Below are 57671 nucleotides of genomic sequence, written 5' to 3'. Positions count from 1 at the left end.
TCGATCATCGATTTCTCGGAACTGGGTGATTTTATAGATCTTCCCGTTCGCACATATTCGACAGGTATGCAGACACGGCTGTCATTTTCGGTTGTGACCGCTTACCCCACCGATATTGTGCTTCTGGATGAAGGGTTGGGCACCGGCGACGAATCCTTCCAAAAAAAGGCTCGTGACCGCATGGAGCACTGGCTGAACAATGCCGCGATTATTGTTCTGGCATCCCATTCCGACGCATTGATTCGATCAATGTGCCATTCGGCTGTGCATCTTGAAAAAGGGCGTATCGTGAGAGAAGAGGTTTTCAGCTAATGCGTCGTCGGTTTACAGCAACGCTGGCGGGCGCAGGGGCGCGGTTTTTCGGGCATCAGGAGTTAAAGCAGTCGTATCACAAGGTCTTTGACCCGAACGTTAAGTTGCAGAGTTATAAGAGCCGGTTTGCCTATGTGTGCATGTCCATGGCCCATCGTCTTGGCTTGCTTGCTGACCTACAGTCGTCTTACCTGTCGCAACTGCCACTCGTCCCGGCGGTGGCCCCGCCGAACCATGTTTACGACCGCGATTTCCTCAATCTGCGATTAAATCGCGTCTATGACTTGCCCGAAGTCGAGATTGACGGGCGTCGACCGCAGACGATTAATGTTCTCGTTCCGGCTTTTGACTTTAAATCGATTTCGGCGGGTTTTTTTGGTGTTTTCCAGGTGGCGCTCTTCCTGCGAAAGACCGGTATCAATGTTCGTCTGGTTATGTTCGACAATTTTTATTTCAATCTATCCGAGTTTAGAGAGAAGGTTCTAAAATATCCCGGGATGGAACGGATCTTTGACGAACTCGAAGTAGAGTATATCGGGGAGAGACGTGCACCTCTTCGCGTTTCAAAGTATGATTATGCGGTCGCCACCGTCTGGTATTCGGCTTATCTTGCCGAAAAAATATGCTCGGCGACCGATAATAAGAGTTTCATATATCTTATACAGGACTATGAGGCATTATTCTATCAGGCAAATAGCTTGCACGCAATTGCCGATCGCACGTATTCAATGAACTATAGTGCGATTTTCTCCAGCGAGAGCTTGATGAATTTCTTTGTTTCAAACGATGTTGGAGGGATAAAATCTCGCGGATTGTCCTATACATTCTTCAATAACGCGTGCTCCTCGAATTTGCTGCCAAAGAATGCCTTCATCGAGCGCAACCGCGCGAAAAACAAGAAAAAGATCGTCTTCTATTCTCGTCCTGTCGTGGATCGTAACATGTTCGAACTCACGGCACTGGCTCTTGCTACTGCATTCAAGCGGGGAATATTCGATCCCGCTGAATGGGAATGCGTCGGGATGGGGCTTGGTGAAGGAGTTGTCGAACTGCTCCCGGGGGCTCGATCGGTTTCGCTGCCAAGGATGGACCTCAGCACGTATATCGAAGAGGTTTCCAGCTTCGACATCTGTCTGACGTTGATGGCCTCTCCACACCCAAGCATGATTCCAATGGATTTGGCCGGGTCCGGCTGCGTGGTTGTTACAAACACGTTCAAAACAAAAACCGATGAATATTTGAAGGGGCTTAGCGAAAACATTATACCAGCTCAACCGGGGTTGAATGAGCTCGTTGCAGCGCTGGAACTAGCGAGGGCGAAGAGTATGAATTTGGAGGACCGATACAAGTTTGCGAAGGCCATGAAGTATCCGCGTGATTGGGATCATTCGCTCACTTCAAAGCATCTGAATTTCTTTAAGCGGCGTTTGCGCGCTAAATCAACTGCGGGATCAAGTAGTAATCGGAAAACGCCGTAAGCTCTTGGATGCCACTGGCTCTGTGCTCCAGCCAACAATCGAGTGCCGCAACCGAGATACCGCCGAGCAAGTATCGAGACGATGGCAGCAACACATACAGCGATCAAATTTGCCTCACCAGGAGGTCAGCGTACTCTGATAGTGGTGGGATGTGGCCGGGGCGGAACAAGCCTCGTTGCGGGCGCCGCCACAATTCTTGGTGTGCCGATGGGAGCACCACATGGTTCCACTAACCATGAGGATGTGGAACTTGTTAACTTGGCTCAAGGTCGGGATCTTGACGGCAATCCGATGGGGTTGTCCGCAGGAAGCCATTTGGAAAAGCTGAGGAGCTTAATTCAAGCCCGAAACCGGGCCAATGATCTCTGGGGCTGGAAAGATCCCTCCGCTGACATGTATCTGGATGCTATATCCGACGTTTTAAGAGACCCCTTGGTGCTATTTGTTAATCGCGATATGGCCGCAATCGCGCAGTCCGAAGTCAATCAGATGCAGGGTTCGATTGAGCAGGCCTATGACATGGCGCTTCAGCGGTTCGGTAGGTATTGGGGATTGCTGCAGCGCCTGCAGTGGCCCACCCTCCTGGTGAGCTATGAGCGGGCCGTCTTGGACCCTGAGGCTTTGCTTTGCGAGGTTGCCGATTTCGTGAGACTTACTCCGCCGACGGAAAAGCAGAGGGAGGCGGTCAGGAGATTCGCCGAAGGCCGAAGGTACCGAACGCTGTAGCATTTGATACATCTAATTGCATTTTTCGCTCGATTCTACTGAGATGCCAATCAACTGCTGGCTAGCCTATAAACAACTATACGCCAAGCCTCGCTATGCCCTTGGGGGATCGCAAGGTTAACTGGCGGAGTAATTGGGCAAGAATTACTTGTAAGGCTGCATGGGCGCATCAACCTTTGTTTGGCTTATATGCCAGCTCGATTTTGTCCGCAGGTTTGCCTCGGGGCGCGCCTATAGGGCGCTCGGCTGAGCGACGCTGGAGCCTTGGCCATCATCTTTTCATATTACCTCTGTAGGCCCCTTTGCCTTGCAATGTTGATTGCCGGCTCAAACTATGATGCGTAAGCTGGCGCACCGGCAAAATAAGATCGGAATAATATAACGGGATCAGTTTCGACAGGAAGCGACCACGTAACGTGAAGGGCTCACTTCCGGGTTCCATTCGGCTTTCCGATTGCTGTGTGGGGCGGTTATGCACCCTCAAAGTTGCCTCGTGCTGCTCGGAACTGCCCGCATACGACGGGAGTTTTTGGTGAATCGCCTGGACCAGCTTAGAAGGAACCTGGACAAAGACACTATGGTCGGCGTCGAAATCGGCCCATTCTTCAACCCGGTTGCCCCAAAGGCGGATGGCTGGAACACGACTGTTATTGACTACCAAGACGGTGAGGGGCTTCGCAAGATTGCACGAAACCACTCGGACGGCGGTATTCGCAGCAAGGTCAACGTAATCGAGGATGTCGATATCGTATGGCATGGCCAGCCACTCGACAAAGTGACGCTGAAACGGAATCCCGAAGGCTACGACTTCGTAATCGCCAGCCACGTAATCGAGCATACTCCCGACATTCTTGGCTTCCTGCAGCAGTGTTCGCGCCTTCTAAAGCCGGACGGGATCGTGGCCCTTGCTGTTCCTGATATGCGAAAGTGCTTTGACTTGTTGAAGTCGCCGACTAGCGTCCGGGAGATCCTTACCGCCTATAGAGAGCGCCGTGTCAGGCACACCCCTGAGGCGCTGTTCGAAGCCCGTGCCTGGGCGACGACTCGAGACGGAAAAACAGCATGGGTTGGTGGTAACCATTTACCCATTGGTTTTGCCCACTCCTTCGGCAGCGCGCTAAAACGCTACAAGAGCGATGTCAGGCGGGCAGGGAAAGCTCACCCCTATGTTGACGCACATACTTGGTTTTTTACGCCGGCATCGTTCGAGCTTGCGATTTTGCAACTGAACCAGATGGGCTTTCTTAGTCTCGATATCGCATGGTTAGAGGAGAATCATGGCTCTGAATTCATAGTCCAGATGAGGCGCGCTGAGGAAACAGGAACAATCCCACGCGAGAAGTTCGACGCAGAAAGGATAAGGCTGGCACTCAAGCACCACACCGAGTTCGACAGTGAGGTGGGGCCGAGTTACCGCGAGATAGCCCCCGCACCAGAGCCGGAGCGAATAATTGTCGAAGTCCCAGTGGACGTGCGAGTTGAAGTTCCAGTCGAGGTATTTGTGCCCGTTGAGCCTCCGATAGAATCGACCGTTGATCTGGCTTGGCGGTTAGCCTTCCGAATTCGTCGAAAGATATTGTCCATAGTCGGATTCGGGTAGCGGCAGGATCGCCCCGGTGAGGCAGGTCGACAGGCTCCGCCATCCGCGACGAAACATTCTGTGAGGCCACTGGTGCTGGAGAGCCGAGAAAAGCCGCAATAATGACGCGGATATTTGATCGGGATCGGCGGTGCTTTGACAGGAAATCTAACTTGCCGGTATTTTGATTGGAGCAAGCCTTGGACGCCCGAATGAGAGGCCATCTGCAGACAAAGAGTTGCGGCTGGTATTTACGGCAATTGCATCACGTACCGCGACAACGTTCGGCCAATCGCACGCCAACTGGAATTTGAAGGCGCTCGGATCTAGCACTCCAGTGCAAGTCAAGGACGCGATACCTTATCCTCCCCCCAAAAAAACATCTGGCTATGCCCCGCAGCCCGCAGTATGCGATATAACACGGCGGGGGCCGGAATAGCATTATCAGGCGCGACCGGCCACGAGTGATCTTCGTGTCCGCGCTTCCTGGTGCAATCTCCGAGAGCCTGGAGTCTAGCGCCGTCCCATGAATTCCTACCTGGAAGCTGTCTTCGGACTCAGGCCGGAAGTGCGGCGTGTCTTCATCATGATCCAGGACGTGGTCATGGTGCTGGTCGCCGTGGCGCTCGCCCTTGCGCTTTCCAGGTCGAACCTTTCGTTCGAGGCGCTGTCCGAGGAAGGGCTGCTGACCTGGACGAGCATCGTTGTCATCAGCCATCTGCTGTTTCGCTATGGCGGCCTTTACAACACGGTCTGGCGCTTCGCCTCCACGCCTGATTTCTTCAACATCCTGAAGAGCTGCGCGATCCTGACGCTGGTGCTTTACCTGGTTTCGCTGGGCGTGCGTCACTTCCAGCCGGTCGCCGGCCTCAACGAGCGCCAGTTCATCGTCTTTCTCCTGGTCTCCTTCACCATCATCTCGGCGCCCCGCCTGTTCTACCGCTTCCTGCGCGATGGTGCGAGCTGGGGCATTCTGAGCCGCAGGGTCGACAAGGAACGGGCCAGGCAGGCGCTGTTCGTCGGGCGGCTTGGTGAAGCCGATCTGATCACCCGCTTCACGCGCACCGCGCAACCCGCGGACTATTCCATCGCTGGCATCATGGCGACCGAACACGGGGTGCCCCCCGGCACGCGCATCCAGGGCGTTCCCGTCGTGGCAATCCGCCCGCGTCTCATCGATGTGCTGGAAGAGTACGCCACCGGCACCAAGAGCCTCGATCTGCTGATCTTCGGCAGCGGCGCCGAGCATGAGATCGAGGAATATTCGGAACTGGTCCGCGTCGCCCGGCATGGCGGCATAGCGGTCGTGCAATTCTCCGGGCTTTCGCAACTGGGGCAGGAGGGGAAGCTCGTTCTCGACGAGGTCGAGATGGAAACGATCCTGCGCCGCCCGACAGTGCCGTCCGACATCGAGCGCATCGGCGCTTTCGTCGGCGGCAGGCGCGTGCTGGTCACCGGCGGCGCCGGCTCCATCGGCCGCACGCTGGTCAAGCGCTCGCTGGAACTGGGCGCCGAGGCGGTGCTGGTCGCCGACAATTCCGAATTCGGCATTTTCCAGTTGAGCCAGTATGTCGAGCAGAAGGACCATGAACGCCTCAAGGTCCGCATCGTCGATGTCGCGGACCGGCGCCAGATGACGCGCGTCGTTACCGAGTTCAAACCCGACATCGTCTTCCACGCGGCGGCTCTCAAGCATGTTCCGCTGCTGGAGGAGAACTGGGAATCGGCCATCCAGACCAATGTTTTCGGCACACTCGTCTGCGCCGAGGTCGCCGCCAAATGCGGGGTGGCGCAATTTGTCATGGTCTCCAGCGACAAGGCCGTGGATCCGTCATCCGTGCTCGGCATGACCAAACGAGCCGCCGAACAGATCGTCAGCGCCTTGCATGGAACCCCATCCGGCGAGCCCGCCGCCCGGCGCGCCGCAACCAGGTTCATCGCCGTCCGGTTCGGCAACGTCTTCGGCAGCAACGGCTCTGTCGCCACCATATTCCAGGCCCAGATCGAGGCCGGCGGGCCGGTAACCATCACGGACAGGCGCATGACGCGCTATTTCATGACGGTGGCTGAAGCCGTCGACCTCGTCATCATGTCGGCCGCCGACGCCGCCTCGCGTCCGGTCGGCCAGGATTACGCCGTCTACATGCTGGATATGGGCAAGCCGGTGCCGATCCTTGAAGTGGCCGAGACGATGATCCGCATGTCGGGAAAAAGCCCTTATACGGAGATTCCGATCCGCTTCACCGGCATCAGGCCTGGTGAAAAACTCCACGAGACCCTTCATGGCGAAGACGAAGAGTTGGTCGAACTCGGCGTCTCGAAGGTTTTTGGCCTGAGCACCGATGTCGCGCAATGGACGGATGTCCAGGCGGCCCTTGCCGCGTTGCAGCAATCGATCAAGGACCAGGACAAGGCAGCCTCGCTTGCCATCCTGGCCGATCTCGACCGCGCCACCAAAGCCCGGGCGAACGCGCGCCAGGAGGAAATCCAGAAGACCGTCGGGCAGGCGGGGTAGGGCCATTCAGCGTTTCAGGGAATCGCCGAGCGGCTTTAACTCTTTGTTTTTACGCAATTCCGGACGGAAAACCGCTTCACACTTTTCCTGGAATTGCTCTAAAGCAATCGCAGAAATGGCGTCTGCGATTTCGGCGCGCAATCGCTCAAAATGAAAAGAGAATTCTGCATCCGCAGGGATCTTGGCTCCAGGAATTTCAAGCGGATGCAAGGTGTTTGACAACAGTGGGTAAGACAGATCTGCGCATCGCTGTCCTGATGGGCACCAAGAACGGTGGCGCCTTCATCGACGAGCAATTGCAGTCCCTGGCCGCACAGTCGCAACCCTTCATCGATCTCTGGATATCGGATGATGGGTCCGACGACGGCACGCTTCCCATTATCGAGGCCTGGAAGCCCCGCTGGTCAAAAGGGCGCATGACCTTGGCCGAGGGGCCGAGGCAAGGCTTTGCCGCCAATTTCCGCTCGATGATCCTGGACCTTCGCATCGACGCCGATTGCTACGCCTTTTGCGATCAGGACGACGTCTGGGAACCGGACAGGCTGGAGAGCGCCGTCCGTTGGATGCAGGCATTTGACGCGGGAACCCCGCTGATGTTCTGCTCGCGGACCGCGACCATGACCGAAACGGGGAGCCTTGTCGGCCATTCGCCGTTGTTCGGGCGGCCGCCATCCTTCCGCAATGCGCTGGTGCAGAGCATTGCCGGCGGCAACACCATCCTTCTCAACCGCGCCGCGCGCGATCTGCTCGCCAAGGCTTGCGCCCGCACAAGCTTCGTCAGTCACGATTGGTGGGCCTATCTGGTTGTCTCGGGCGCCGGCGGCGTCGTGCGCTATGACCCGCGGCCGCTGGTGCGCTACCGGCAGCATGCGGCCAACCTCGTCGGCGCCAATGTGTCATGGCGGGCGCGTATCTCGCGCCTTGGCCGCCTGATCAAGGGCCAGTTCGCCGGCTGGACCGACCTCAATCTTGCCGGCCTTGCCGTCAATCGTGACCTCCTGACCCAGGATGCGATCGCCAGCCTCGACCTCTTTGCCAGGGGGCGGCAGGGCAACCTGTTTCAGCGCCTGGCGGCCTTGCGCCAAAGTGGTGTCTATCGGCAGACTTTTGCCGGAACCCTGGGGCTCTATCTTGCTTTCGTTCTGGGCCGCATCTGAATGTCGGACAGCGGCACGGTGCGCCTGCAGCGTAAAAGCGCTCCGCGTTCTTGCTAGTTTTCCAAGGGCGCGCTACCGGCCATCCATGAAGACAGCCAAGAAGATTTTCGATCTGGCCGGGGCCGCGGTGCTCCTCGTGGTCACGTCTCCGGTGCTTCTGCTCGCCGTCATTGCCGTCCGGGCATCGTCTCCCGGCCCGGCATTTTTTACCCAGACGCGGGTTGGTCGCCATGGCGCGCTCTTTCGTTGCCACAAGTTGAGGACCATGCACCAGGGGACGCCGTCCTTGCCCACTCACGAGGCGCCCGCGAACGCCGTCACATCGGCCGGAAAGGTCTTGCGGAAATTCAAGCTCGATGAGTTGCCGCAGTTCTGGAACGTTCTGCGCGGCGAGATGAGCCTTGTCGGGCCGCGCCCCTGCCTGCCGACCCAGACCGAATTGATCGAGTGCCGCAGGCGGTTGGGTGTTCTGGAGGCGCTTCCCGGCATCACCGGCCTGGCCCAGATCAGGGGCATCGACATGTCGAACCCGCGACTTCTGGCCGAAACCGATGCCACCTATCTCAGCACCGCCTCGCTCTGGCTCGACCTGCGAATCCTGTTCGGCACGCTCTATCGCCGTTGAGCGGTTGCCAGGCGCGCCATCTCGGCCAACTGTCCCGGAGTGTCGGTTTCCGGCCGCCATCCCTCGGAGACGAGCAGGGATGGGTCACAGATCTGCGACGCCGTCAGACTGTCCCAGAATGCCTGCTTGCCCAGCACAGTGGCGGCAATCCGCATCGGTCCGCCCGACACCCGCATCAGTCGCGCAGGCCGTCCGAATCCCTGGCGAAACGCACCGATGATGGCCGCTACCGAAACCGGCGGTGCATCGCTGGCCAGATAGATCGGGCGCGTTGCTCCAGGATGCACGAGCAGATGCCACACCGCTTGAGCCGCCGATTGCGACGCCAGCAGCGAGCGCGTTCCCGTCAATGCGCCGGCCGGCAGGGGCAGGGCCGTATCGGCGATCCGCATCAGCGTCGCCAGGTTTCCCCTCATGCCGGCTCCGTAGACGGGAGGCAGCCGCAACACGACGGCATCCGCACGGCCGCTGGATGCATAGGCGTCGAGCACCTTGATCTCTGCTTCACGCTTCGAACGCCCGTAGGCGCATTGCGGATCGGCAATCGTGTCTTCATCGATCGCCGCGCTGACGCGCGCGCCGATCACGGCGCGGATAGACGAGAGCTGGATGAAGCGCCCGCTTGCCTGCGCCGCGGCGGCCTGCGCCAGTTGTAGGCTCAGTTGCACATTGGCGGCCTGGAAATTGGCCTCGGTGGCATTGCCCTGATCATTGTTCAGGCCAGCGCAATGGACGACATCGGAAACACCTCTGGTAAGCGCCAGGAAGGCCGCGGCTGGCGCGTCGAATGCAGGCATCGGTACGGCGTCGGACCCCGGATCGAGCCTGTCAGGATCGCGGGAGGCGAGACGAAACGCTACGCCGGCCTGGCGAAGCCGGCGGACCACCTGGCGGCCAATGAAGCCCGTCGCACCGGTAACCAGGACTTTCATCGCGACCCCATTGCCGAAGGCTCTAGCCGCTGAGCGGCGGAAGTGCCTGGTCTTCCGCCAATGGAGCCTGACGCCCCGAGGCCAGATAGGTTCCCGACACCAGGAAGATCATCAGCACCGAGTCCAGAATGTCATGGCCGATCAGGATGCCCGCCATTCCGGCCGTCAGATAGGTGATCAGAGCAATGACGATCATGGTGGTGCCGAACCGCTCGACCGGATCGGTGCTGTTGCGCAGGGCGAGGGCAGCATTCCTGGCGGCAACCACAAAGATCGCCGCGAGCGTCGCAGCGCCGAGGATTCCTGCCTGCACCAGCGCCGTCAGGAAGCCGTTGTGGAAATGATTGAAGCCCACATCCATGCCGAACTGATCGTGAAAACCCTGCCTTATCAGGAACTGCGTGGCATCAGCCCCATGTCCAAATAATGGCATCTCCCGAAACGCCTTGAGGCCTATGTCCCAGAGGGCGATACGCATTCCGAGCGAGGTGTCGTAGTCGCCCTGCGCCCCAAGCGCTATCCAGTCCATGCGCAGGGAGCCGAGACGCCCGGATATTATCTGGAAACCGAATGCGGCAATTACGACCGCGATCGCTGCCACCAAAAGAACCATGCGAAGGAGGCTGCCTCCTCTCAGCCTCTGTTGGTTGATCAGCAGGACAGCGATGACCGCAATCGGCAATGCGAGCCAGATGATGCGCGTGCCGGAATAGATGATGGCGACTGTCCCGCAAAGCGCGGCACAGATGAAAGCGGTCCGGTACCCGTCCTCGATGCCCGACACCGCGGCCGTCACACAGACCATCACGGCGAGGCAAAGCACCTGGGCAAACACGATTGCGTTGCCTGCTCCGCCTTCCGCGCGGATACCAAGCCAGTAGTGCTGGACGATTGCCAAAAGCAGCGCGCCGAAACAGGCCGCCATGCTGCTTATGACGACGATGCGCATGAGGGGCGTTTTCCGCGTGATGCTCCAGGTGGAATAGGAAACCGGAAAAAGCAGGAAGGGGACGAGCGGTATGAAGTGCCGTGCATCCCTGGCGATTGCGTCGTTTGCGACGGAGGCCGTGATGTTGGCCAGGCAGTAGGCATAGATCGCGACCGTGAGCGCCATCATTGACGGGTCGGCGTTGAAACGTCTTTTTCCGGAGGCAATCAGCAGGACGGATGCCAGGCCCCCGCCATTGAACACAAAGCTGACCAGCGATCCCAGGACCGGAGGCGAAAAGAAACACAGAATGGAGAAGTAGACATTGATCCGCGACGGCGTGAGAGGCAGCCCTATGGATGAAAGCCGGCTCAAAATTTCAGGCTCGCTGTTCCCAGGCTTCACTGGCACGTCTTCTCGAACGAGATCGAACCCCGCCTTGAAATAGCCCTAGCCAAATGATGCGCCTTGCCCACCTGGGGGCTGGTATAGCCGCTGATTTTTTCATTCGATAGTATGCCAAGGCCGATTGTGGACGAAAAACGGCCACCTGCTACCGGTTGCCATGGGCGGTTTGGTCGCCGCGCACCACTTCCAAGGCAATTTTTTCCCTGTATTTCTTCGGCTCGATAGCTCTCGGGCAGAAATTTCCGGGTTCGCATGAAAGTGTGGAAAATTCATTCCCCAGCGAACGAATGCCGGGCTCGTCTTGCATTGTTTTCAGGCGCTTCGATCTGCTAGAACGCCCGCACGAACCACTTTGTCCAGAAACGAAGCTCGAACCGGGCGCCAAAAGCTCGATGATTTGACGCAAGGTCTCTGTCGCAAGGCACGAAAGAACGCTCACAGTCCATGATATCAGCGCTTACGCATCTGCAGCGGCTCGAAGCCGAGTCGATCCACATATTCCGAGAGGTCGCCGCGGCCTTCACAAAGCCTGTCATGCTCTATTCGGTGGGCAAGGATTCATCCGTTCTGATGCATCTGGCAATGAAGGCGTTCTACCCGGCCAAGCCGCCATTTCCCTTTCTTCATGTCGATACCACGTGGAAATTCCGTGAGATGATCGCCTTTCGCGATCAGATGGCACAGAAACTCGGCTTCGACCTGCTGGTCCATGTCAACGAAGACGGTGTGCGCGACAACATCAATCCGTTCGACCATGGTTCGAACACTCACACCCATGTGATGAAGACGGTGGCGCTGCGGCAGGCGCTCGATAAATACGGCTTCGATGCCGCTTTCGGTGGAGCCCGCCGCGACGAGGAAAAGTCGCGCGCCAAGGAACGCATCTTCTCGTTCCGCAATGCGCAACATGTCTGGGACCCGAAGAACCAGCGGCCCGAAATGTGGAGGATTTTCAACACCCGCATCGCGCAAGGGGAATCGATCCGCGTCTTCCCGTTGTCGAACTGGACCGAGCTCGACATCTGGCAGTACATTCTGCAGGAGAACATCCCGATCGTGCCGCTCTACTTCGCCAAGAAGCGGCCGGTTGTCGAGCGCGATGGCATGCTGATCCTCAAGGACGATGACCGCATGAAGCTGCGCCCGGGCGAGGTCGTCGAGGACCGGCTGGTGCGCTTCCGCACGCTTGGCTGTTACCCGCTGACCGGCGCTATCGAATCGGATGCCGACACGCTCGAAGCCATTGTCGGCGAGATGCTGACCGCGCGCACGTCCGAGCGCCAGGGACGCCTGATCGACCGCGATGAAGCCGGCTCGATGGAAAAGAAGAAGCGCGAGGGGTATTTCTGACCATGCGCCACATCATGGCAAAGAGCCTCGCTCCCACCGACGGTGTCCGCGACTATCTGGCCGCCCAGGAAAAGAAATCGCTGCTGCGGTTCCTGACCTGCGGTTCGGTCGATGACGGCAAGTCGACACTGATCGGACGTCTGCTTTCCGATACCAAGCAGATTTTCGAGGACCAGCTCGCCGCGCTCGAACGCGATTCCCGCAAGCACGGCACGACCGGCGACGACATCGATTTCGCCCTGCTGGTCGACGGGCTGGAGGCCGAGCGCGAACAGGGCATCACCATCGACGTCGCCTATCGCTTCTTCGCCACGCCGAAGCGCAAATTCATCGTCGCCGACACGCCCGGCCACGAACAATATACCCGCAACATGGCGACCGGCGCCTCGACCGCCGATCTGGCGATCGTGCTCGTCGACGCCCGGCAAGGCGTGCTGCGACAGACCAGGCGCCATTCGATCATCGCCTCGCTGCTCGGCATCCGTCACATCGTGCTCGCGGTCAACAAGATCGATCTGGTCGATTTCGATCCGGCGGTCTTCGAGCGGATTGTCGAGGACTACCGCCAGTTCTCGCGCGATCTCGGCTTCCACACCGTCGCGCCCATCCCGATGTCGGCCCGTTACGGCGACAACGTCAGCAGCCGCTCGCAAAACACCGATTGGTATTCCGGACCGACCCTTATCGAGCATCTCGAAACGGTTTCGGTCGATGAAACAGCCGTCGAGCTGCCGTTCCGTTTTCCGGTGCAGTACGTCAATCGTCCCAATCTCGACTTTCGCGGCTTCGCCGGCACGATCGCATCCGGCTCGGTCTCGGCTGGAGACGAGGTTGTCGTCGCCAAGTCCGGCAAATCCTCGCATGTCAAACGCATCGTTGCCCATGGCGGCGATCTCAAACAGGCGGTGGCCGGCCAAGCGATCACGCTGGTTCTGGACGACGAGGTCGAGGTTTCCAGGGGCAACATGCTGGTCTCGCCGGCCGCCCGGCCGCAGGTTGCCGACCAGTTCGCTGCCAACATCGTCTGGTTCGACGAGCATGCCCTGCTACCGGGCCGCTCCTATATCCTGCGCACCGAGACCGACCAGACCAGCGCCACCGTTACCGACCTGAAATACCGCATCAACGTCAACGATTTCGCGCACGAGGCGGCCAAGTCGCTGGAAATGAACGAAGTCGGCATCTGCAACATCTCGACGCGGGCACCGATCGCTTTCGATCCCTTCGCCGAAAACCGCGCCACCGGCGCCTTCATCCTTATCGACCGCATCAGCAACGCCACGGTCGGCGCCGGCATGATCGTGCACTCGCTGCGGCGCGCCGAAAACATCCATTGGCAATCGCTTGATGTCGGCAAGCGCGTGCGCGCCGATATGAAGAACCAGCGCCCCGCCGTGTTCTGGTTCACCGGGCTCTCGGGGTCCGGCAAGTCGACGATCGCCAACCTGTTCGAGAAGAAGCTGTTCGCCACCGGCCGCCATACCTATATCCTGGACGGCGACAATGTCCGTCACGGCCTCAACCGCGATCTCGGGTTCACGGATGCCGATCGCGTCGAGAACATCCGCCGCGTTGCGGAAGTGGCCAAGCTGATGGCTGATGCCGGGCTGATCGTCATTGTGTCCTTCATTTCGCCGTTCAGTGCCGAGCGGCGCATGGCCAGGGAATTGATGGCCGATGGCGAGTTCATCGAGGTGTTCGTCGATACACCCTTCGAGGAATGCGCCAGGCGCGACCCCAAGGGCCTCTATGCCCGTGCGCTGAATGGCGAGATCAAGAACTTCACTGGCGTGGATTCCCCTTACGAAGCGCCGGAAAAACCCGAGATCCATCTGAAGACCCTCGGCAGATCGGCCGAAGAGATGGTAGACGCCCTGGAACACTGGCTGAACGAGCGTGACATTGCCGAAGACCAATATGACAATGGCGGCGGTATCTGACGACAGGTCCATGCTTGAAATCTTCGAGCGGCTGGCCTTGGCGGCGGGGCGCGAGGTCATGCGTGTATTCCACGCCGGCTGCGCGGTTGACCGCAAATCGGACGCCTCGCCGGTGACCGAGGCGGATCGCGAGAGCGAGAAGATCATTCTGGCCGGCCTGCGCGCCGCATTTCCCGACATTCCATGCGTTGCGGAAGAAGAAGCGGCGGCCGGTATCATGCCGGGAGATCTTGGCGAAGCCTTCTTCCTCATCGATCCGCTCGACGGGACCAAGGAATTCGTCAACCGCCGCACCGATTTCACCGTCAACATCGCGCTTGTCCGCCATGGAGTGCCGGAAGTCGGCGTCGTTTTCGCGCCCTGCAGCGGCCGGTTCTTTTCCGGCCGGCCGGGCAGGGCGGAATCCCTCGAAATCGATGGCGACTACACCATCGTCGATCGCCAGCCTATTTCGGTACGAACGGCGGCAGTACCGCTGGCCGTGGTCGCCAGCCGATCCCACAACACGCCGGAGACCGAGGCCTATATTCGCGACCTCGGGGAGGCCGAGATCGTCTCGGTAGGATCGTCGCTGAAGTTCTGTCTTCTGGCCAGCGCCGAGGCGGATGTCTATCCGCGCTTCGGCCGTACCATGGAATGGGACACGGCGGCGGGCGACGCCGTGCTGCGCGCGGCCGGCGGCACGACGCGCACGCTGGACGGCAGGCCCCTGGTCTACGGCAAGCGCAACCAGGCCGATGACGAGGATTTCGCCAATCCGCATTTTATCGCTGAGGGCAAGGGCCTTGCGGGGGAGGCGGCTCGCCGTTGAGGTGAAAAGCCCCAGCCAATGGACTATGCTGTGGCGGGGCCCCCTTGAGTCGCGAGTTCAATGTTTCAGAAATGTCATTCCGTCATTTTCGGCGGCTTCCCGCTATGGACCAGCAGTCGCGATGAAATAGTCTTCAGGATGTTGATGGGCCTCTACGCCGTCGCTCCTGCGCTTTTTGCCTTTGTCGAAATGTCGCCGACGGTTCTGGCGCTCATTGCCGGCCTCATCGGCGCCCTTAGCCTTTTGACCAAGGGTGTCCATCTTTCCAGGGCCACGATAAGCCTCGCCGTGACGCTTGCGCTTCTGTCGGGCTTTGTCCTGTCGAGCACCCTGTGGTCGGTCGATGCGAGCCGCTCCCTGGGGGCGGCGAAGGATGTGTTTGGCTATTCGTTCGCCGCCATCCTGTTGTTTCAGGGCATCCTCGCGCTTTCCTGCGCTCAACGCGATCGGCTCGCGCGCGTTTCATTGTTTGGCGTGGTGATTGGCCTGGTGTCGGTGATGGGTTGGGAATTGTATTTTGCGTTCTTCACGGAAGACCCACGATTTGTGGGAAATGTCTTCACCCTTCACAAGATCACCGTCTACGGGGCGTTTTTTGCCGTCATACTTCTTGCCCAGCCGCAACTGGCCTGGAAGGGGCTTGCGGCTCTCTTTGCCGTACTGACGTTGGTCTACGGCCAATCGACCGGTGTCGTTCTGGCGATCGTTGTCGTGGCCGTCATGTTCGTCATTCCCACGAAACATCGCCACCGCGCCTTGGTAGGGTTCTTCGCCATCTATTTGTGCCTCGCCCTGATTGCCCCCTTCATCGCCGCGCCGGCGTTCGCTTTCCTCAAGACGACGGGATGGCTGGCCTTCTATCCGGGAACCTTCGCGGCTAGGCTCGATCTTTGGCAGATGATCGCCCCCCACATCGCGGACAAGCCGATACTTGGCCATGGCGCCGATACGATGAGGGACGCGGCCGGCGTTGTGGTCAATCCTACATATTATGTGCAGGGCGACCTGCCGAGCGCACACAATATCGTATTCGATTTATGGTACGAGCTGGGAGCCTTGGGCATCATCGTCTATGGAGCGTTGCTGGCGGCGACCATCAGAATGATTCGCGGCTTGAGCGGCGCCAGCCATTTCATCGCCAGCAACTGCCTGATCATCGCTGTCGTCGAACTTTCAGTCGACCATCGCATCTGGCTGTCATGGGTCCTGGGGGCGCTGGTCTTCACGGCGGGCATCTGCTTGGTGCATTGCCGTGCCGTTATCGGGCCGGCAATGCAGGGCGTGACCGCGGGTCGAACAGCGGCAATCCCGAGTTGACGGCCCGCACAATCGCTCCGAGCCGTCGAGCAATTCCGAACGGAGAAACTCTCAGACGAACTGATCGGGCGCGCCTATTCGGCCGCTGCCTGGGCCGAGTTCGAGCCGATATAGTTGCGGATCGTCTCGATGATCCGGTCCTGATCGGCTTCGCTGAGATAGGGGTGCATCGGCAGGCACAGGATCCGCTTCGGCAGATCTTCCGACACAGCCAGGCCAGTCGGTGTGCGTGGGTAATCGCGGTAGGCGACCTGTTCGTGCAGCGGCTTCACGTAATAGATGACCGAAGGAATGCCCTTTTCGCTCAGATGCGCCCTCAAACCGTCGCGCTTGGGCGTTTCGATCGCGTACTGGGCCCATGCCGAACGGCTGCCGTCGAGATTGCGGGCGGCCGTGACGATGTCGCCAAGGCCTTCTGAATAACGGTTTGCCACCACCTGGCGCGCCACCATCTCGTCCTCGAGAATGGCGAGCTTTTCGATCAGGATCGCCGCCTGCAGCGTGTCTAGTCGCGAGTTGATGCCGACGCGGATGTTGTCGTACTGCGTCTCGCCCTTGCCATGAAAGGCGAAGGACCGCAGCTTGTCGGCCATCTCGTCATCATTGGTGAACATCGCGCCGCCATCGCCATAGCAGCCGAGCGGCTTGGCGGGGTAGAAGCTGGTCGAGCCGACATGGCCGAAGGCGCCGCACATCTTGCCGTCGAGCGAGCCGCCCATCGACTGGGCGGCGTCTTCGATCACCAGCAATCCTTCGCGCTTGGCGATGGCCATGATCGCATCATAGTCGGCGGCAAGGCCGAACAGGTCGACCGGGATGATCGCCTTGGGCTTCAGCCGGCCCTCCTTCTTGATCATCGCAATCGCCGCCTCGAGGCTGGCGATGTCGATGTTGTAGGTCTTGGCGTCGACATCGACGAAGACCGGCTCGGCCTTGGCCAGCGCCACGACCTCGGCCGTGGCCGCGAAAGTGAAGCTCGGCACGAAGACCGCGTCGCCCGGGCCGATGCCGGAGGCAAACAGCGGCAGCAGCAGCGCGTCGGTGCCGTTTGCGCAAGCCACGACATGCTTGGTGCCGATATAGGCGGCGAGCCTCTTCTCGAATTCGGCCACCTGCGGGCCGAGGATGTAACGGCCGTCCTCGACGACATGATCGATCGCGGCCTTCAACCGGTCGCGGATTCGTTCGCGTTGCGCGCCAAGATCTATGAACTGCATGTCGGCCTCAAACGGGTTTAACCAGGCGGTTTAGCCAGATAAGCGCCCGCTGGTATCAGAGTTGCGCCTGCCGAGAAAGCCGGGCGGCTGAAGCCGCTACTCGCGAAAGGGGCGCCGTCTGTTACCGGTTTTCCTCTGAAAAGACCGTCCAGATGCCTGAAATCCGGCCTTCGGCATGCGCTTTCAGGCCTTTATAACCCCTACCGTCGGTGCCGCGAAACATAAAGTGATCGGCTGGCTCAACTTATGTTGAGCGTTGATCAGGCAATCTCGTGGCGCCAGGGCGGATTAGCGCCTGCGCGCGATACCGTAACTGCCGCCGCCTTGGCTCCGAGCGTCAGGGCCTTGCGGATGGCATCCTCCGATAGCGTGGCGATCGCCGCCTTCGACAGCAGCCCTTGCTCATGCAGGGAGGCCAGGATGCCGGCGTTGAACGTGTCGCCGGCGCCGACCGTATCGACCACTTCGACTTTTTGCGGCATCACGGTGACCGTCTGATCCCTGGTGTAGCCAACCGCGCCCTCGCTGCCATGGGTGACCACGATCAGCCTGGGGCCGCGTTCGAGCCAGTTGCGCACGACATCCTCATGCGAACCGGCTTCGCCGAACCAGTGGAGATCCTCGTCGGACAGTTTCACGATGTCGGCCATCGCCATCATGGCGCGAATGCGCCTGAGGTGCTTTGCCTTGTCCGGAATGAAGTTCGGCCGGATGTTGGGGTCCAGCATCATGACGCGGCCTGCGTGTTCGCGCCTCATGAACTCTTCATACGCACTGCCGGCGGGCTCCGAAATCAGGCTGATGGCGCCAAACAGCATCGCCCCGATTTCGTTGCCGAGTTGCGGCAGGTCCTCGATGGTGAGCATGCGGCCCGCGGTGTTCTCGTCGTAGAATGTGTAGGTCGCCTGGCCGTTGGTGAGCTTCACGAAGGCCAGCGTCGTCGGCCGCGGCGAGGTGTGGGCGTAGGTGGAACTGACCTTGCTTGCTCCCAACGCGTCCCGGAACTGGCCGCCGAACAGGTCCGACGACAGGCCTGAAAAGAAACCCGCCGGCGCGCCCAGCCGGCCGAGCGCTATCGCGCTGTTGAAGACGGCCCCGCCGACATAGGGCGCGAAGGCCGGCTCACCTTCGCTGGTGGTGCGCGGCAGCATGTCGATAAGGGCTTCGCCGCAGCAGAGGATCATGGCTTCCTGGTCTCCGGCGGATGAATCACGCCCTTGCGGATGATGATGTTGGCGTAAAGCCTGGGCTCGCTCGTCGCGACGATGGCATGCGCCGATTTGACCCGTGCATAGAAGTCGGCGCCGGCCAGCGCAACCACCTTGCGACCCGGCGCGCGTTTGGCGCAGATCGCCTCGATCTCATGATGGACCGGGTCGGCGAGCGACGGATCTCCCTTCACCGAGGCGCGAAACAGTGCCTCCGGCACGACGTCATCGACAGGCAGGACGCTCAGTATGGCGTCGAGCACCGGAATGAGAGCATGGCCGTCAGCCCTGACCAGGCGCCTTGCCTGCTCCTGCGCGGGATAGTTTCCATCGACCAGGGCGATCTCGTCGCCATGGCCCATGGCGCGCAAGGTCGCCAGAAGCTCAGGACCGAGCAGCGCCGGGATACCGATCAGCATTCAGGCACTCCTGGAAATGGTCGTCGAGCCGATCAGGAAGCGTTCGGAAAGCGGCAGGCTGGCGCCGCCGAGCGCCCGCGCGTGGATGCCGACGCTTCCCTCGCGGACGGCCGGAAGTCTCAGGCCCTCGCCGTCGATCGCCGCCATCGCCGCAATGACCGCATCGACCAGCCGGCGTCGCACGGCAAGCGGCATCCAGCCGTCGATCACGGCGGCCTCGAAATCGATGACCGAGGACGCGGCGACGATGGCATAGGCAAGTGCGCGCGAGGCGCTGGCGATCCAGTCGTCCAGCTCGGCGCCGATCTCGCCCCACTCCTGCGGCGAGGTCCAGAGATAGGATCCGTCGACGCCCTTGGCGCTGAGTGCCTTCTCCAGCATGGCGATCGAAGCCACGTCGATCAATTGCGCCGGCTTTCCGTCCGGCCCCGGCACGGGCATAGAACCGAGTGCGCCCGCGTTGCCGGTCGGGCCGCCGAAGAGCCGGCCGTTGAGCACGATGCCGCCACCGGCGAAAGCGCCGATGTAGAAATAGACGAAATCACGCGCCGCGCTCGCCTGGCCGAAAACCAGCTCGGCACCGCAGGCCGAGGTGGCATCGTTCTGCAGATAGACCGGAAAATCACACTGCGCCTGGATGTCGGCGCGGATGTCGCGATGGCGCCATTCATCCATGACTTCGCGCGGCGCGCCCGCCGTGTCGGCCCAGTTCCAGAGTTCGAAGGGCATGGCGATGCCGAGGCCCGCGATGCGCTTGTCCTGCGCCGGCGTCAGTTCGCCACGCATCTTTTTCATGCCGGATGTGACGAATTCCACGGTCTCGCGCGGCGCGGGATAGCGATAGGAATGCTGCAGCATCGAGCGCACGTTTCCCAGAAAATCGATCAGCACCAGTTCGGCGCTGCGGCGGCCGATTTTGAGGCCGATGAAGAAGGCGCCTTCCGGATTGAGCGCCATCGGGATGGAGGGTTGGCCGATCTTGCCGCGCAAAGGCGCCTGACGCAGCAGCAGGCCTTCCTCCTCGAGTTCGCGCATGATGACCGAAACCGTCTGCGCCGAAAGTCCGGTCATGCGGGCGATGTCGGACTTCGCCAGGCTGGCATGCTGGCGCACCAGCGACAGAACAAGCCGCTCGTTGTGGTCGCGCATACCGCTCTGGTTGGTGCCGCGATGAATAAGGCTCTCATTCGCTTCGGGCGAACCGTGCCTCGCGATGGCGGTTTCCACCCTGATCCTCCCGTCGTTTCCCCTCACTGCTTTTGCGGCAGAATGGGTTAATGGCGCAAGTGTGTCAATAATAAATAAGAGTGATTTAATTATTGACAGCCAGCGTGGTCTGGTGTTTTTTGAGCCTGGCATCCGCGCCGGGAGAGTTCGCCTGGATGCCGCGTGGATGCCGGTTGGCCGGCATCCGAAATGTTCCACTGGGAGGAAAATCGTGACCAATGCAAAACTGTTGAAGTCCACCGTTTTCGCGGCCGCCGCTCTGGGCCTGATGGCATTCGCCTCGTCAGCTTCCGCGGCCGGCGTCAGCGCCTGCCTGATCACCAAGACCGATACCAATCCCTTCTTCGTCAAGATGAAGGAGGGCGCTACCGCCAAGGCCAAGGAAATCGGCGTTGACCTCAAGGCCTATGCCGGCAAGGCGGAAGGCGACAATGAAGGCCAGGTCGCGGCGATCGAATCCTGCATCGCCGATGGCGCCAAGGGCATATTGATCACCGCAACGGATACCGCCGCGATCGTGCCGGCGGTGAAGAAGGCGCGCGATGCCGGCCTCCTCGTCATCGCGCTGGACACACAGCTCGAGCCGGCCGACGCCGCCGACGCCACGTTCGCGACCGATAACTTCAAGGCGGGCGAGCTCATCGGCTCGTGGGCGAAGGCAACTCTCGGCGACAAGGCCAAGGATGCCCATATCGCCTACATGGACCTGATCGCCAGCCAGCCCTCGGTCGACGTGCAGCGCGATCAGGGTTTCATGACGGGCTTCGGCATCGACGTGAAGGATCCCAAGAAAATCGGTGACGAGACGGATCCGCGCAATGTTTGCCACGATCTGTCGGGCGGCAATGAAGATGGCGGCCATACCGCCATGGAGAATTGCCTGCAGAAGGATCCCAACATCAACGTCGTCTATACCATCAACGAGCCAGCGGCCGCCGGCGCCTACCAGGCGCTGAAAGCCGTCGGCAAGGAGAAGGACGTGTTGATCGTTTCGATCGACGGCGGCTGCCCCGGCGTCAAGAACGTCGCGGAAGGCATCATCGGCGCCACCGCGCAGCAATATCCGCTGCTGATGGCTTCGCTCGGCATCGAGGCGATTAAAGCCTTCGCCGACACCGGCAAGAAGCCGGAGCCGTCGCCGGGCCTGAACTTCTACAACACCGGCGTCACCCTCATCACCGACAAGCCGGCCGCCGGTGTCGATTCCATCGACACCAAGGCAGGCCTCGGAAAGTGCTGGGGTTGATTTGAGCCGCCAACCGGCTCAATCATTGCATCAACAATAAGAATAACAGGGTGGAGCGGCATCAGCCGCTCCATCCCTTGGGCTGGGAGGCTGCGTTGAGCGTCGAGACGACCAAAGTCAGTGGACCGCAAGAGTTCGAAAAGACCCTGGACGCAAGCGACAGGAATGTTGCTTCGTTCGATACCCACTCTCGAACAGCGCTGGAAAGCATCCAGCACCGGCTGCACAAAAGCCCCGCGATGGTGCCGCTCATCATCTTGCTCCTGTCGGTGATCCTGTTTGCCATTGTCGTTGGCGGGCGGTTCTTTTCTCCCTTCACGCTGACGCTGATCCTTCAGCAGGTGGCGATTACCGGCATGGTCGGCATCGCGCAGACACTGGTGGTGCTGACCGCCGGCATCGACCTTTCCGTCGGCGCCATCATGGTGTTGAGCTCGGTCGTCATGGGGCAGTTCGCCATGCACTACGGCGTTCCCGCGCCGGTGGCGGTCGCGGTCGGCCTGCTGGTCGGCGCGATCTGCGGCCTGATAAACGGCTTCCTGATCGCCCGGGTAAAGCTGCCGCCCTTCATCGTGACGCTCGGCACATGGTCAATCTACGCCGCGATCAATTTCATCTATTCGGGCAACGAGACCATCCGCAGCCAGGATCTCGAGGCCACAGCGCCCTTGCTGCAGTTCTTCGGCGGCTCGTTCAAGGTCGGCGGCGCCGTCTTCACCTATGGCGTGCTTCTGATGCTGATCATGGCGGCGATCGCCTGGTATGTGCTCAACCACACTGCCTGGGGGCGGCATGTCTATGCGGTGGGCGACGACCCGGAAGCGGCCGAACTCTCCGGTGTTCGCGTCGACCGGATGTTGCTCGCGGTCTATACGCTGACCGGCCTCATCTGCGCCATTGCCGGCTGGGCCCTGATCGGGCGCATCGGGTCTGTATCGCCGCAAGCCGGCCAGTTCGAGAACATCAATTCCATCACAGCTGTCGTCATCGGCGGTACTTCGCTGTTTGGCGGGCGCGGCTCCATCCTCGGCACCATCTTCGGTGCGCTTATCGTTGGTGTGTTCGCGTTGGGGCTGCGCCTGTGGGGGACTGACCCGCAATGGACGCAATTGTCCGTCGGCGCCCTCATTATCGTCGCGGTCGGCATCGACCAGTGGATCAGAAAGATTTCGGGATGACCCAGCAACCCATCCTTACCGCGCGTGGCCTCGTCAAGCGCTATGGCCGTGTTACCGCTCTCGACAGCGCCGATTTCGATCTCTACCCCGGCGAAATTCTCGCCGTCATCGGTGACAATGGCGCTGGCAAATCGTCGCTCATCAAGGCGATTTCCGGCGCGGTTGTCCCCGACGAGGGGGAGATCCGGTTGGAAGGCAAGCCCATCGCCTTCAAGTCGCCGATGGAGGCACGCGAAGCCGGGATCGAGACCGTCTATCAGAACCTGGCATTGTCACCGGCTTTGTCGATCGCCGACAACATGTTTCTCGGCCGCGAGATCCGCAAGCCTGGTTTCGTCGGTCAATGGCTTCGCATGCTCGATCGTCCGGCCATGGAAAAGCGCGCCCGCGAAAAACTGACCGAACTTGGCCTTATGACCATCCAGAACATCAGCCAGGCGGTGGAAACGCTGTCGGGCGGCCAGCGCCAGGGTGTGGCGGTCGCGCGCGCCGCCGCCTTCGGGTCGAAAGTGGTCATCATGGACGAACCGACCGCTGCGCTGGGCGTCAAGGAAAGCCGCCGGGTGCTCGAACTCATCCTCGACGTCAAGAAGCGCGGCCTGCCGATCGTCTTGATCTCGCACAACATGCCGCATGTCTTCGAGGTGGCGGACCGGATCCATATCCATCGCCTCGGCCGTCGCCTCGCCGTCATCGATCCCAAGCAATATACAATGTCGGACGCAGTGGCCTTCATGACGGGAGCCAAGGCGCCTCCGGAAGCGCTGGCGGCATGAACCTCGAAGCTTCCGATGATATTGCTGGCCGGGTCGTCTTCTAAATCGATTGAACATATGTTGCGATGCAGTAGGATGGGCTGGGATGAACGGTGAAAGCCGCTATGATCAGGCCAACCGAACGAGAGGCGATATGACACCCGCCATGACCATCGAAGCCCCCGCTCTCGACAATCCCGACCCCAGGACGCTCGCCGAAGAAGTCTTGATGTCCCTGAAGTACCGGGTCGGCAAGGACACCACCGTCGCCACCCCGCATGACTGGCTCACCGCCTCGATCAAGGTCGTGCGGGATCGCGTCGTGGATCACTGGATGCAGGCGACGAAAGAGGCCTACGACCAGCAGGAGAAGCGCGTCTACTATCTCTCGCTCGAATTCCTCATCGGGCGTCTGATGCGCGACGCCTTTTCCAATCTCGGCCTGATGGAGAGCATGCGCGAGGCGCTGTCGTCGCTCGGCGTCGATCTCGACCTGATCGCCGCCCTCGAGCCGGATGCGGCGCTCGGCAATGGCGGTCTCGGCCGGCTCGCCGCCTGTTTCATGGAAAGCATGGCGACCGTCGACATTCCCGCGCACGGCTACGGCATCCGCTACGCCAACGGCATGTTCCGCCAGGAGATTCACGATGGCTGGCAGGTCGAATTGCCGGAGACCTGGCTCGACCACGGCAATCCGTGGGAATTCGAGCGCCGCGAACGCTCGTTCGAGGTCGGGTTCGGCGGTTCGGTGGAATCGATCACCTCCAGGGACGGCCGTCTCGAACGGCATGTCTGGAAACCGACCGAGCATGTGCTTGCGGTGGCTTACGACACGCCCGTGGCCGGCTGGCGCGCCAAGCGCGTCAACACGCTGCGGCTGTGGTCGGGCATGCCGGTCGATCCGATCCTGCTCGACAAGTTCAATGCCGGCGACCACATCGGTGCGCTGGCCGAAAGCAACAAGGCCGATGCGCTTTCGCGCGTGCTCTATCCCGCCGATTCCCACATGGCCGGACAGGAGCTCAGGCTGCGGCAGGAATACTTCTTCTCGACCGCTTCGCTGCAGGACATCGTCCAGCGCCACCTCAGCCAGTATGGCGACCTGCGGTCGCTGCCCGACAAGGCCGCGATCCATCTGAACGACACCCATCCCGCGATCGCCGTGCCTGAACTGATGCGGCTCTTGATGGATGTCCACGGCATGGACTTCGATCTTGCCTGGGACATCACCAAGCGCACCTTCGGCTACACCAACCACACATTGTTGCCGGAGGCGCTGGAAAGCTGGCCGGTGCCGCTGTTCGAACGGCTTTTGCCGCGCCACATGCAGATCGTCTATGCCATCAACGCCCAGGTGCTGCTCGAGGCGCGCGCCACCAACCAGTTCTCCGGCGACCAGATCAGCCGTATTTCGCTGATCCAGGAAAATGGCGACCGCCGCGTGCGCATGGGCAATCTTGCCTTCGTCGGCTCGCATTCGATCAACGGCGTTTCGGCGCTGCATACCGAACTGATGAAGGAGACGGTGTTCGCCGATCTCCACAGGCTCTATCCCGACCGCATCAACAACAAGACCAACGGCATCACGCCGCGGCGCTGGCTCATCCAGTGCAATCCTGGCCTGACATCACTGGCCCGCGAGGCGATCGGCGACCGCTTCCTCGACGATATCGAGGCGATCAAGGGCCTCGACGCCTTCGCGACCGATGCCGCGTTCCGCGACAAATTCGCCGCCGTGAAGCGGCAGAACAAGGCGCGGCTCGCCAATCTCGTCGCCGACCGGCTTGGCATCAAGCTCGACCCGTCGGCGCTCTTCGACATCCAGGTGAAGCGCATCCACGAATACAAGCGCCAGCTGCTCAATATCCTGGAGGCGATCGCGCTCTATGACCAGATCCGCTCGCACCCCGAGCGCGACTGGATGCCGCGCGTGAAGTTTTTCGGCGGCAAGGCCGCGCCCAGCTACCACAACGCCAAGCTGATCATCAAACTCGCCAACGACGTCGCCAGGGTCATCAATGGCGATCCGTCGGTGCGCGGCCTGCTGAAGGTCGTGTTCGTGCCGAACTACAATGTCAGCCTGGCCGAAGTGCTGATGCCGGCCGCCGATCTCTCCGAGCAGATATCGACGGCGGGCATGGAAGCGTCCGGCACCGGCAACATGAAATTCGCGCTCAACGGCGCGGTGACCATCGGCACGCTCGACGGCGCCAATGTCGAGATCAAGGAGCATGTCGGCGACGACAACATCTTCATCTTCGGCCTGACGACGGCCGAGGTCGCCGAGCGGCGCAGCAATGGCTACAATCCGCGCGGCGTCATCGAAGCCTCTCCCGAACTGGCGCAGGCGGTCGCGGCGGTTTCGTCGGGGGTGTTTTCGCCTGATGACCCCGACCGCTACCGCGACCTCATCAACGGCCTCTACAACAGCGACTGGTTCATGGTTGCCGCCGATTTCGACGCCTATGCCGCCTGCCAGCGCGACGTCGACGCGGCCTGGCGCAACAGCCCGCAATGGTATGCCATGGCGATCCGCAACGTCGCGCGGGTCGGCTGGTTCTCGTCCGATCGCACAATCCGCCAATACGCGAAAGAAATCTGGAACGTACCCGTCTGATATGGTTGCATGAGGCCACGGCAATGTGGCTCAAACAAAAGACTGAAGCATGATCCTGAAAAGTGGAATCTGGCCTTCTCGGACAAACGTTTCCGTTTGTCGGGAGATCATGCTCAAACAAGGAGATAGAGCTTGTTCCACTCCGATTTCATCGGGTTGGAACAGGTTCTAGGTGCCTGGGGAGGGCGACCGCCTGATGAGGAAGCCGCGCGCGACCGCTGCGACAAGCGGGCCGGACGGGCTGGCGCCAGCCAGCGATGTTGCGGCAATTGTCGCCGGCACGCACGGCGATTCCTTCGCGGTCCTCGGTGTCCATGAAATCGGCAAAAGCCTGTTTGCCCGCTGCTTCGTTCCCCATGCCGAATCCGTCACCGCCTATACGCTGACGGGCACCAAGGCTGGAGAATTGTCCCGGCGCGACGATGCCGGTTTCTTCGAAGGCAAGCTGTCGCTCAGGAAGCGCCAGCCGCTGCGCTACCACGCCAGGAACGCCGGCGGCGACTGGTGGCTGACCGACCCGTATTCATTTGGCCCGGTGCTCGGACCGATGGACGACTATTACATCGCCGAGGGTTCGCACCTGCGATTGTTCGACAAGCTTGGTGCGCATGTCATCGAACATGAGGGCGCCACCGGCGTGCATTTCGCCGTCTGGGCGCCAAATGCGCGGCGCGTCTCCGTGGTCGGCGATTTCAACGACTGGGACGGTCGCCGTCATTCGATGCGCGATCGCCGCGATACCGGCATCTGGGAAGTGTTCATTCCCGATATCGGCGCCGGCCGGCCCTACAAATATGAGATCATTGGATCTGACGGGGTGAGATTGCCGCTCAAGGCCGATCCGTTCGCCTTCAAATCTGAATTGCGGCCGGCCACCGCGTCCGTGACGGCGGTTCCGCCGGCCCACCAGTGGGGGGACGAGGCGCATCGCAATTTCTGGCGCAATGCCGATCCGCGGCGCGAGGCGGTGTCGATCTATGAGGTGCATGCCGGCTCCTGGCAGCTTCGCGACGATGGCACCTTCCTGTCCTGGGATGAACTCGCCGACCGGCTGATCCCTTATGTCGTCGAGACCGGTTTTACCCATATCGAATTCATGCCGATCTCCGAACATCCCTATGATCCCTCCTGGGGCTATCAGACGACGGGCCTCTACGCGCCGTCCGCGCGCTTCGGCGACCCCGATGGCTTTGCCCGCTTCGTGGACGGCGCCCATCGTGCCGGGGTCGGTGTCATCCTCGACTGGGTGCCGGCGCATTTCCCGGTCGACGAGCACGGCCTTGTCCACTTCGATGGCACTGCGCTTTACGAGCACGCCGACCCGCGCAAGGGCTTTCATCCCGACTGGAACACCGCGATCTACAATTTCGGCCGCCGTGAGGTGGTGTCGTTCCTGGTCAACAACGCGCTGTTCTGGGCCGAAAAATATCACGTCGACGGGCTTCGCGTGGATGCGGTCGCCTCGATGCTTTACCTCGACTATTCACGCAAGCAGGGCGAGTGGATCCCCAACGAGAAGGGCGGGCGCGAGAACCTCGAGGCGGTCAGCTTCCTGCAGAAGATGAACAAGGAGCTCTACGCCCACCATCCCGGCGTGATGACCGTGGCCGAGGAATCGACTTCATGGCCGAAGGTCTCGGCGCCAGTCCATGAAGGCGGGCTGGGCTTCGGCTTCAAGTGGAACATGGGCTTCATGCACGACACGCTGGAGTATTTTTCCAAGGAGCCGATTTTCCGCAAGCACCACCACAACGACCTGACGTTCGGGCTTACCTACGCCTTCTCCGAGAATTTCGTGCTGCCGCTGTCGCATGACGAGGTGGTACATGGCAAAGGCACGCTGCTTGGCAAGATGGCGGGCGACGACTGGCAGAAATTCGCGACCTTGCGGGCCTATTACGGCTTCATGTGGGGCTATCCCGGCAAGAAGCTGCTGTTCATGGGGCAGGAGTTCGCGCAGCGCCGCGAGTGGAGCGAGGCGCGTGCGCTCGACTGGAACCTGCTCGATTTTCGCCCGCACCGCGGCGTCTGGCAGACGGTGCGCGACCTCAACTACCTCTACCGCTCGCGCCCAGCGCTGCACGGCCGGGACTGCGAACCGGATGGCTTCTCCTGGTTGATCGTCGACGACAGTCAGAACTCGGTTTTCGCATGGCTGCGCAACGCGCCGGGCGGCAATCCGGTTGCCGTCGTTTCCAACTTCACGCCGGTGCCCCGCGACAATTATCGCGTGCCGCTGCCGAAGTCCGGCAAGTGGCGCGAGATCATCAACACCGACGCTTCCGAATATGGCGGGTCGGGCATGGGCAATGGCGGCACCGTCGAGGCGCGGGCGCAAACAGGCGGCATTTCCGCGACGATGCTTTTGCCGCCGCTGGCCACGATCATGCTTGAATATGTTCCAGACTGAGTAACCGGGGAGGGTGAAAACCATGGTGGATATGAAACGAACCCAGCCGCTGGCCCGCGATGCCATGGCCTATGTGCTGGCCGGCGGGCGCGGCAGCCGCCTCAAGGAACTGACCGACCGGCGCGCCAAGCCGGCGGTCTATTTCGGCGGCAAGACCCGCATCATCGATTTCGCGCTCTCCAATGCGCTCAATTCCGGCATTCGCCGCCTCGGCGTCGCCACCCAGTACAAGGCGCATTCGCTGATCCGCCACCTGCAGCGCGGCTGGAACTTTCTGCGCCCCGAACGAAACGAGAGCTTCGACATCCTGCCGGCCAGCCAGCGCGTGTCGGAGACGCAATGGTATGAAGGCACCGCCGACGCGGTCTACCAGAACATCGACATCATCGAGGCCTATGGTCCCGAATACATGGTGATCCTGGCCGGCGACCATATCTACAAGATGGATTACGAGCTGATGCTGCGCCAGCACGTAGACGCCGGCGCCGATGTCACGGTCGGCTGCCTGGAAGTGCCGCGCATGGAAGCGACCGGTTTCGGCGTCATGCATGTCGACGCCAAGGACACCATCATCTCCTTCATCGAGAAGCCGGCCGATCCGCCCGGCATTCCCGACAAGCCGGACTATGCGCTGGCCTCGATGGGCATCTACGTGTTCAAGACCAAGTTTCTCATGGAACAGTTGCGCCGCGACGCCGCCGAGCCCGGATCGAGCCGCGATTTCGGCAAGGACATCATTCCCTATATCGTCCAGCACGGTAAGGCGATCGCCCACCGCTTCGCCAAGTCCTGCGTGCGCTCGACCGCCGAGAACGAGGCTTACTGGCGCGACGTGGGCACGGTCGACGCCTATTGGGAAGCCAACATCGATCTGACAGACGTCACGCCTGAGCTCGACCTCTATGATCGCGACTGGCCGATCTGGACCTACGCCGAGTTGAAGCCGCCGGCAAAATTCGTCCATGACGAGGACGGCAGGCGCGGCTCGGCCGTCTCTTCGCTGGTGTCGGGCGACTGCATCGTGTCCGGCGCGACGCTGAAGAAAAGCCTGATCTTTACCGGCGCGCGCATCAATTCCTATTCGACGCTGGAGGAGGTCGTCATGCTGCCCGACGTTCATGTCGGCCGGAACGCAAAGTTGAAGCGCGTCGTCATTGACCACGGTGTAAGGATACCGGAAGGCTTGGTGATAGGGGAAAATCCCGCACTCGACGCCAAGCGTTTTCGGGTCTCTGAAAAGGGCATCTGCCTGGTGACCCAAGACATGATCGACAAGCTCAAGCTCTAGGAGCCGTTCCGGAAAGGTGGAAAACGGTTTTCCGTCCGGAATTACGCAAAAACAAAGAGTTGGACAGGATCGGACCATAAACGCATGCAGGTTCTGTCGGTCACACCAGAGATTTTTCCGCTGATCAAGACCGGCGGACTTGCCGATGTGACCGGTGCGCTGCCGATCGCGCTCGCGGCCAAGGGCGTGACGATGCGCACGCTTGTTCCCGGCTTCCCCGTCGTGATGGCGGCGTTCAAGAAAAAGAAGGCCGTCTATCAGTACCCGTCGCTGCAAGGCGGCAAGGCTTCCATCCACGCAGTCGAGGTCGCCGGGCTCAGTCTCTTCGTGCTCGATGCGCCGCATCTGTTCGACCGCCCGGGTGGTCCCTATGGCAATGCATCGGGTGCGGACTGGCCCGACAATTGGCGCCGTTTCGCGGCGCTGAGCCAGGCCGGCGCCGACATCGCCGGCGGCGCGATCTCAGGTTATCTGCCCGATATCGTGCATGCCCATGATTGGCAGTCGGCGATGACGCTTGCCTATATGCGCTACGGCAAGGCGGTCGGTACGCCGTCGATGATGACCGTCCACAATCTCGCCTTCCAGGGCCAGTTCGGCGCCGGCATTTTCGGCGAACTTGGCCTGCCGGCTGTGGCGATGGCGCTGGACGGCGTTGAATATTACGGCGGCGTGGGCTTCCTCAAGGCCGGACTTCAAGCGGCCTGGGCCATCACCACCGTCAGCCCGACCTACGCGCAGGAGATACGCTCTCCCGAATTCGGCATGGGGCTCGATGGCCTCATCAATATGCGCTCCAGCGATCTCTACGGCATCGTCAACGGCATCGACACCGCCATATGGGATCCGCAGACCGACACGCATCTGGTGTCGACCTATACGGCCGAGACGCTGAAAGCCCGCGCGCCGAACCGGGCCGCCGTGGAGGATCGCTTCGGCCTCGACCGCGACGACAGCCCGATCGTCTGCGTCGTCAGCCGCCTGACCTGGCAAAAGGGCATGGACATCCTGGCGACGGCGGTCGACGGCATCGTCGCGACGGGCGCGCGGCTGGCCATACTGGGCTCGGGCGATGCGGGCCTGGAAGGCGCGCTGCTCGCCGCCGCCGCACGACACCGTGGCCGTATCGGCGTGGTGGTCGGTTATGACGAGGGCTTGTCCCACATCATGCAGGGCGGCTGCGACGCGATCGTCATTCCCTCGCGTTTCGAACCCTGCGGGCTGACGCAGCTTTACGGCCTGCGCTATGGCTGCGTGCCGGTGGTTGCCCACACCGGCGGCCTCGCCGACACCATCATCGACGCCAACGAGGCCGCACTTGCCGCGGGCGTCGCCACCGGTTTCCAGTTCGCACCCAACAATGGCGGTGCGCTGCTGCATGCGATCCGCCGCCTGGCCGACGCACATGCTTCCCCGGCGACTTTCGAAGCCATCCAGCGCCAGGGCATGAAGAGCGATGTGTCGTGGGATCGAAGTGCCGGAAAATACGTTGAACTCTACCGCTTGCTGCTTTCGAAAAGGGTTGCCTGAAGCATGATACGGACCGTCCCCACCAAGCCCTATTCCGACCAGAAGCCCGGCACATCAGGCCTGCGCAAGAAGGTGCCCGTGTTCCAGCAGGAGCACTATGCCGAGAATTTCATCCAGTCGATCTTCGACGCGCTGGATGGTTTCAAGGGCAAGACGCTGGTGATCGGCGGCGACGGCCGCTACTACAACCGCGAGGTCATCCAGAAGGCCATCGCCATCGCCGCCGCCAATGGCTTCGGCAAGGTGATGGTGGGGCAGGGCGGCATATTGTCGACGCCGGCGGCCTCGCACGTCATCCGCAAATACAAGACCTTCGGCGGCATCATCCTGTCGGCCAGCCACAATCCCGGCGGCCCGCACGAGGATTTCGGCATCAAGTACAATGCCGGCAATGGCGGTCCGGCGCCGGAGAAGCTGACGGACGCGATCTTCGCCAAGACCAAGGCGATTTCGAGCTTCAAGACGGTCGATATCGATCCGATCGACATCGACACGATTGGGACGGTCAAGGCCGCCGGCATGACGGTCGAGATTATCGATCCGGTCGCCGACTATGCCGAGTTGATGGAAAGCCTGTTCGACTTCGACGCGCTGCGCAAGCTCTTTAAGTCGGGCTTCCGCATGCGCTTCGACGCCATGCATGCGGTGACCGGCCCCTATGCCAAGGAGATCCTCGAACATCGGCTTGGCGCGCCCAACGGCACCTGCCGCAACTTCAAGCCGCTGCCGGATTTCGGCGGCCATCATCCCGACCCGAACCTCGTCCACGCAAAACATCTCTATGACGAGATGATGGGACCGGATGCGCCCGATTTCGGCGCCGCGTCCGATGGCGACGGCGACCGCAACCTGATCATCGGCAAGGGCATTTTCGTCACCCCATCGGATTCGGTGGCCATGCTTGCCGCCAATGCCCGGCTGGCGCCGGGCTACAGGGACGGGCTGAAGGGCATCGCCCGTTCCATGCCGACCAGCGGTGCCGCCGACCGCGTCGCCCACAAGCTCGGCATCGGCATCTATGAGACGCCCACCGGCTGGAAGTTCTTCGGCAATCTGCTCGATGCCGGCATGGCGACGATCTGCGGCGAGGAGAGCGCGGGCACCGGCTCCAACCATGTGCGCGAGAAGGACGGCCTGTGGGCGGTGCTGCTGTGGCTCAACATCCTCGCCGCGCGCGGCGAGAGCTGCAAACAGATCGTCACCGAACATTGGGCGACCTATGGGCGCAATTATTATTCGCGCCACGACTATGAAGAGGTCGAGAGCGACCGCGCCAACGCGCTGGTCGACGAGCTCCGCGCCAAGCTCGGCTCGCTGCCCGGCACCAGCGTGCGCGGTTTGAAGATCGCCAATGCCGACGACTTTGCCTACCACGACCCGGTCGACGGCTCGACCAGCGAGCACCAGGGCATCCGCATCCTGTTCGAAGGCGGCTCCCGTGTCGTCTTCCGGCTTTCCGGGACCGGCACCTCGGGCGCGACGCTGCGCGTCTATATCGAGCGCTACGAGCCGGACAAGGCGAGGCACGACCTCGACACGCAGGTGGCGCTCGCCGACCTGATCGCGGCCGCCGACGACATCGCCGGCATCAAGAGCCATACCGGCCGCAACAAGCCGAGCGTGATTACTTGAGGGTGGTGTTGAGGGCTTTCCCTTCTCCCCTTGTGGGAGAAGGTGGCCTCGCGAAGCGAGGTCGGATGAGGGGTGCTCCAGCTTGGCGCGTTCTTCGATCGAGATTGCCAACGCCTCGTCCCGTCACACACCCCTCATCCGTCTCGGCGCTGCGCGCCGATCCACCTTCTCCCACAAGGGGAGAAGGGGAGGCGCTCGCATGACCCAGCTCGGCGCCACGATCACCCGCGAAGGCATCCGCTTCGCCGCCCGGTCCTCGTCGGCCCGTCGCCTGTGGGTGTCGATCTTCGACGGTCAGGGAGGCCGCGAGATCGACCGGCTCGAACTGCAGCCCCAGGGCGATGGCGTCCACGCGCTCCTTGTCCCCGGCCTCGTCGAGGGCACCCGCTACGGCTTGCGCGCGGACGGCGACTATGCGCCGGACCGGGGACTGTGGCTCGACCCCGACAAGCTGCTGATCGATCCCTACGCCTTCGAGATCGATCGGCCATATCAATACCACTGGCGGCTAGCCGCGCGGCGCAACGAGGGAGCCGATACCGCGCCGCTGATGCCCAAGGTCGTGGCAAAGCCCTTGCTCACGGCGGTGCCGCCGCTGCCGCCGCTGTTTCGTCCGGGCGGCCTGATCTATGAGCTGAACGTCCGCTCCTTCACCAGGCTGCATCCGGACGTGCCTGAAGCGCAGCGTGGCACCATTGCCGCGCTTGCCCATCCGGCCATCATCGAGCATCTGAAGAAAATCGGCGTCTGCGCTGTCGAACTGATGCCTGTCACCGCGTCGATCGACGAGCGGCATCTGCCGCCACTCGGCCTCGGCAACGCCTGGGGCTACAACCCCGTCACCTTCATGGCGCTCGATCCGCGCCTGGCGCCGGGCGGCCTCGCTGAATTGCGCGACACCGTCGCGGCGTTGCGCAAGGCCGGCATCGGCACCATCCTCGACCTCGTCTTCAACCACACCGGCGAAAGCGACCGGTTGGGACCGACCTTGTCGCTGCGCGGGCTGGACAATCAGGCCTACTACCGGCACCAGCAGGACGGCAGGCTGGCCAACGACACCGGCACCGGCAACACGGTCGCCTGCGATCATCCTGTCGTGCGGGAGATGGTGCTCGACACGCTTCGCCACTTCGTCCGTTACGCCGGCGTCGATGGTTTCCGCTTCGACCTGGCGCCGGTGCTCGGCCGGGTTGACGGAACGTTCGACCCAGATGCGCCGCTGCTGCAGGCAATTGCCGGCGATTCCGTCCTTGGCGACCGTGTGTTGATAGCCGAGCCCTGGGATATCGGTCCAAACGGTTACCAACTCGGCAGTTTCCGGCCGCCGTTCCTGGAATGGAATGACCGCTACCGGGACGATGTCAGGCGCTTCTGGCGTGGCGATGGGGGCACGGTGGGATTGCTCGCGACAAGGCTTGCCGGTTCGTCCGATGTCTTTGGCGGGGCCGGCGCGCCGGCCAGCCGCACGGTCAATTTCATCGCCGCGCATGATGGCATGACGCTGGCCGACATCGTGGCCTACGAACGCAAGCACAACATCGCCAATGGCGAGCAGAACCGCGACGGCCACAACGCCAACCTGTCCTGGAACAATGGCGTCGAGGGCGAGACCGAGAATGCCGGGATCATCAAGGCGCGCTTCGCCGATCAGCGTGCGCTGCTCGCCACGCTCTTTGCCTCGCGCGGCACCATCATGCTGACGGCGGGCGATGAGTTCGGACGCACGCAAAAGGGCAACAACAACGCCTATGCGCAGGACAATGCGGTGACCTGGCTCGATTGGGTCGGCCGCGACAAGGCGCTGGAGCATTGCACGGCGGCATTCTCGGCGCTGCGCCATGCTTCTCCGGCATTGACCGAAACGCGGCTGCTGACCGGTCAGCCGCCGCCGGGAGCGGACATTCCCGACGTCGCCTGGCTGACCGAAACCGGCGTGCCGCTTGGCGAAGCCGACTGGAACGATCCGGGCCGGCATCGCCTCGTCATGCTGCTGGGCAATGCCTCAGACGGCCGCCTTGCCGTTCTGATCAATGGCGATCGACGACAATGCGTCTTCACCCTGCCGGCGCGGGACGGGTTCGAATGGCGCCCGGCCATCGAGGCCGACACCGTCGATCTGGCGCGACCCCTGCCTGGCCGCGGCGTCAACTTCATGATCGAGCGCCGGGCCGCCAAGGTCCGCGGGAGGAAAGGTTCGTGATGGCCGACCACCATGCCGGGCAGGGGCGCGAATGGTGGCGCGGCTGCGTCATCTACCAAGTCTATCCGCGTTCCTTCCAGGATACGACCGGCGACGGCAGCGGCGATCTCCGGGGAATCACGACGCGGCTTGCCCACATCGCCTCGCTCGGCGTCGATGCGGTCTGGCTCTCCCCCTTCTTCAAGTCGCCCATGGCCGACATGGGCTACGACGTATCTGACTATCGCGATGTCGATCCGATGTTCGGCACGCTGGAGGATTTTGACGCGCTGGTCGTCGAAGCGCACCGGCTGGGCCTCAAGATCATCATCGACCAGGTGATCTCGCATTCTTCCGACAGGCACGAATGGTTCGTCGAAAGCCGCTCCAGCCGCGACAATCCGAAGGCCGACTGGTACGTCTGGGCCGATGCCAGACCGGACGGGAACGCGCCGAACAACTGGCTCTCGGTGTTCGGCGGGCCGTCCTGGGAGTGGGACGCCACGCGCCGGCAATATTACATGCACAATTTCCTCGCTTCGCAGCCCGACCTGAATTTCCACAATCCGCAGGTGCAGGACGCGCTGCTGGATACGGTGCGGTTCTGGCTCGAACGCGGCGTCGACGGTTTCCGGCTCGATACGGTCAATTACTATGTCCACGACCGCTGGCTGCGCAGCAATCCGCCTCTCGCGTCGAGCGTCGCCGGCACCAACGGCGAGACCAACACCTATCTTTTCCAAGAGCATCTGTTCGACAAGACACAGCCGGAAAACCTGGCGTTCCTCAAGCGTTTTCGGGCCTTGATGGACGAATATCAGGGCCGCGCCGCGGTCGGCGAGATCGGTGATGAAAGCCGCTCCTTGCAGACGCTCGCCGCCTATACCTCCGGCGGCGACAAGCTGCAGATGTGCTACACGTTCGACCTGCTCGGCCCGCAATTCTCGGCTGCCCATGTGCGCGGCTGCGTCGAGGCCTTCGAACAGGCGGTTGCCGACGGGTGGGTGTGCTGGGCATTCTCCAACCATGACGTTGTGCGCCATGTCAGCCGCTGGACGCGGCCCGGCGGTGATCCCGACGCGGTGGCCAGATTCTCGATCGCGCTGCTTTGCAGTCTGCGCGGTTCGATCTGTCTCTATCAGGGCGAGGAACTCGGCTTGGAGGAGGCCGAGCTTGCCTATGAAGATCTGCGCGACCCGGTCGGCATCCGCTTCTGGCCGGGTGTGAAGGGCAGGGACGGCTGCCGCACGCCGATGGTCTGGCAGGCTGAGGTCGAGAAGGCGGGATTCACCACCGGCAAGCCCTGGCTGCCGGTGCCCGCAAGTCATCGCGCCCGTGCGGTCGACGTGCAGAACGACAACGATCAATCGGTGCTGTCCGCCTACCGCGCGGCGCTCGCCTTGCGCAAACGTCATCCGGCACTCGTCACCGGTTCGATCCGTTTCCTCGACGCGCGGGGCGACGTGCTCGCCTTCATCCGCGAAGGCGGCGACGAGAGGCTACTCTGCGTTTTCAATTTCGCTTCCGAGGGGGTCGATTGGCCATTGCCGCGGGGCGCCGGAACGGTCACGGCCGTGCTGGCGGGAGGTCCGGTCGAGGAGAACTCCCTGTCCTTGCCCGCGCTCGGCTGGTTTATGGGCCAACTGGACTGATTGGGGTTCCGGCCGCCCGCCTTGCGCACCGGAACGGCACGCCGATCACTTTTTACTGGACCAGAACCGCGCGCCCGCAAGTCGCGCCGGTAACCCTGACGTCCGCCGAGCCGACGCTGACGCCGAGCGCCGAAAGCAGATTGTAAAGCAAGTTGTCGACCGGTGCTGTCACGCCATTCAATAACGCCACCACTGGCGGCGTCACGATATTGAGCAGTGCGGTCAAATCCAGGGGAAGGCCCAACAAATTGATCGTAAGCTGCAAGCTGGTGAGCAGTGACGATGTTAGCGACTGCGTGATGTTGCGGGTGGAAACGGTCTTTGTCGTCTTGTTGGCGATGTCGGTGGCGTTGAAGGTCAGCGTCTGGGGCGAATTGTTCGTGATGTTGACCGCCGCCGAACCGTTCACTGACAGCACGGGAAGGAGCAGAAGCTGGATCGCCGCGATCTGAGCGTTTGAGAACGTCTGCGGCCTGGTGAAGTCCGCGAAGGCTGTTGGGTTGCCGTCGGTGTTACTGGTGGCAAGGCGGAGCGCCGCGATGCCTGGCTGGGCGGCGATAGAAACCTGGATGCTGGAAGGTCCGTTCGGACAGGTAATGCCGGTCAGTGTGGCCTGCGCATAGGCGACTTCCACGCTGAGGGGCAGGCTGACGGACACCAGACTGACACCGCCGCTTAATCCGGAATTGCCGACGGTGACGCTCGCGGTAAGCTTGATGCGCGTCTGTGCGGTGCGCACCGTCGTACCAACCTGATCGATCGCCAGCCAGGGCGAGGATTGCATGGGTTGGCCGATGGCGATGAGAAGCTGTGTGTTGGTAAGCCCGGGAATGGTGGCACCGAGATCGAGCGAGACCTGGTTCGTGCCGTTCGCCAGCACCGCGCCGGCGTTCAGCATCCCGATCGCGCTCGCGGCGACCCCGAGACCGGGAGGCCTTTGCCCCACCGCCAGGCTGCCGACGCCGCCAAGATCAACAAGGGCGCTGAGCGGTATCTTGACCGTGCTGGTGGCCTTGTTAGCGATCGTCTGCAAGGCGAGGGCGCTTGTTCCGTCCAGCCCGGGAACGTTGGCCATGGCGGTAGCGATCTGGCCGATCGTCGCCTTCGACGCTAGCACGTCCGAATAGGTGCCCGCGGTCAGGTTCAACTGGGTCGCCAGCGCGCTCATGAAGGAAAGCACGTCGACGTCGGCCGAGACCAGGGCATTGTAGTCCATGACGCTGAGCGAGATGTTGCCGCCGATCAGCTTGCTGAGAAGCGAGTTCAGAATGCCGCCGTTCAGGCTAAGCAGCCTTGAACCGACCGAGAACGTCGCCATCGGCGTGATGGCCGCGGTTGCCTGGGTGCCGATGACGGGAGTGGGGATCAGCGAGCTTGCGAAATAGCGGTTGGGAATCTTGGCCAGGGTGACCCGGACGGCGTTGTAGGGGGTAACGCCCGCCTGGAAGCGCTGGCCCACATTGCTGTTGGATGCCAGGTATTGGCCTGGGGTGACCGTGACAACTGTTTTGCCCACGGCCGCCGGAATGGTCTGACCCGTGCCCTGGACGACAACGCCGGGCATGCCGTTGTCGGTGAGCGTGGTAACAACGGCGGTGTTGACATTACTGATGTTCGAGGCGGCGGTGATCGCGGCCAGGTCGACCATGGCTTGGGCTTCCCGGCGCTCCGTGAAGATGGAGGCTTCATCTATGGCGACCGCCGCGAGCGCCAACGCCACCGGGGCGCTCAAGGCCGTCATCACGGCGAAGTTCGCCCTCCTGTCGCTCGAGAGCGAGCGGGCAAGCCGGCCAATTCCTTTGCACGCCCGCCGCAGCATTCAGATACCCCCGACCCTGATCGTGGACTGACGTGTGATCGTCGTTCCCGGCATGGCTATGCCCGGAAACAGATTCCAGATCGGCAGGTTGCGCGCGTCGTACTGGATAGACACCACGAACTGGCTTCCGTCGGCCACGCTGTCATTGGCCTGGTAGGTTATTTTTGTCGCGTCCACGAAAGGGTAGCCGGCCGCGTTGTTGGCGAGATAACTCGCCACGAGCGTCTGACGTTCGGTCTGGTTCACTCCGGCAATTGCGGTGCGGGCAGCGTCGGCGGCAATCTGCTGGATCGAGTTGGCAGCCCCGAAATATATGCCGTACGCAACCATTCCGAGTAGGAGAAGCATGAAGAGCGGTGACAACAAGGCGAACTCGACCGCCGAAGTCCCCGAAGTGCTTGTTCGGAACTCGCGCCTTCTGACCCTTGAAATGAGGTTCTGAACCATGGTGCCGAGCATGCCAAATTTCGCATGCAAAAAGCGAAAACTCCGGGTACAACCTGTGGGTGTGAACAATTGAAAATGTGGCTCTAATTTAGCGGTTGCTTCTCCGGTTGCGAGGATTGACTTAGGGTCACTCAGTACTCGGTTGAAAAGAGCTTACCTCCTGTCTAGTCTCCTGCCACCAGCTGCCGGAGGGAACCGGCGGCGCGCTCAAAGGGGCCAGGCATCGGCTTCGGGGCGTCAACCATGAAAAGGCGCGCCGACGGCAGCGCCGACAGGGAGAACTTCATGCTGAAAAACATGCTGAAGGCGACGGTGTTCGCCACGACCATGAGCTTGGCCGCCGGCGCGTTCCTGGCGCCAGCCTTTGCCGAGAGCGTCTACAACAGGGGCACGGCCGCGGAATCGGAATCGGTGGACCCGCACAAGACCTCGACGGTCTATGAAGCCAATGTGTTGCGCGACCTGTTCCAGGGCTTGGTCATGCAGGACGAGAAAGCGAATCTCATCCCGGGCGCCGCCGAAAGCTGGACGGTATCGGATGACGGCACGGTCTATACCTTCAAGCTGCGCAAGGATGGCATGTGGTCGGACGGCAGCCCGGTAACGGCGGACGATTTCGTGTACGCTTTCCATCGGCTCGAAGACCCGGCCACCGGCGCCGAATATGCCTCGATGCTGTACCCGGTGAAGGGCGCGGAGGACGTCAACACCAAGAAGGGCAAGCCCGAGGACATGGGCGTCAAGGCGATTGACGCGAACACCCTCGAAGTGACGCTGAAGGCGCCGACGCCTTACTTCCTCGAGATGCTGACCCATCAGGCGACCTACCCGGTCAGCAAGGCCTCCATCGAGAAGCTTGGCGCCGACTGGATCAAGCCGGGCAAGCTGGTTTCGAACGGCGCCTATACGCTGGCCGAATGGGTTCCCAACGATCACATGAAACTGGTCAAGAACCCGAAATTCTGGGACGCCGCGACCGTCAAGTTCGACGTCGTCAACTATATCCCGACCGAGGACCGTTCATCGGCTATGAAGCGCTTCGAGGCTGGTGAACTCGACAGCTACGACGACCTCCCGACCGAACAGCTCGCCGACCTTAAGACCAAGTTCGGCGACCAGATCCATGTTGGCCCATATCTCGGCACCTACTACTACGCGATCAAGACCGACAAGGCGCCATGGGACAATGCCGAGCTCCGCAACGCCATCTCGATGGCGATCGACCGCGACTTCATTGCCGAGAAAGTCTGGCAGAATTCGATGCTGCCCGGCTATTCGATGGTGCCTCCCGGCATCGAGGGCTACACGCCGGCGATGGCCAAGTTCGCCGATATGCCGCAGATCGATCGCGAGGACGCGGCCAAGAAGGTTCTGGAGAAACTGGGCTATACGCCCGAGCATCCGCTGAAGATGGAAATCCGCTACAACACCTCGGAAAACCACAAGAACATGGCCGTGGCGATCCAGGAACAGTTGAAGCCGCTCGGCGTCGAGGTGACCCTGCTCAACACCGACACCAAGACCCATTACGGTTTCCTTGAGCAGAAGGGTAATTATGACGTGGCCCGCGCCGCCTGGATCGCCGACTACAAGGACCCGGAAACCTTCCTCGGCATCTCGCGCAAGGCCAGCGGCAACAATTATTCGAACTACAACAGCCCGGCATATGAGGCCGCGATGGACAAGGCGGCCGCCGCCGGCGGCAAGCCCGAAGAGCGTATGAAGGACCTCGCCGAGGCCGAACGCATCCTGGTTGACGATGTCGGCCAGATTCCGCTCCTCTACTATAGCTACCACGACATCGTGTCCTCGAAGCTGCACGGCTTCGTCGACAATGTGATGGACGTTCACCCGTCCCGCTTCGTCAGCAAGGACTGATCCCTGGCCAAGCCGTCGTGCCTTTCGAGGCGCGGCGGCATTGGTTGCCGTCGCATCGGCCCGGGAAGCGGAATCGATTTTCGGATAACCCGGTGCGAAGATTTGCAGGCTGGAGCAAGATCGTCCTGTCGGACGCGGATGCTTCGGATCAAGCGGGGCACCGATGCTGCGATATGTATTCCGGCGGCTTTTGACCGCCATCCCGACGCTGTTCGTCATCGTGACGATGGCGTTCTTCCTGATGCGTGTCGCACCAGGCGGTCCGTTCAACCAGGAGCGCGGCCTGAGTCCGGAAATCAAGGCCAACCTTGAGGCCCAGTTTGGCCTCAACGACCCGCTCTGGCTGCAATATGTGCACTATCTCGGCAATCTCCTGCGCGGCAATTTCGGGCCGAGCTACAATATGCCGGACTTCACCGTCACCGAACTGTTCGCCAAGGGCCTGCCGATATCGGTCCAGCTCGGTGCCTCGGCGCTGATCCTGGCGTTGCTGCTCGGCAGCGTGCTCGGCACCATAGCCGCGCTCAACCAGAACAAACTCGGCGATTACACGGTGATCGCGCTGGCGACGGCCGGCAGCACCATCCCGACCTTCGTCATTGCCCCGGTGATCCAGCTTCTCTTCGGGCTGACCTGGAAGCTGCTGCCGATCGGCGGCTGGGGCGACGGCGCCTTCATCAACAAAGTCGGCCCGGTGCTGACGCTTGCCCTGCCGCAGATCGCCATCGTCGCCCGCCTGATGCGCGGGTCGATGATCGAATCGCTGCGGTCCCATCATATCCGCACCGCGCGCGCGCTCGGCCTCTCCGACTGGTCGGTGGTGGTCAAGCATGCCCTGCGCGGCGCCGTCCTTCCGATTGTCTCGTTTACCGGTCCCGCGGCGGCGGCGCTGCTGACCGGTTCGGTCATCGTCGAGACCATCTTCTCCATCCCCGGCGTCGGCCGCTATTTCGTCGATGCCGCTCTCAACCGCGACTATACGCTGGTGATGGGAACGGTGGTTGTGATCGCAATCTTCACCATCGTCTTCAACCTGATCGTCGACGTCATGTACGCGGTCGTCGACCCCAGAGTTCGCTATGATTGAGGGTGCGCTATGACTGATATCGCAGCCACGGCTCCCGTCATTGTCGGCCGCTCGCTCTGGGGCGATGCGTGGGCGCGCCTCAAGGCCAACCGCGCCGCCATGATCAGCCTTTATTACCTGGTTTTCATCGCCATCATCAGCGTGTTCGGGCCCTGGTTCGTGCCGCATCAGTACACAACCATCTATGGCGACTATGTGCGCACGCCGCCCAGCCTCACGGCCTATCCCAAGGCCGACATGATCGAGACGGCTCTCAATGACGCCGTCAAGCGCATGCGAGTCGAGATCAAGGAATGGAAGCAGGATGGCGAGCGCGTCACTGTAACCGTCACCTCGACCAAGCCGATCGACGATCGCAACATCCGCTATCTCGACCGTTCCGATGCCTTCGACAACACCAAGATCGAGAGCAAATCGCCCGACGGGCTCGAAGTGACGATGAGCACATCGGTCAAGCAGCAGTATTTTCTGTTCGGCACCGACAATACCGGCCGCGATCTTCTTTCGCGCACGCTGATGGCCGGACGCATATCGTTGGCGATCGGCCTGCTCGCCGGTGTGGTGGCGGTGGCGATCGGCGTGATCTACGGCGCCGCCGCCGGTTTTGCCGGCGGCAAGGTCGACGAGGTGATGATGCGCATCGTCGACGTGCTCTATTCCCTGCCGTTCATTTTCTTCGTCATCATGCTGGTGGTGTTCTTCGGTCGCAACTTCGTGCTGATGTTCCTGGCGGTCGGCGCCGTGCTGTGGCTCGACATGGCCCGCATCGTGCGCGGCCAGGCGCTGTCGATCCGCCGCCAGGAATATGTTCAGGCGGCCGAAGCCATGGGCGTCGGCCAGCGCGGCATCCTGCTGCGTCATGTCATCCCCAACCTGCTCGGCCCGGTGGTGATCTACATGACGCTGCTGGTGCCGCAGGTCATCATCCTGGAAAGCTTCCTGTCGTTCCTCGGCCTCGGCGTGCAGGAACCGATGACCAGCTGGGGCGTGCTAATCTCGGTCGGCGCCAAGAACATCGGCACCGCCAACTGGCTGCTCCTGTTTCCCGCCTTCTTCCTCGTCTCGACGCTGTTTGCCCTGAATTTCGTCGGCGACGGCCTGCGGGACGCGCTCGACCCGAAGGATCGTTGAAATGGCTCCTCCCGAAACGATCCTCGACGTCAAGGACCTGCGTGTCCGCTTCCGCACGCTCGACGGCTCCGTCGAGGCGGTGAAGGGCATCAACATTCATGTCAATGCGGGTGAAACCGTCGCCGTGGTCGGTGAGTCAGGTTCCGGCAAGAGCCAGACGATGATGGCGGCGATGAGTTTGCTGGCCAGCAACGGCGAGGCGTCGGGCCATGTCGACTATCGTGGCCGCAACCTCCTGACCCTCAGCAAATCGGAGCTGAACAAGGTCCGGGGCCGCAAGATCAGCATGATCTTCCAGGAGCCGATGACCTCGCTCGACCCGCTCTATTCGATCGGCAACCAGTTGATCGAGCCGATCCGCAGGCACCGGGGCCTGAACGCCGCCGAGGCACGCGAGGAAGCGCTCAAGCTGCTGCGGCTGGTCCATATTCCCGATCCGGAACGGCGGATGAAATCCTACCCGCATGAAATGTCGGGCGGCCAGCGCCAGCGCGTCATGATCGCCATGGCGCTCGCCAACGATCCCGACATCCTGATCGCCGACGAGCCGACGACGGCGCTCGATGTGACCATCCAGGCGCAGATCCTGATGCTGCTCGCCGAATTGCAGCGCAAACTCGGCATGGCGATCGTCTTCATCACCCATGACCTCGGCATCGTCCGCCGCTTCGCCGACCGGGTCTATGTGATGCGCCAGGGCGAGGTCGTCGAGGAGGGCGAGGCCGAGGCGATCTTCGCCAACCCGCAGCATGCCTACACCAGGATGCTGCTGGCGGCCGAACCGACGGGAACCAAGGCGCCGCCTCCCGCGAACGCGCCCGTCGTGCTCGAGGGCAGGGATGTGGAAGTCACATTCAAGATCGGCGGCGGTTTTCTGGCCGGCGAACCGCTGATGCTGCGGGCCGTCGATCACATTTCGATCAGGCTGCAGCGCAACCAGACAATCGGCATTGTCGGCGAATCCGGCTCCGGCAAGTCGACGCTCGGTCGCGCTCTGCTGCGGCTGCTGCCAAGCGACGGGCTCATCCGTTTCGGCGACCGCGATATTTCCACCGCCGACCGGCAGGCGATGCGGCCGCTGCGGCGCCAGATGCAGCTGGTGTTCCAGGATCCGTTCGGCTCGCTGTCGCCGCGCATGACGGTCGGCCAGGTGATCACCGAGGGGCTTCTGGTTCACGAACCTAACCTCTCCGGCAAGCAGCGCGACCAGCGCGCGGTCGAAGCCCTGCGCGAAGTCGGTCTCGACCCGAACGCGCGCAACCGTTATCCGCATGAATTCTCGGGCGGCCAGAGGCAGCGCATCGCCATCGCCCGCGCCATGATCCTGAAACCCAAAATGGTGGTGCTGGACGAGCCGACCTCGGCGCTGGACCGTTCCGTGCAAAAACAGATCGTCGAACTGCTGCGCAAGCTGCAGGCCGACCACGAACTGTCCTATCTCTTCATCAGCCACGACCTTGCCGTCGTGCGCGCAATGGCGGATTACATCATCGTCATGAAGCAGGGCAAGATCGTGGAGGAGGGGCCGACGGAGGCGATCTTCAGCAATCCCCAGGCGCCTTACACCCAGACGCTGATGAACGCGGCGATCGATGTGACGCGCTTTCGGTTGAGTGCCTGAGGCTGCCCGGTCGAGCAAATCGCAAATCGCGCGTGAGCGGAGCGGCTGTTTCGCCGCATGCCGTCGCTAAGGCTCGGAAAGGCTCTTCTGCAGGGCGTCGAACGCGGCCCTGTATTCTTTCTTGACGGCATCGGGCCCGCCAAGGGCGGCCGTCCTCTGCTCCAGACGGGACCAAAGCCCGGTCTTCTCCAACTCCGTCGCGGAATAGTAGCGGCTGTAGTTCTGCCAGATTTGCCCGGTCTTCGCGGTGCCTTTGGCGATATCGTCGACATAGTCCTTCAACAAGCCGATCGGTGGATCGGCAAGGGCCAGCTCAAAGGGTTGCCTTCCGACATTGTCGGCCATACCGCCGCTCCGGAACCATTGATCGAAGCGGTCGCGGCCGATCAGAATCTGGCTGGCGGTCCGCGATGGTCTGAGCCGGACGAGCAGATTGTAGGGATCGTCGGCGTGGCTGAGATAAAGGTCTTCGCTGAGGAAATGCGGCGTCGCGTGCGCCTTCTTCCGCGAACCGGGGTCCTGGTAGACGACCTCCCTCGCCACGGGAACATTGACGACGCGCAGCATCGCAGCGAGAAAGGCCGCCGTTCCCCAGCAGCCTGCCGTGATGTGGTGCGGCGGGTCGTTGCGGCCGGCGGCGACCGTGCCTGAAATGATGCGCGACATTGGCGGTTCTCCATAGTACTGCCATTGCCGTTCCAGATTTGCATTCGACGTGTCGCCGGTGAAGTGCACGAGCCGCGCCGTGCACCACTGCAGCAGTCGTTCAATCGTTGCCCGACGGGTCGGGCCAATGAGCGCCTGGGTGCGCAGAAAATGATACGCGACATCCGGAGGGGCCGCAATACCTGCCCAATTCACCCGGTAAAGTCCGCTGCGGCGGTCGAAAACGAACATTTCCGCCGGTGAAAAAAGCGCGGCGAAGCTTGCATCATTGTCCTGCCCGATCGACCAAGGCACGCGCTGGCCGATTTCGACGACAAGACTTTGCGCCACCAGCGCCAGGAACAGATGCCGCGCGTCTTCCGTGCTGAGCAGGGTCTCGTTCACCGAGGGATCGCTCTGATTGGGGGGCGGATCGGTGAGGGGGAGCGGCTGCCCCGCCCAAAGCAGATCATGAAACTGCTTGAGTTCGTGTTTCCAGGCGGTGGGCCATTGTGCATAGACGAGCTGATTGGCCGCGGCGGGGGCAAACCAGCTGATGGCGCTTGCAATCCGGGGGCGCCGGCTCAGTTCGCGTGTGAGATCCGGCGGCGAGCCGGCCGCCGCACAGGCAAATTTCGTCGATGCACAAATGGCGCCCAACCCAAAGGCGGTGAGGAAAGTTCGGCGCGTCGGCGCTGGGCTGCAAAGACCGCATCTCGAATGCATCTGGACCTCGAACGACGGCAATGGAAATGCGCCGCATGGATGCCGGCGAAGGATGCCATTCTAGCGCCCTCTGACCGCTGCCGCCTCTCCCAAATGGGAGACGGGAGCGGCGTCAACTCTCCCCGAGGATATAGGAACCATCGGAGATGCCGCGACCGACGGGCCGGGGCGTAATCGCTCAGCCTGCCGATTTCGGGCATTTGCGCGCCCTTGCAGCTAGAAGAGCGTCCTGCTGCTGCTTCAACCGGTCTATCCTGGCCGTCTCGCGGTTGGCGACGGCCGTCTTGACCTTCGATCCGCCGAGCAGCCAGCGCGGCACGCTGGTGTTGGCGACCTTGCCTCGGCTGATCGCGGTCTGCGAGATTTCGCCGGCATTTTCGCCCAGCGCGCTGTTGAGGTCGGTGCAGCTCATCGCGTCGTATTTCGCCGAATCGGTCGTGCCACCGATCGACGAACAGCCGGAGATGACGAGCACCGCAATCACAAGAGCCGGTATCGAAGCCGTTGTTGAGATCAAATTCATGTCCGCACCAGGCTCACGTTTTGACAATCCCCATCATGTCCATCGAACTATCTGGTGCCGATGGCCATTTCGTCAAAATTTACGGCCGGTGTCGAGCAGGAACGTCATAGGCCCACGCTTTAATCGCGGCTAGAAAGCGCCGCCAATCTGTGGGGAAATCTGTGGGGTATCGGGAGCAACAGAAAACTAAGTATCTGTTTTTTCTGGTCGGAGTGGCAGGATTTGAACCTGCGACCCCCTCGTCCCGAACGAGGTGCGCTACCAGACTGCGCTACACTCCGTGACCAGACCGCGGGCTTATAGCCGCCGCTTTTCGATCCTGCAAGCGCCAATGGCAGCACTTCTGTCGCATTTCCCTGCTTTCCCGAAACTTCACCGGATGGCATGCGGCCGAACCACCGGATAAAGATGGACTTAAAGGCTTATCTCATAGCCAAGACACTGATAAATCGGCATTTCGGCCCCTGGAGTTTCAACCATTGCCCCTGCGCATCACTGGCGACGCCCGGCCAAACAGTTTCGAATTCGAAACCTCGGCGCTGATCAAGCCGTCGGGGTTTCGTGAATATGACGCGCGCTGGTGGTTCGGGCATCCGGGCTCTGCGTTGCCGCCGGAACTCAACCTGATCGGCGTTCAGGCGCTCGGCATGGGACTCGGCACGCTGATCCGCCGCCTTGGCGCCGGACCGGATATCGTCACCGGGCACGACTTCCGGTCCTACTCGCTGTCGATAAAGCTTGCGCTGGTTTCGGGCCTGATGGCGGCCGGCGCGCGGGTGAAGGACATTGGCCTTGCCTTGTCGCCCATGGCCTATTTTGCCCAGTTTGCCCTGGACACGCCCTCGGTCGCCATGGTCACCGCCTCGCACAACGAGAATGGCTGGACCGGCGTCAAGATGGGGGCGGCGCGGCCGCTCACCTTCGGACCTGAGGAGATGAGCGCGCTGAAGGCGATCGTGCTCGCGGGCGACTTCGACCTCACAGGTGGCGGCTCCTACGATTTCGTCGAGGATTTTCGCGCCACGTATCTCGACGATCTGACCGGCGGCAAGCGCGTAACGCGAAAACTCAAGGTAGTCGCCGCCTGCGGCAATGGCACCGCGGGTGCCTTTGCCCCGGAAGCGTTGCAGCGCATAGGCTGCGAGGTGATTCCGCTCGACGTCGAACTCGATCACACCTTTCCGCGCTACAATCCCAACCCCGAAGACATGCAGATGCTGCATGCCATCAGGGACAAGGTGTTGGAGACAGGCGCCGATATCGGCCTCGGCTTCGACGGCGATGGCGACCGTTGCGGCGTCGTCGACAACGAAGGCGACGAGATCTTTGCCGACAAGGTCGGGGTGATGCTGGCCCGCGATATCTCCGGCCAGCATCCCGGTTCCCGCTTCGTCGTCGACGTCAAGTCGACCGGGCTTTTCAACACCGACCACGTGCTCCGGACCAACGGCGCCGTTACCGACTACTGGAAGACCGGCCACTCCTACATCAAGCGCCGCGTTGCCGAACTCGGCGCCGTCGCGGGTTTCGAAAAGTCGGGCCACTTCTTCTTCAACCCGCCCATCGGGCGCGGCTATGACGACGGGCTGATCACCGCGATTGCCATCTGCCAGATGCTCGATCGCAATCCCGGGAGGTCGATGGCCGATCTCTACCGCGCGCTGCCGCTCACCTATGGCACCCCGACCATGTCGCCGCACTGCGCCGATGATGTGAAGTACGGCGTGGTCGAGCGCGTCGTTGCCGATTTTCAAGCCATGCAGCGGGAGAACGCTGATTTCGCCGGTCAGAAAATAGCCTCACTTGTCACCGTAAACGGCGTCCGTGTCGTCGCCGAGGACGGCACATGGGGACTCGTGCGGGCCTCCTCCAACAAGCCGGAACTGGTCGTGGTGGTGGAGTCTCCGGTCTCATCGGAGCGGCGCCGGCAGATGTTCGAGGCGGTCGATACCGTGCTGCGCCGCAGCCCGGAGGTCGGTGCCTACAACCAGACTTTTTGACAGGGTATCCATGAGCCAGCGCATTGTCAGTTTTGTCATGAGCGGCGGCGTCGGCTCGCGGCTCTGGCCGCTGTCGCGCGAGGACAATCCCAAGCAGTTCCATGACCTGTCGGGCGACGGCTCGATGCTCGCCAAGACCTTGCGCCGGTTGACGGCGAGACCGGCCGGCGAGACACCGGTCTTCCTGATCGCCTCGGAGCGCCATGCCGAGCGCGTCCATGCCGATCTTGCCGGCCTCGATCTCGCCGGCGGCGGCCCGCTTTTCGAACCGACCGGGCGCAACACCGCCGCCGCCGTGGCGCTGGCAACGCTGCGAACCTTGTCGGAATTCGGCGACAGCCTCGTGCTGGTCGTGCCGTCGGACCATGAAATATCGACAGCGGCGCAATTCTGGCAGAGCGTCGATGCGGGGGCCGACGCGGCGCGGGCCGGCCGGCTCGTGGTGTTCGGCATAAAGCCGACACAGCCCGAAACCGGCTATGGCTACATCGAGGTATCCGGTGAGGATGCCGGCATTCGCGATGTTTCGCGCTTCGTCGAAAAGCCGGATCTGGCGACGGCGCAGAGCTATCTCAAGGCCGGAAACTTCTATTGGAATACCGGCATATTCCTGTTTCGGGCCGTCGCCATGCGGGACGCCTTCGCGGCTTTCCAGCCCGATATCTGGCGGACCACGGAAGCGGCCTATGAGGCAGCAACGTCGGATCTGTCGGGCCTCTACATGCCGCTGGACCTCTACGGCGCCATCCCGTCGAACTCGATCGACTACGCCATCATGGAGCGGGCAAAAGACATAGCGATGGTGCCGGCCGGCTTTCGCTGGAACGACCTTGGCTCATGGCAGTCGCTGCTCGATGTCGGCCCAGCTGACAAGAACGGCAATGTCGTGGTTGGCGACGTCGTCGCCATCGATTGCGAGAACTCCTACATCCGCAGCGATGGCCGCCTTTTGTCGGCGATCGGCATGAAGGACGTGGCCATCGTTTCGACCTCGGATGCTACGTTCGTGGCCCCCGTCAGCCATAGCCAGCATGTCAAGAAGATCGTCGAGCAGCTGGAGAAATCGGGGCGGCTGGAAACCCGGTTCACGCCCGCGCATGACCGCGTCATCGAAAGCGGCGCCTGGCGGCGGCGCGTGCATCACTGGCTGTTTCAGGAAACCTTGCCGCTTTGGTCGACATCGGGTGTCGACGAGCTCTATGGCGGCTTCCACGAGGCGCTTGGTTTCGACATCAAGCCGCTCATGAAGCCCAAGCGCATGCGCACCCAGGCCAGGCAGGTCTATGCCTTCGCCGTGGCCAAGGAGCGCGGCTGGACCGGCCCGGCCGAGCGGCTGATCGCCCATGGCGTCGACTTCATGGCGGGCAAGGGGCGTACCGAACGCGGCGGTTGGGTGCGCACGCTGAATGTGGACGGCTCCGTCGCCGATGCCACCGAGGATGCCTACGATCATTCCTGCGTGCTGCTGGCGCTGGCGCATGCGCACATGTCGGGCCATCCCGACGCGCTGCGGCTCGGCGAGGAAACGTTCGCTTTTCTCGATGCCCATCTCGAGGACAGCCGCATGACCGGCTTCCTCGAAACCTCGGATGGGGCGGGCGAGCGGCGCTCCAATCCGCACATGCATCTGCTGGAGGCATTCCTGGCCTGGCATCAGGCCACCGGCGAGCGCGCGCATCTGCGTCGGGCCGCGCGCATCATCGACCTTTTCCGCAGCCATTTTTTCGATCCGGAAAGCTGGACACTCGGCGAGTATTTCGACGCGGACTGGAAGCCGTCTGTCGGAGAGAAGGGAGGCTGGACCGAGCCCGGCCATCACTTCGAATGGGCCTCGCTGCTCATCGATTTCGCCGCCCGCAGCGGCCAGACCGAGCTCAATGCCTTCGCCCGCAAGCTCTATGCCTCGGCCGTCGCCAATGGCCTTAACCGCGCAACCGGCCTTTCCTATGGTGCGGTATCGCGCCAGGGGCTGCCGCTCGACACGGTGTCGCGCAGCTGGCCGCAGGCCGAAGCGATCAAGGCGGCCATCGCGCTTGACGGCTCGGGCGGTCCCGACCTCAAGCCCGAGATCGAGGCGCGTGTCGGTCGGCTGTTCCGCTGGCACATCGATCCGGCGCCGCTCGGGCTGTGGATCGACCGCATCGATGAGCGTGGCCGCTCACTGGCGACCGATGTGCCGGCCAGCATCTTCTATCATCTGGTGTGTGCCCTGACGCAGTATCTGGACGGCACGGGGGAAAAATAGGCCGGATCAGTATGGGCTGGCCACATCCCCGGTCTCGACATAGACCGACTTCAGCTGCGAGTAGAGCGCCAGCGCGGCCAGTGAATTCTCGCGTCCTATGCCGGATTGCTTGACGCCGCCGAAGGGGATTTCCACCGGCGTCAGATTGTAGGCGTTGATCCAGCAGGTGCCGGCCTGCAATTCGGCGATGACGCGATGCGCACGTGGCAGATCGCGAGTGAAGACGCCCGCGGCAAGGCCGAACTCGGTATCGTTGGCGCGGTCGATCACTTCGTCCTCGCCGTCGAATTTCAGCACGCTCATCACCGGGCCGAAAATCTCCTCGCGCGCGATCCGCATCGTGTCGGTGACGCGCGTGAACACCGTCGGCTCGACGAAGAAGCCGCCCTGGAAACCCTGCAGGGAAGGCACGTTGCCGCCACAGGCGAGGACGGCTCCGTCCTGCTTGCCCACTTCGATGTATCCGACGACCTTCTCGTGCTGGGCTTTCGACACAAGCGGACCCATCTGGGTCTCGGGATCGAGCGGATCACCGATGCGGATCTTCTTCGTCCGCTCGACCAGCCGCTCGACGAAGCGGTCGTGGATGCCGCTCTGGACGAAAACGCGCGTGCCGTTGGAGCAGATCTGGCCGGTGGAATAGAAATTGCCGAGCATGGCACCGCCGATGGCGTTCTCGATGTCGGCGTCATTGAAGACGATCAGCGGCGACTTGCCGCCGAGTTCCATCGTTGCATGCTTCATCTTCGAGCCTGCGAGCGACAGGACCTTGCGGCCGGTCGGCACCGAACCGGTCACCGAAACCTTTGCCACGACATCATGGCCGACAAGGCCGGCGCCGACATCGCCATAGCCTTGCACGACATTGAACAGGCCGTCCGGCAGGCCGGCCTCGCTGTAGATTTCGGCGAGTGCCAGCGACGAGAGCGGCGTGTTCTCCGACGGCTTGAACACCATGGCGTTGCCCATGGCCAGCGCGGGCGCCGACTTCCAGCCGGCGATCTGGATCGGATAGTTCCAGGCGCCGATGCCGACGCAGACGCCGAGCGCCTCGCGCCTCGTGTAGGCGAAGGGTCCGCCGAGGTCGACCGCTTCACCGTTGAAGACGGCGACCGCGCCGGCGAAATATTCCAGGCAGTCGGCCGCCGAGGGCGCGTCAGCCACCAGCGTCTCCTGGATTGCCTTGCCGGTGTCGAGCGTCTCGATGCGCGCGAGGTCGGCGTTGCGGGCGCGCAGAATATCGGCGGCGCGGCGCAGGATACGACCGCGCTCCACGGGCTTCAGCCGCGCCCAGGCCGGCTGCGCGGCGCGCGCCGCCTCGATCGCCAGTTCCAGCACGTTCGGCGTCGCCGAACGCAACATGGCGATGGTCTCGCCCGTGGCCGGATAGATCACCGGCAGCGGCGCGCCGCCTTCATCCTCGATGTAGCGTCCGTTGACATAGTGCGAGGCCGTGGGCTGGGCGCGCATGGTGGTCTCCAAATCGTCTGCGCCCAAGCGGGCGGCTCAATCTATAGGGATGGCTCGATCCGTTGCGCGGATCATGGCCTATCTGTCCGCCACCTGCCAGCGCGGATTGATCCACGGTTCCTGGTTGGACGGCGCCAGGGGCGTGCGGCCGAGGATGTGGTCGGACGCCTTCTCGCCGGTCATGATCGAGGGGGCGTTGAGGTTGCCGTTGGTGACGCGCGGAAAGATCGAGGAATCCGCGACCCGCAGCCCCTCGACGCCGATCACCCGGCATTCGGGATCGACAACGCTCGTCACATCGTCGGCGCGGCCCATCTTGCAGGTGCCGCAGGGATGGTAGGCGCTTTCGGCGTGATCCCTGATGAAGATGTCCAGCTCGTCGTTGGTCTGCACATGGCTGCCGGGCGAGATCTCCTGGCCGCGATAGGCATCGAAAGCCTTCTGGCCGAAAATCTCCCGGGTCAGCCGGATGCAGTGGCGGAACTCCGTCCAGTCGTCGGGATGGGACATGTAGTTGAACCGGATCACCGGCTTTGCTCTTGGGTCCGGTGAGCGCAGCGTCACCGAGCCGCGCGACTTCGAGCGCATCGGCCCGACATGCGCCTGGAAGCCGTGCGACTTCGCTGCCGCCTTGCCGTCATAGCGCACAGCCGCCGGGATGAAGTGGTACTGGATGTCGGGGTAGTCGACGCCGGCCTGCGAGCGCACGAAGGCGGCCGCTTCGAAGTGGTTGGTGGCGCCGAGGCCCGATTTGAAGAACAGCCATTGCGCCCCGATCAGCGCCTTGGAGAACGGATTGAGGATCGAGTTGAGCGTGATCGGCTTGGTCGATTCCTGCTGGATGTAGAGCTCCATATGGTCCTGCAGGTTGCGGCCGACGCCGGGCCGGTCGGCGACCACGGCGATGCCATTTTCGCGCAAATGCCCGGCCGGGCCGATGCCCGACAGCATCAGGATCTTGGGCGAATTGATCGAGGAGGCGGCGACGATCACCTCACGTCGCGCCTTAACAACCTGAATCTGTTTGTGAGCCTCGATCTCGACGCCGATGGCGCGTTGATTCTCGATGATCACCCGGCGCGCAAAACCCTTGAGCAGGCTAACATTCTTGCGCTTGAGCGCCGGCTTCAGATAGGCTGATGCCGCCGACCAGCGGCGGCCGCCCAGGATGGTCTGCTCCATGGGGCCGAAGCCTTCCTGCTTGGCGCCATTATAGTCGTCGGTCAGTTCGAATCCCGCCTGGCGACCTGCCTCGACGAACGCGCCGTAGAGCGGATTGCGCCGGGAGCCGCGCTGGACATGCAGCGGTCCGCCCTTGCCGCGCCAGCCGTCCTCGCCGCCATCGGAATCCTCCATGCGCTTGAAATAGGGGAGCACGTCGGCAAAGCCCCAGCCGGCCGCGCCCTGTTCGGCCCAATGGTCGAAGTCGCGGGCGTGGCCGCGCACATAGACCATGCCGTTGATCGATGAAGAGCCCCCGATGACCTTGCCGCGCGGCGTCGCCAGCACGCGGCCGCCCAGATGCGGTTCCGGCTCGCTGGCAAAGCCCCAGTCGTAAAGGCTCATGTTGAGCGGGATCGACAAGGCCGATGGCATCTGGATCAGCGGCCCCATATCGGTGCCGCCGAATTCGATGACGATGACCGAATGCTTGCCGTCCTCGGACAGGCGATAGGCCATGGCCGAGCCGGCGGAGCCGGAGCCGATGATGACAAAATCCGCTTCAAGCATTGTTCATATGCGCCATAAAATCGGCGAGCGAGACATTGCCGCCGGTTGCCACAACAAGGACAGTCTTGCCCTTCACATCCACCTTGCCGCCGAGCAGCGCGGCGAGCGACGCAGCGCCCGACGGCTCAAGCACCAGCTTCATGCGCTCGAAGGCGATCCTCATGGCCCGCCGCACCGACTGGTCGTCGACGGTGATGCCGCGCACCCCGGCGGTCTTGACCGCGGCGAACGGCGCGTCACCCGGCCGCCTCGACATCAGCCCGTCGCAGATCGACTTCGGCCCGATCGGCATGGTCTCGATGCTGCCATGCGCCAGCGAGGCGCCCATGCCGTCGAAGCCTTCCGGCTCGACACCGATGATTTCCGTTGCCGGCGAGAGGTAGTGGAAGGCAAGCGAGACGCCGCCAATCAGGCCGCCGCCGCCGACCGAGCAGAACAACAGGTCGGCGCTGGCATCCTTGGCGCCGAGCTGGTCGAGCGCTTCGAGGCCGGCGCCGGCCTGGCCGGCGACGATCTCCGGGTCGTCGAAAGGATGCAGCAGCGCCAGTCCTTCGGTCTCGGCGATCTCGCGCGCCCTGGCGGCGGCGACTTCCTCCCGCGCCCGCTCGCCATGGTCGGTCAGCACGACGCGTGCGCCGTAGCCGGCGGTCGCGTCGCGCTTGGCGGCTGGCGCGTCGATCGGCATGACGATGGTCACCGGAATGCCGAGTGCCTGGCCGGCGGCGGCCAGCCCCTGGGCGAAATTGCCGGAAGAATAGGCGACGACGCCCTTGCCTGCCTCTTCAGCCGAAAGCCGCTTCAGGCGCCAATAGGCGCCGCGTATCTTGAAGGATCCCGCCCATTGCAGGGACTCCGGCTTGATGAAGACGCGGGCCGCGCCGGTTTCGCGGGCGAGAGCCGCCGATTCCAGCAACGGCGTGATCTGCGTCGCCCGTGAGGTAACGGCATAGGCCTGCTTGAGGTGGTCGAGGGAAGGGACGAGAAGGTTTGCCATCATTCGCCTCTCGGGAACCGTTTCTGCTCTTCGAGCACGTTCAAATCCATGTGGTTGCGCATGTACCGTTCCGACGCCTTCTGCAGCGGCTGGAATTCCCAGGGGTAGTGCGTGCCGTTGCGCAGCGCCGGATAGACCACCCAACGCCGCGCCTGGCTTGCCCGCACGGCGGCATCGAAAGCCGCCATGTCCCAGCGCGCACGGACTTTTTCGACGAAACTCGCCACCAGACCGGCATGCGCCGGATCGCCGGCGAGGTTGCTCAACTCGCGTGGGTCGGATTCGATATCATAGAGCTGTGGCGGATCGATCTCGCAATGGACGAACTTGTAGCGTCCCTCGCGGATCGCCACCAACGGCGCATTGGAGCCCTCGGCGGCATATTCCATCAACACCGGCGCGCTGCGTGGCTTGCCGTTCAGCAGCGGCAGCAGCGATTGACCGTCGGTCCATGGCGCGATCGCGCTCATGTCGATGCCTGCGAAATCGCACAGCGTCGGCGTCACGTCGAGATTGGAGACGGGCGTCGCAATCATGCCGGCGGGCACGCCCTTGCCGGCGATCATCAGCGGCACCCGTGCCGAGCCTTCGAAGAAGCACATCTTGAACCACAAGCCACGCTCGCCGAGCATGTCGCCGTGGTCCGAGCAGAACAGGATGACCGTGTCGTCGAGCATGCGGGTGCGTTCCAGCACCGACAGCAATTCCCCGACCTTGTCGTCGAGGTAGGAGATGTTGGCGAAATAGCCGCGCCGGGAGCGCCGGACCTGCTCCGGCGTGATGTCGAAACTGTCGTAGTCGGAGGCCTTGTAGAGCCGCTTCGAATGCGGATCCTGGCTGTCATAGGGTATGAAGCCGACCTCGGGCTCCAGCGCCGGGCAATCCTCGTAGAGGTCCCAGTATTTCCGCCGGGCAACATAGGGGTCGTGCGGATGGGTGAAGGACACCGTCAGGCACCAGGGGCGGTGCGCGGTATCGTCGGAGACGCGGGCGAAGTCATAGAGCTTCTGCACCGCGTGGAAGGCGACTTCGTCGTCATACTCCATCTGGTTTGAGATCTCGGCGACGCCCGCGCCGGTCACCGAGCCCAGATTGTGATACCACCAGTCGATGCGCTCGCCGGGTTTGCGATAGTCGGGCGTCCAGCCGAAATCGGCAGGATAGATGTCCGTGGTCAGCCGCTCCTCGAAGCCGTGCAACTGATCCGGCCCGACGAAGTGCATCTTGCCCGACAGCACGGTGTGGTAGCCGTCGGCGCGCAGGTGATGCGCGAAGGTCGGGATCGAGGAGGCGAATTCCGCGGCGTTGTCATAGACCTCGGTGCGCGACGGCAACTGGCCGCTCATGAAGGCGGCGCGGCCCGGCGCGCACAGCGGCGAGGCGGTGTAATTGTTCGCAAAGCGCGCCGATCGTGCGGCAAGCGCTTTCAGATGCGGCGCGTGCAGGAACGCGGCCGGTCCGTCCGGAAACAGGGTTCCGTTCAGCTGATCGACCATGACGATCAGGAAATTGGGTCGCTTCGCCGTCACTGTTTTTGCCGCCCGCCGAGTTTGGTTTCGAGATAGTCCTCGACCAGCGCGATCGCGGTCGCGGCGTCGGGAACACCGTCTTTAAGCGCGCGCCTGATGTAGAGACCGTCGATCATCGCCGCGGTCGCTTCGGCGGCGCGGTCGGCCTCGGCCCGGGGCAAGATGCCAGTCAAGCCGCTCATCAGGTTGGAGTGCAACCGGCGCGCATAGACCCTGAGCAGCCGGCGCAGCGCGGACGACTTCTGAGCCTCGACGTAGAAGGCAAGCCAAGCGGCGATGGTTTCGGGCTGGAACTGGATGTCGGAGAAGTTGACCGCGACCACCGCCGAGACGCGCTCGCGCGCGGAGGCGGCGGACTGGAGCGCGCGGCGCATGTCGATGGTCAGTTCGGCCAGGATGTGCCGCATCGTCGCGAACAGCAATTCATCCTTGGCGCCGAAATAGTGATGGGCCAGCGCCGAGGACACGCCGGCGCGGCCGGCGATCTCGGACATGGTCACGTCAAGCGACCCGCGTTCGCCGATCGCCGAGATCGTCGCGTCGATGAGCGCCTTGCGGCGCAATGGCTCCATTCCGACTTTTGGCATGTCGTTCCCGATTTTGCGGCGAGATTATTTTTTATTGACGCGTCAATCAATGAAAAATCGATGCTCGTCGTGACTGTACCAAGCGATTGTCTGGTTCCGGCCCTTCACGGCCGGGGCAAGACTGTTTATATTTGAACAATTAAAGGCGACGCGCGCCGCTCGCAGACAGGCTAGGCTGGCGCCAAGGATGGAGACCGCCATGACCGCATGCATCGTTGGCTGGGCGCATTCGCGCTTTGGCAAGCTCGAGGGCGAGACGCTCGAAAACCTGATCGTCAAGGTGGCGACCGATGCGCTCGATCACGCCGGCATCGGCCCCGATGATGTCGACGAGATCGTGCTCGGCCATTTCAACGCCGGCTTTTCGGCGCAGGATTTCACCGCGAGCCTGGTGTTGCAGGCCGATGACCGGCTGCGCTTCAAGCCCGCGACGCGTGTCGAGAATGCCTGCGCCACCGGATCAGCGGCGGTCCGGCAGGGCATCCGCGCCATCGATGCGAATGCCGCCAGGATCGTGCTTGTGGTCGGCGCCGAGCAGATGACGACGACGCCCGGTCCGGAGATCGGCAAGAACCTGCTGAAAGCCTCCTATCTGCCCGAGG

Annotated in this window: 45 protein-coding genes and 1 tRNA gene (2 of these 46 cut by a window edge); 28 read left to right on the top strand and 18 right to left on the bottom strand. The window is 62.2% G+C overall.

The window, feature by feature from the left end:
* The 5 genes from FFS37_RS17710 to FFS37_RS17690 form a co-directional block, all read left to right on the top strand.
* Positions 1–312: the 3' portion of an ABC transporter ATP-binding protein gene (locus tag FFS37_RS17710; protein ID WP_171026317.1), read on the top strand. The gene continues 300 nt to the left of window position 1, outside the view; only the last 312 of its 612 coding nucleotides appear in the window; its start codon lies off the left edge, out of view; it ends in the stop codon at positions 310–312.
* Positions 312–1790 (top strand): rhamnosyltransferase WsaF family glycosyltransferase, encoded by a 1479-nt coding sequence (locus FFS37_RS17705; protein WP_137932239.1) that lies wholly within the window; start codon positions 312–314, stop codon positions 1788–1790. Before FFS37_RS17710 ends, FFS37_RS17705 begins: the two co-directional genes overlap by 1 nt.
* Positions 1791–1871: 81 nt before the next feature.
* Positions 1872–2516: a hypothetical protein gene (locus tag FFS37_RS17700; protein ID WP_137932238.1), complete on the top strand. Its 645-nt coding sequence runs from the start codon at positions 1872–1874 to the stop codon at positions 2514–2516.
* A gap of 532 nt (positions 2517–3048) precedes the next feature.
* Entirely contained in the window at positions 3049–4116 is a 1068-nt protein-coding gene (locus tag FFS37_RS17695; RefSeq protein WP_171026316.1) for a class I SAM-dependent methyltransferase, read from the top strand.
* A 505-nt stretch (positions 4117–4621) separates the two neighbouring features.
* A complete protein-coding gene (locus tag FFS37_RS17690; protein WP_171026315.1) occupies positions 4622–6610 on the top strand; it encodes a UDP-N-acetylglucosamine 4,6-dehydratase in 1989 nt (662 codons plus the stop codon).
* A gap of 6 nt (positions 6611–6616) precedes the next feature.
* Here FFS37_RS17690 and FFS37_RS17685 read toward each other — a convergent pair whose 3' ends face one another.
* Positions 6617–6820 carry a hypothetical protein gene (locus FFS37_RS17685; protein WP_137932236.1) on the bottom strand — a complete coding sequence of 68 codons (204 nt, stop codon included), beginning with the start codon at positions 6818–6820 and terminating at the stop codon, positions 6617–6619.
* A gap of 14 nt (positions 6821–6834) precedes the next feature.
* Here FFS37_RS17685 and FFS37_RS17680 point away from each other — a divergent pair, with 14 nt between their 5' ends.
* Complete coding sequence (locus FFS37_RS17680) at positions 6835–7767, top strand: glycosyltransferase family 2 protein (protein ID WP_137932235.1); 933 nt, start codon at positions 6835–6837, stop codon at positions 7765–7767.
* 85 nt (positions 7768–7852) lie between these two features.
* A complete protein-coding gene (locus FFS37_RS17675; protein ID WP_137932234.1) occupies positions 7853–8392 on the top strand; it encodes a sugar transferase in 540 nt (179 codons plus the stop codon).
* On the opposite strand, the gene FFS37_RS17670 is transcribed toward FFS37_RS17675, so the two are convergent.
* The 3 genes from FFS37_RS17670 to FFS37_RS17660 all read right to left on the bottom strand — a co-directional run bounded on the left by FFS37_RS17670 (position 8380) and on the right by FFS37_RS17660 (position 11066).
* A complete protein-coding gene (locus FFS37_RS17670) occupies positions 8380–9324 on the bottom strand; it encodes an NAD-dependent epimerase/dehydratase family protein (RefSeq protein ID WP_137932233.1) in 945 nt (314 codons plus the stop codon). The genes FFS37_RS17675 and FFS37_RS17670 overlap by 13 nt on opposite strands.
* A 22-nt stretch (positions 9325–9346) precedes the next feature.
* Positions 9347–10627, bottom strand: a complete 1281-nt coding sequence (locus FFS37_RS17665) for an O-antigen ligase family protein (RefSeq protein WP_137932284.1) — start codon at positions 10625–10627, stop codon at positions 9347–9349.
* Between the two features lie 178 nt (positions 10628–10805).
* A complete protein-coding gene (locus tag FFS37_RS17660; RefSeq protein WP_137932232.1) occupies positions 10806–11066 on the bottom strand; it encodes a hypothetical protein in 261 nt (86 codons plus the stop codon).
* Between the two features lie 38 nt (positions 11067–11104).
* On the opposite strand from FFS37_RS17660, the gene cysD reads away from it, so the two are divergent.
* From cysD to FFS37_RS17640, 4 genes are read left to right on the top strand one after another with little or no spacing between them, the layout of a single operon-like run.
* Positions 11105–12010, top strand: coding sequence for a sulfate adenylyltransferase subunit CysD (gene cysD, locus FFS37_RS17655; protein WP_137932231.1), 906 nt, complete (start codon positions 11105–11107; stop codon positions 12008–12010).
* A 2-nt stretch (positions 12011–12012) separates the two neighbouring features.
* Positions 12013–13950, top strand: coding sequence for a sulfate adenylyltransferase subunit CysN (cysN, locus tag FFS37_RS17650; RefSeq protein WP_171026314.1), 1938 nt, complete (start codon positions 12013–12015; stop codon positions 13948–13950).
* Positions 13951–13960: 10 nt separating this feature from the next.
* A complete protein-coding gene (gene cysQ, locus FFS37_RS17645) occupies positions 13961–14761 on the top strand; it encodes a 3'(2'),5'-bisphosphate nucleotidase CysQ (protein WP_171026313.1) in 801 nt (266 codons plus the stop codon).
* 60 nt (positions 14762–14821) lie between these two features.
* Positions 14822–16078 carry an O-antigen ligase family protein gene (locus tag FFS37_RS17640; RefSeq protein WP_137932228.1) on the top strand — a complete coding sequence of 419 codons (1257 nt, stop codon included), beginning with the start codon at positions 14822–14824 and terminating at the stop codon, positions 16076–16078.
* Between the two features lie 74 nt (positions 16079–16152).
* Here the strand turns inward: FFS37_RS17640 and FFS37_RS17635 are convergent, their stop codons facing one another.
* From FFS37_RS17635 to FFS37_RS17620, 4 genes are all read right to left on the bottom strand, one after another.
* Complete coding sequence (locus tag FFS37_RS17635) at positions 16153–17295, bottom strand: DegT/DnrJ/EryC1/StrS family aminotransferase (RefSeq protein WP_137932227.1); 1143 nt, start codon at positions 17293–17295, stop codon at positions 16153–16155.
* Between the two features lie 260 nt (positions 17296–17555).
* Positions 17556–18479: a carbohydrate kinase family protein gene (locus FFS37_RS17630; RefSeq protein ID WP_137932226.1), complete on the bottom strand. Its 924-nt coding sequence runs from the start codon at positions 18477–18479 to the stop codon at positions 17556–17558.
* Entirely contained in the window at positions 18476–18922 is a 447-nt protein-coding gene (locus tag FFS37_RS17625) for an RbsD/FucU family protein (protein ID WP_137932225.1), read from the bottom strand. The genes FFS37_RS17630 and FFS37_RS17625 overlap by 4 nt, the downstream gene beginning before the upstream one ends.
* On the bottom strand, positions 18923–20149 hold the full coding sequence (locus tag FFS37_RS17620) for an ROK family protein (RefSeq protein ID WP_137932224.1): 1227 nt from the start codon (positions 20147–20149) through the stop codon (positions 18923–18925). It abuts the gene before it with no gap.
* A gap of 268 nt (positions 20150–20417) precedes the next feature.
* On the opposite strand from FFS37_RS17620, the gene FFS37_RS17615 reads away from it, so the two are divergent.
* From FFS37_RS17615 to bglA, 10 genes are all read left to right on the top strand, one after another.
* Positions 20418–21395 (top strand): sugar ABC transporter substrate-binding protein, encoded by a 978-nt coding sequence (locus tag FFS37_RS17615; protein WP_232375704.1) that lies wholly within the window; start codon positions 20418–20420, stop codon positions 21393–21395.
* Positions 21396–21490: 95 nt separating this feature from the next.
* A complete protein-coding gene (locus tag FFS37_RS17610; protein WP_137932222.1) occupies positions 21491–22573 on the top strand; it encodes an ABC transporter permease in 1083 nt (360 codons plus the stop codon).
* Entirely contained in the window at positions 22570–23349 is a 780-nt protein-coding gene (locus FFS37_RS17605; RefSeq protein WP_137932221.1) for an ATP-binding cassette domain-containing protein, read from the top strand. The genes FFS37_RS17610 and FFS37_RS17605 overlap by 4 nt, the downstream gene beginning before the upstream one ends.
* Positions 23350–23482: 133 nt before the next feature.
* Positions 23483–25945, top strand: a complete 2463-nt coding sequence (locus FFS37_RS17600) for a glycogen/starch/alpha-glucan phosphorylase (protein WP_137932283.1) — start codon at positions 23483–23485, stop codon at positions 25943–25945.
* A 196-nt stretch (positions 25946–26141) separates the two neighbouring features.
* The gene (gene glgB / locus FFS37_RS17595) at positions 26142–28355 is read left to right on the top strand and encodes a 1,4-alpha-glucan branching protein GlgB (protein ID WP_137932220.1); all 2214 of its coding nucleotides are present in this window, start codon (positions 26142–26144) and stop codon (positions 28353–28355) included.
* Between the two features lie 22 nt (positions 28356–28377).
* The gene (gene glgC, locus FFS37_RS17590) at positions 28378–29643 is read left to right on the top strand and encodes a glucose-1-phosphate adenylyltransferase (protein ID WP_137932219.1); all 1266 of its coding nucleotides are present in this window, start codon (positions 28378–28380) and stop codon (positions 29641–29643) included.
* A gap of 84 nt (positions 29644–29727) precedes the next feature.
* Complete coding sequence (glgA, locus tag FFS37_RS17585) at positions 29728–31173, top strand: glycogen synthase GlgA (RefSeq protein WP_137932218.1); 1446 nt, start codon at positions 29728–29730, stop codon at positions 31171–31173.
* Positions 31174–31176: 3 nt separating this feature from the next.
* Positions 31177–32805 carry an alpha-D-glucose phosphate-specific phosphoglucomutase gene (locus FFS37_RS17580; RefSeq protein ID WP_137932217.1) on the top strand — a complete coding sequence of 543 codons (1629 nt, stop codon included), beginning with the start codon at positions 31177–31179 and terminating at the stop codon, positions 32803–32805.
* A 199-nt stretch (positions 32806–33004) separates the two neighbouring features.
* The gene (gene glgX / locus FFS37_RS17575) at positions 33005–35005 is read left to right on the top strand and encodes a glycogen debranching protein GlgX (protein WP_137932216.1); all 2001 of its coding nucleotides are present in this window, start codon (positions 33005–33007) and stop codon (positions 35003–35005) included.
* Positions 35005–36636 carry a beta-galactosidase BglA gene (bglA, locus tag FFS37_RS17570; protein ID WP_137932215.1) on the top strand — a complete coding sequence of 544 codons (1632 nt, stop codon included), beginning with the start codon at positions 35005–35007 and terminating at the stop codon, positions 36634–36636. Before glgX ends, bglA begins: the two co-directional genes overlap by 1 nt.
* Positions 36637–36688: 52 nt before the next feature.
* Here the strand turns inward: bglA and FFS37_RS17565 are convergent, their stop codons facing one another.
* On the bottom strand, positions 36689–38455 hold the full coding sequence (locus FFS37_RS17565) for a TadG family pilus assembly protein (RefSeq protein WP_137932214.1): 1767 nt from the start codon (positions 38453–38455) through the stop codon (positions 36689–36691).
* Positions 38456–38902, bottom strand: a complete 447-nt coding sequence (locus tag FFS37_RS17560; RefSeq protein ID WP_137932282.1) for a TadE/TadG family type IV pilus assembly protein — start codon at positions 38900–38902, stop codon at positions 38456–38458.
* A gap of 285 nt (positions 38903–39187) precedes the next feature.
* Here FFS37_RS17560 and FFS37_RS17555 point away from each other — a divergent pair, with 285 nt between their 5' ends.
* The 4 genes from FFS37_RS17555 to FFS37_RS17540 all read left to right on the top strand — a co-directional run bounded on the left by FFS37_RS17555 (position 39188) and on the right by FFS37_RS17540 (position 44619).
* Entirely contained in the window at positions 39188–40780 is a 1593-nt protein-coding gene (locus FFS37_RS17555) for a peptide ABC transporter substrate-binding protein (RefSeq protein ID WP_137932281.1), read from the top strand.
* Positions 40781–40943: 163 nt separating this feature from the next.
* The gene (locus tag FFS37_RS17550) at positions 40944–41867 is read left to right on the top strand and encodes an ABC transporter permease subunit (protein ID WP_137932213.1); all 924 of its coding nucleotides are present in this window, start codon (positions 40944–40946) and stop codon (positions 41865–41867) included.
* Between the two features lie 9 nt (positions 41868–41876).
* Positions 41877–42998 (top strand): ABC transporter permease, encoded by a 1122-nt coding sequence (locus FFS37_RS17545; protein WP_137932212.1) that lies wholly within the window; start codon positions 41877–41879, stop codon positions 42996–42998.
* Position 42999: 1 nt separating this feature from the next.
* Positions 43000–44619: an ABC transporter ATP-binding protein gene (locus tag FFS37_RS17540; RefSeq protein ID WP_137932211.1), complete on the top strand. Its 1620-nt coding sequence runs from the start codon at positions 43000–43002 to the stop codon at positions 44617–44619.
* A gap of 66 nt (positions 44620–44685) precedes the next feature.
* Here FFS37_RS17540 and FFS37_RS17535 read toward each other — a convergent pair whose 3' ends face one another.
* The 3 genes from FFS37_RS17535 to FFS37_RS17525 all read right to left on the bottom strand — a co-directional run bounded on the left by FFS37_RS17535 (position 44686) and on the right by FFS37_RS17525 (position 46794).
* On the bottom strand, positions 44686–46011 hold the full coding sequence (locus FFS37_RS17535) for a hypothetical protein (RefSeq protein ID WP_137932210.1): 1326 nt from the start codon (positions 46009–46011) through the stop codon (positions 44686–44688).
* 157 nt (positions 46012–46168) lie between these two features.
* Positions 46169–46513 (bottom strand): hypothetical protein, encoded by a 345-nt coding sequence (locus FFS37_RS17530; RefSeq protein WP_137932209.1) that lies wholly within the window; start codon positions 46511–46513, stop codon positions 46169–46171.
* Between the two features lie 204 nt (positions 46514–46717).
* A tRNA-Pro gene (locus FFS37_RS17525) sits at positions 46718–46794 on the bottom strand.
* Between the two features lie 198 nt (positions 46795–46992).
* Here FFS37_RS17525 and FFS37_RS17520 point away from each other — a divergent pair.
* Complete coding sequence (locus FFS37_RS17520; protein WP_137932208.1) at positions 46993–48513, top strand: phosphomannomutase/phosphoglucomutase; 1521 nt, start codon at positions 46993–46995, stop codon at positions 48511–48513.
* 10 nt (positions 48514–48523) lie between these two features.
* Positions 48524–50758, top strand: coding sequence for a mannose-1-phosphate guanylyltransferase/mannose-6-phosphate isomerase (locus FFS37_RS17515; protein ID WP_137932207.1), 2235 nt, complete (start codon positions 48524–48526; stop codon positions 50756–50758).
* 6 nt (positions 50759–50764) lie between these two features.
* Here FFS37_RS17515 and betB read toward each other — a convergent pair whose 3' ends face one another.
* The 5 genes from betB to betI all read right to left on the bottom strand — a co-directional run bounded on the left by betB (position 50765) and on the right by betI (position 57069).
* Entirely contained in the window at positions 50765–52228 is a 1464-nt protein-coding gene (betB, locus tag FFS37_RS17510) for a betaine-aldehyde dehydrogenase (protein ID WP_137932206.1), read from the bottom strand.
* Between the two features lie 78 nt (positions 52229–52306).
* The gene (gene betA, locus FFS37_RS17505; RefSeq protein ID WP_137932205.1) at positions 52307–53959 is read right to left on the bottom strand and encodes a choline dehydrogenase; all 1653 of its coding nucleotides are present in this window, start codon (positions 53957–53959) and stop codon (positions 52307–52309) included.
* Positions 53952–54956, bottom strand: coding sequence for a threonine/serine dehydratase (locus tag FFS37_RS17500; protein ID WP_171026311.1), 1005 nt, complete (start codon positions 54954–54956; stop codon positions 53952–53954). The genes betA and FFS37_RS17500 overlap by 8 nt, the downstream gene beginning before the upstream one ends.
* Complete coding sequence (gene betC, locus FFS37_RS17495) at positions 54953–56482, bottom strand: choline-sulfatase (RefSeq protein WP_137932203.1); 1530 nt, start codon at positions 56480–56482, stop codon at positions 54953–54955. Before betC ends, FFS37_RS17500 begins: the two co-directional genes overlap by 4 nt.
* On the bottom strand, positions 56479–57069 hold the full coding sequence (gene betI, locus FFS37_RS17490) for a choline-binding transcriptional repressor BetI (protein WP_137932202.1): 591 nt from the start codon (positions 57067–57069) through the stop codon (positions 56479–56481). The genes betC and betI overlap by 4 nt, the downstream gene beginning before the upstream one ends.
* A 199-nt stretch (positions 57070–57268) precedes the next feature.
* Here betI and FFS37_RS17485 point away from each other — a divergent pair, with 199 nt between their 5' ends.
* Positions 57269–57671: the 5' portion of an acetyl-CoA acetyltransferase gene (locus FFS37_RS17485; RefSeq protein ID WP_137932201.1), read on the top strand. It continues 764 nt past the right edge of the window; 403 of the gene's 1167 nt are visible here — the first part of the coding sequence; the start codon lies at positions 57269–57271; its stop codon lies off the right edge, out of view.

This window comes from Mesorhizobium comanense (assembly GCF_005503535.1).
Classification (GTDB): domain Bacteria; phylum Pseudomonadota; class Alphaproteobacteria; order Rhizobiales; family Rhizobiaceae; genus Mesorhizobium; species Mesorhizobium comanense.
The sequence above is the reverse complement of the archived record's forward strand: the minus strand, read 5'-3'. Positions and strand labels throughout refer to the sequence as shown.

What these genes read in the sequence shown, in the direction of transcription:
- FFS37_RS17705 (WP_137932239.1), top strand. Translation starts at nt 312, where the DNA reads ATGCGTCGTCGGTTTACAGCAACGCTGGCGGGCGCAGGGGCGCGGTTT.
- FFS37_RS17700 (WP_137932238.1), top strand. Translation starts at nt 1,872, where the DNA reads ATGGCAGCAACACATACAGCGATCAAATTTGCCTCACCAGGAGGTCAG.
- FFS37_RS17690 (WP_171026315.1), top strand. Translation starts at nt 4,622, where the DNA reads ATGAATTCCTACCTGGAAGCTGTCTTCGGACTCAGGCCGGAAGTGCGG.
- FFS37_RS17675 (WP_137932234.1), top strand. Translation starts at nt 7,853, where the DNA reads ATGAAGACAGCCAAGAAGATTTTCGATCTGGCCGGGGCCGCGGTGCTC.
- FFS37_RS17670 (WP_137932233.1), bottom strand. Translation starts at nt 9,324, where the DNA reads ATGAAAGTCCTGGTTACCGGTGCGACGGGCTTCATTGGCCGCCAGGTG.
- cysD (WP_137932231.1), top strand. Translation starts at nt 11,105, where the DNA reads ATGATATCAGCGCTTACGCATCTGCAGCGGCTCGAAGCCGAGTCGATC.
- cysN (WP_171026314.1), top strand. Translation starts at nt 12,013, where the DNA reads ATGCGCCACATCATGGCAAAGAGCCTCGCTCCCACCGACGGTGTCCGC.
- cysQ (WP_171026313.1), top strand. Translation starts at nt 13,961, where the DNA reads ATGCTTGAAATCTTCGAGCGGCTGGCCTTGGCGGCGGGGCGCGAGGTC.
- FFS37_RS17640 (WP_137932228.1), top strand. Translation starts at nt 14,822, where the DNA reads ATGTTTCAGAAATGTCATTCCGTCATTTTCGGCGGCTTCCCGCTATGG.
- FFS37_RS17635 (WP_137932227.1), bottom strand. Translation starts at nt 17,295, where the DNA reads ATGCAGTTCATAGATCTTGGCGCGCAACGCGAACGAATCCGCGACCGG.
- FFS37_RS17630 (WP_137932226.1), bottom strand. Translation starts at nt 18,479, where the DNA reads ATGATCCTCTGCTGCGGCGAAGCCCTTATCGACATGCTGCCGCGCACC.
- FFS37_RS17625 (WP_137932225.1), bottom strand. Translation starts at nt 18,922, where the DNA reads ATGCTGATCGGTATCCCGGCGCTGCTCGGTCCTGAGCTTCTGGCGACC.
- FFS37_RS17615 (WP_232375704.1), top strand. Translation starts at nt 20,418, where the DNA reads ATGGCATTCGCCTCGTCAGCTTCCGCGGCCGGCGTCAGCGCCTGCCTG.
- FFS37_RS17605 (WP_137932221.1), top strand. Translation starts at nt 22,570, where the DNA reads ATGACCCAGCAACCCATCCTTACCGCGCGTGGCCTCGTCAAGCGCTAT.
- FFS37_RS17600 (WP_137932283.1), top strand. Translation starts at nt 23,483, where the DNA reads ATGACACCCGCCATGACCATCGAAGCCCCCGCTCTCGACAATCCCGAC.
- glgB (WP_137932220.1), top strand. Translation starts at nt 26,142, where the DNA reads ATGAGGAAGCCGCGCGCGACCGCTGCGACAAGCGGGCCGGACGGGCTG.
- glgC (WP_137932219.1), top strand. Translation starts at nt 28,378, where the DNA reads ATGGTGGATATGAAACGAACCCAGCCGCTGGCCCGCGATGCCATGGCC.
- glgA (WP_137932218.1), top strand. Translation starts at nt 29,728, where the DNA reads ATGCAGGTTCTGTCGGTCACACCAGAGATTTTTCCGCTGATCAAGACC.
- FFS37_RS17580 (WP_137932217.1), top strand. Translation starts at nt 31,177, where the DNA reads ATGATACGGACCGTCCCCACCAAGCCCTATTCCGACCAGAAGCCCGGC.
- glgX (WP_137932216.1), top strand. Translation starts at nt 33,005, where the DNA reads ATGACCCAGCTCGGCGCCACGATCACCCGCGAAGGCATCCGCTTCGCC.
- bglA (WP_137932215.1), top strand. Translation starts at nt 35,005, where the DNA reads ATGGCCGACCACCATGCCGGGCAGGGGCGCGAATGGTGGCGCGGCTGC.
- FFS37_RS17565 (WP_137932214.1), bottom strand. Translation starts at nt 38,455, where the DNA reads ATGCTGCGGCGGGCGTGCAAAGGAATTGGCCGGCTTGCCCGCTCGCTC.
- FFS37_RS17560 (WP_137932282.1), bottom strand. Translation starts at nt 38,902, where the DNA reads ATGGTTCAGAACCTCATTTCAAGGGTCAGAAGGCGCGAGTTCCGAACA.
- FFS37_RS17555 (WP_137932281.1), top strand. Translation starts at nt 39,188, where the DNA reads ATGCTGAAAAACATGCTGAAGGCGACGGTGTTCGCCACGACCATGAGC.
- FFS37_RS17550 (WP_137932213.1), top strand. Translation starts at nt 40,944, where the DNA reads ATGCTGCGATATGTATTCCGGCGGCTTTTGACCGCCATCCCGACGCTG.
- FFS37_RS17545 (WP_137932212.1), top strand. Translation starts at nt 41,877, where the DNA reads ATGACTGATATCGCAGCCACGGCTCCCGTCATTGTCGGCCGCTCGCTC.
- FFS37_RS17540 (WP_137932211.1), top strand. Translation starts at nt 43,000, where the DNA reads ATGGCTCCTCCCGAAACGATCCTCGACGTCAAGGACCTGCGTGTCCGC.
- FFS37_RS17530 (WP_137932209.1), bottom strand. Translation starts at nt 46,513, where the DNA reads ATGAATTTGATCTCAACAACGGCTTCGATACCGGCTCTTGTGATTGCG.
- FFS37_RS17515 (WP_137932207.1), top strand. Translation starts at nt 48,524, where the DNA reads ATGAGCCAGCGCATTGTCAGTTTTGTCATGAGCGGCGGCGTCGGCTCG.
- betB (WP_137932206.1), bottom strand. Translation starts at nt 52,228, where the DNA reads ATGCGCGCCCAGCCCACGGCCTCGCACTATGTCAACGGACGCTACATC.
- betA (WP_137932205.1), bottom strand. Translation starts at nt 53,959, where the DNA reads ATGCTTGAAGCGGATTTTGTCATCATCGGCTCCGGCTCCGCCGGCTCG.
- FFS37_RS17500 (WP_171026311.1), bottom strand. Translation starts at nt 54,956, where the DNA reads ATGATGGCAAACCTTCTCGTCCCTTCCCTCGACCACCTCAAGCAGGCC.
- betI (WP_137932202.1), bottom strand. Translation starts at nt 57,069, where the DNA reads ATGCCAAAAGTCGGAATGGAGCCATTGCGCCGCAAGGCGCTCATCGAC.